Origin of the sequence: Chitinimonas sp. JJ19, assembly GCF_036961565.1 — a bacterium.
Lineage (GTDB): Bacteria > Pseudomonadota > Gammaproteobacteria > Burkholderiales > Chitinimonadaceae > Chitinimonas.
Window position 1 is genome coordinate 1 of record NZ_JBAMDD010000004.1, and the last position, 57,671, is coordinate 57,671.

Annotated in this window: 46 protein-coding genes and 3 tRNA genes (1 of these 49 running past the window's edge); 29 read left to right on the top strand and 20 right to left on the bottom strand. The window is 60.6% G+C overall.

Features of this window, described 5'->3' with window-relative positions:
* Nucleotides 1-141: 141 nt before the first annotated feature.
* Nucleotides 142-1,143, top strand: coding sequence for a hypothetical protein (locus V7714_RS06015; RefSeq protein ID WP_335708912.1), 1,002 nt, complete (start codon nt 142-144; stop codon nt 1,141-1,143).
* 12 nt (nt 1,144-1,155) lie between these two features.
* Here the strand turns inward: V7714_RS06015 and thpR are convergent, their stop codons facing one another.
* On the bottom strand, nt 1,156-1,689 hold the full coding sequence (thpR, locus tag V7714_RS06020; protein WP_335708913.1) for an RNA 2',3'-cyclic phosphodiesterase: 534 nt from the start codon (nt 1,687-1,689) through the stop codon (nt 1,156-1,158).
* Between the two features lie 310 nt (nt 1,690-1,999).
* Between thpR and rlmD the strand changes: the two genes are divergently transcribed.
* Nucleotides 2,000-3,319, top strand: coding sequence for a 23S rRNA (uracil(1939)-C(5))-methyltransferase RlmD (gene rlmD / locus V7714_RS06025; RefSeq protein WP_335708914.1), 1,320 nt, complete (start codon nt 2,000-2,002; stop codon nt 3,317-3,319).
* Nucleotides 3,320-3,382: 63 nt separating this feature from the next.
* Here the strand turns inward: rlmD and folB are convergent, their stop codons facing one another.
* Entirely contained in the window at nt 3,383-3,742 is a 360-nt protein-coding gene (gene folB / locus V7714_RS06030) for a dihydroneopterin aldolase (protein ID WP_335708915.1), read from the bottom strand.
* 97 nt (nt 3,743-3,839) lie between these two features.
* Here folB and plsY point away from each other — a divergent pair, with 97 nt between their 5' ends.
* Nucleotides 3,840-4,457 (top strand): glycerol-3-phosphate 1-O-acyltransferase PlsY, encoded by a 618-nt coding sequence (gene plsY / locus V7714_RS06035; protein ID WP_335708916.1) that lies wholly within the window; start codon nt 3,840-3,842, stop codon nt 4,455-4,457.
* 64 nt (nt 4,458-4,521) lie between these two features.
* Here plsY and V7714_RS06040 read toward each other — a convergent pair whose 3' ends face one another.
* From V7714_RS06040 to V7714_RS06075, 8 genes are all read right to left on the bottom strand, one after another.
* Nucleotides 4,522-5,271 (bottom strand): LytR/AlgR family response regulator transcription factor, encoded by a 750-nt coding sequence (locus V7714_RS06040; protein ID WP_335708917.1) that lies wholly within the window; start codon nt 5,269-5,271, stop codon nt 4,522-4,524.
* 337 nt (nt 5,272-5,608) lie between these two features.
* On the bottom strand, nt 5,609-6,913 hold the full coding sequence (locus tag V7714_RS06045; protein ID WP_335708918.1) for a sensor histidine kinase: 1,305 nt from the start codon (nt 6,911-6,913) through the stop codon (nt 5,609-5,611).
* Between the two features lie 99 nt (nt 6,914-7,012).
* On the bottom strand, nt 7,013-7,276 hold the full coding sequence (locus tag V7714_RS06050) for a (2Fe-2S) ferredoxin domain-containing protein (protein ID WP_335708919.1): 264 nt from the start codon (nt 7,274-7,276) through the stop codon (nt 7,013-7,015).
* Between the two features lie 39 nt (nt 7,277-7,315).
* On the bottom strand, nt 7,316-8,737 hold the full coding sequence (locus tag V7714_RS06055; protein WP_335708920.1) for a sensor histidine kinase: 1,422 nt from the start codon (nt 8,735-8,737) through the stop codon (nt 7,316-7,318).
* The gene (locus tag V7714_RS06060; RefSeq protein WP_335708921.1) at nt 8,734-10,164 is read right to left on the bottom strand and encodes a histidine kinase; all 1,431 of its coding nucleotides are present in this window, start codon (nt 10,162-10,164) and stop codon (nt 8,734-8,736) included. Before V7714_RS06060 ends, V7714_RS06055 begins: the two co-directional genes overlap by 4 nt.
* A 677-nt stretch (nt 10,165-10,841) precedes the next feature.
* Nucleotides 10,842-12,185, bottom strand: a complete 1,344-nt coding sequence (locus V7714_RS06065; protein ID WP_335708922.1) for a sensor histidine kinase — start codon at nt 12,183-12,185, stop codon at nt 10,842-10,844.
* Nucleotides 12,186-12,303: 118 nt separating this feature from the next.
* A complete protein-coding gene (locus V7714_RS06070; RefSeq protein WP_335708923.1) occupies nt 12,304-13,455 on the bottom strand; it encodes a YbdK family carboxylate-amine ligase in 1,152 nt (383 codons plus the stop codon).
* The gene (locus V7714_RS06075) at nt 13,442-14,680 is read right to left on the bottom strand and encodes a cation:proton antiporter (RefSeq protein ID WP_335708924.1); all 1,239 of its coding nucleotides are present in this window, start codon (nt 14,678-14,680) and stop codon (nt 13,442-13,444) included. The genes V7714_RS06070 and V7714_RS06075 overlap by 14 nt, the downstream gene beginning before the upstream one ends.
* A 415-nt stretch (nt 14,681-15,095) precedes the next feature.
* Here V7714_RS06075 and clpB point away from each other — a divergent pair, with 415 nt between their 5' ends.
* Nucleotides 15,096-17,678 (top strand): ATP-dependent chaperone ClpB, encoded by a 2,583-nt coding sequence (gene clpB, locus V7714_RS06080; RefSeq protein WP_335708925.1) that lies wholly within the window; start codon nt 15,096-15,098, stop codon nt 17,676-17,678.
* Between the two features lie 86 nt (nt 17,679-17,764).
* On the opposite strand, the gene V7714_RS06085 is transcribed toward clpB, so the two are convergent.
* Nucleotides 17,765-18,787, bottom strand: coding sequence for an AraC family transcriptional regulator ligand-binding domain-containing protein (locus V7714_RS06085; protein ID WP_335708926.1), 1,023 nt, complete (start codon nt 18,785-18,787; stop codon nt 17,765-17,767).
* A gap of 4 nt (nt 18,788-18,791) precedes the next feature.
* Entirely contained in the window at nt 18,792-19,688 is an 897-nt protein-coding gene (locus tag V7714_RS06090; RefSeq protein WP_335708927.1) for a GGDEF domain-containing protein, read from the bottom strand.
* A 315-nt stretch (nt 19,689-20,003) separates the two neighbouring features.
* Between V7714_RS06090 and V7714_RS06095 the strand changes: the two genes are divergently transcribed.
* Nucleotides 20,004-22,490, top strand: a complete 2,487-nt coding sequence (locus V7714_RS06095; RefSeq protein ID WP_335708928.1) for a TonB-dependent receptor — start codon at nt 20,004-20,006, stop codon at nt 22,488-22,490.
* Nucleotides 22,491-22,513: 23 nt separating this feature from the next.
* Nucleotides 22,514-24,328 carry a phytase gene (locus V7714_RS06100; RefSeq protein ID WP_335708929.1) on the top strand — a complete coding sequence of 605 codons (1,815 nt, stop codon included), beginning with the start codon at nt 22,514-22,516 and terminating at the stop codon, nt 24,326-24,328.
* 71 nt (nt 24,329-24,399) lie between these two features.
* Here the strand turns inward: V7714_RS06100 and V7714_RS06105 are convergent, their stop codons facing one another.
* Entirely contained in the window at nt 24,400-25,233 is an 834-nt protein-coding gene (locus V7714_RS06105; RefSeq protein ID WP_335708930.1) for a substrate-binding periplasmic protein, read from the bottom strand.
* A gap of 44 nt (nt 25,234-25,277) precedes the next feature.
* Nucleotides 25,278-25,661, bottom strand: a complete 384-nt coding sequence (locus tag V7714_RS06110; RefSeq protein WP_335708931.1) for a hypothetical protein — start codon at nt 25,659-25,661, stop codon at nt 25,278-25,280.
* Between the two features lie 277 nt (nt 25,662-25,938).
* Here V7714_RS06110 and V7714_RS06115 point away from each other — a divergent pair, with 277 nt between their 5' ends.
* The 13 genes from V7714_RS06115 to V7714_RS06175 all read left to right on the top strand — a co-directional run bounded on the left by V7714_RS06115 (nt 25,939) and on the right by V7714_RS06175 (nt 41,199).
* Complete coding sequence (locus V7714_RS06115; protein ID WP_335708932.1) at nt 25,939-27,063, top strand: methyl-accepting chemotaxis protein; 1,125 nt, start codon at nt 25,939-25,941, stop codon at nt 27,061-27,063.
* A 111-nt stretch (nt 27,064-27,174) separates the two neighbouring features.
* Complete coding sequence (locus V7714_RS06120) at nt 27,175-27,537, top strand: response regulator (RefSeq protein ID WP_335708933.1); 363 nt, start codon at nt 27,175-27,177, stop codon at nt 27,535-27,537.
* A gap of 204 nt (nt 27,538-27,741) precedes the next feature.
* Nucleotides 27,742-29,967 (top strand): chemotaxis protein CheW, encoded by a 2,226-nt coding sequence (locus tag V7714_RS06125; RefSeq protein ID WP_335708934.1) that lies wholly within the window; start codon nt 27,742-27,744, stop codon nt 29,965-29,967.
* A gap of 23 nt (nt 29,968-29,990) precedes the next feature.
* Nucleotides 29,991-30,467 carry a chemotaxis protein CheW gene (locus V7714_RS06130; protein ID WP_290331739.1) on the top strand — a complete coding sequence of 159 codons (477 nt, stop codon included), beginning with the start codon at nt 29,991-29,993 and terminating at the stop codon, nt 30,465-30,467.
* Nucleotides 30,468-30,498: 31 nt separating this feature from the next.
* Complete coding sequence (locus tag V7714_RS06135; protein ID WP_335708935.1) at nt 30,499-32,208, top strand: methyl-accepting chemotaxis protein; 1,710 nt, start codon at nt 30,499-30,501, stop codon at nt 32,206-32,208.
* Nucleotides 32,209-32,250: 42 nt separating this feature from the next.
* On the top strand, nt 32,251-33,111 hold the full coding sequence (locus V7714_RS06140; RefSeq protein ID WP_335708936.1) for a CheR family methyltransferase: 861 nt from the start codon (nt 32,251-32,253) through the stop codon (nt 33,109-33,111).
* A complete protein-coding gene (gene cheD / locus V7714_RS06145; RefSeq protein ID WP_335708937.1) occupies nt 33,108-33,746 on the top strand; it encodes a chemoreceptor glutamine deamidase CheD in 639 nt (212 codons plus the stop codon). Before V7714_RS06140 ends, cheD begins: the two co-directional genes overlap by 4 nt.
* Nucleotides 33,743-34,798 (top strand): protein-glutamate methylesterase/protein-glutamine glutaminase, encoded by a 1,056-nt coding sequence (locus V7714_RS06150; protein WP_335708938.1) that lies wholly within the window; start codon nt 33,743-33,745, stop codon nt 34,796-34,798. The genes cheD and V7714_RS06150 overlap by 4 nt, the downstream gene beginning before the upstream one ends.
* A gap of 691 nt (nt 34,799-35,489) precedes the next feature.
* Nucleotides 35,490-37,040 (top strand): hypothetical protein, encoded by a 1,551-nt coding sequence (locus V7714_RS06155; RefSeq protein WP_335708939.1) that lies wholly within the window; start codon nt 35,490-35,492, stop codon nt 37,038-37,040.
* A gap of 42 nt (nt 37,041-37,082) precedes the next feature.
* Complete coding sequence (locus V7714_RS06160) at nt 37,083-38,159, top strand: aKG-HExxH-type peptide beta-hydroxylase (protein ID WP_335708940.1); 1,077 nt, start codon at nt 37,083-37,085, stop codon at nt 38,157-38,159.
* Nucleotides 38,160-38,381: 222 nt separating this feature from the next.
* Entirely contained in the window at nt 38,382-39,581 is a 1,200-nt protein-coding gene (locus V7714_RS06165; RefSeq protein WP_335708941.1) for a SagB family peptide dehydrogenase, read from the top strand.
* 1 nt (nt 39,582) lies between these two features.
* Nucleotides 39,583-40,209, top strand: coding sequence for a JmjC domain-containing protein (locus tag V7714_RS06170; protein ID WP_335708942.1), 627 nt, complete (start codon nt 39,583-39,585; stop codon nt 40,207-40,209).
* 84 nt (nt 40,210-40,293) lie between these two features.
* Nucleotides 40,294-41,199 (top strand): trypsin-like serine peptidase, encoded by a 906-nt coding sequence (locus V7714_RS06175; RefSeq protein WP_335708943.1) that lies wholly within the window; start codon nt 40,294-40,296, stop codon nt 41,197-41,199.
* A gap of 9 nt (nt 41,200-41,208) precedes the next feature.
* On the opposite strand, the gene gspE is transcribed toward V7714_RS06175, so the two are convergent.
* From gspE to V7714_RS06190, 3 genes are read right to left on the bottom strand one after another with little or no spacing between them, the layout of a single operon-like run.
* Nucleotides 41,209-42,681 carry a type II secretion system ATPase GspE gene (gene gspE, locus V7714_RS06180; protein ID WP_335708944.1) on the bottom strand — a complete coding sequence of 491 codons (1,473 nt, stop codon included), beginning with the start codon at nt 42,679-42,681 and terminating at the stop codon, nt 41,209-41,211.
* On the bottom strand, nt 42,678-44,750 hold the full coding sequence (gspD, locus tag V7714_RS06185; protein ID WP_335708945.1) for a type II secretion system secretin GspD: 2,073 nt from the start codon (nt 44,748-44,750) through the stop codon (nt 42,678-42,680). The genes gspE and gspD overlap by 4 nt, the downstream gene beginning before the upstream one ends.
* Nucleotides 44,747-45,658 (bottom strand): type II secretion system protein N, encoded by a 912-nt coding sequence (locus V7714_RS06190; RefSeq protein ID WP_335708946.1) that lies wholly within the window; start codon nt 45,656-45,658, stop codon nt 44,747-44,749. The genes gspD and V7714_RS06190 overlap by 4 nt, the downstream gene beginning before the upstream one ends.
* 174 nt (nt 45,659-45,832) lie before the next feature.
* Between V7714_RS06190 and V7714_RS06195 the strand changes: the two genes are divergently transcribed.
* The 3 genes from V7714_RS06195 (at nt 45,833) to V7714_RS06205 (ending at nt 46,218) form a co-directional block, all read left to right on the top strand.
* Nucleotides 45,833-45,909: transfer RNA gene (locus tag V7714_RS06195), tRNA-Asp, on the top strand.
* A 123-nt stretch (nt 45,910-46,032) separates the two neighbouring features.
* Nucleotides 46,033-46,107, top strand: a tRNA-Val gene (locus tag V7714_RS06200).
* A 34-nt stretch (nt 46,108-46,141) separates the two neighbouring features.
* Nucleotides 46,142-46,218 (top strand) — tRNA-Asp (locus V7714_RS06205).
* Between the two features lie 83 nt (nt 46,219-46,301).
* On the opposite strand, the gene V7714_RS06210 is transcribed toward V7714_RS06205, so the two are convergent.
* Nucleotides 46,302-47,156, bottom strand: coding sequence for a DUF2306 domain-containing protein (locus tag V7714_RS06210; RefSeq protein ID WP_335708947.1), 855 nt, complete (start codon nt 47,154-47,156; stop codon nt 46,302-46,304).
* Nucleotides 47,157-47,420: 264 nt separating this feature from the next.
* Here V7714_RS06210 and V7714_RS06215 point away from each other — a divergent pair, with 264 nt between their 5' ends.
* The 7 genes from V7714_RS06215 to hrpA all read left to right on the top strand — a co-directional run bounded on the left by V7714_RS06215 (nt 47,421) and on the right by hrpA (nt 56,646).
* Nucleotides 47,421-48,332, top strand: a complete 912-nt coding sequence (locus V7714_RS06215) for a LysR substrate-binding domain-containing protein (protein ID WP_335708948.1) — start codon at nt 47,421-47,423, stop codon at nt 48,330-48,332.
* 75 nt (nt 48,333-48,407) lie between these two features.
* Nucleotides 48,408-48,893, top strand: coding sequence for a RidA family protein (locus tag V7714_RS06220; protein WP_335708949.1), 486 nt, complete (start codon nt 48,408-48,410; stop codon nt 48,891-48,893).
* Complete coding sequence (locus tag V7714_RS06225) at nt 48,890-49,150, top strand: hypothetical protein (RefSeq protein ID WP_335708950.1); 261 nt, start codon at nt 48,890-48,892, stop codon at nt 49,148-49,150. Before V7714_RS06220 ends, V7714_RS06225 begins: the two co-directional genes overlap by 4 nt.
* An 89-nt stretch (nt 49,151-49,239) precedes the next feature.
* The gene (locus V7714_RS06230) at nt 49,240-51,105 is read left to right on the top strand and encodes a M3 family metallopeptidase (RefSeq protein WP_335708951.1); all 1,866 of its coding nucleotides are present in this window, start codon (nt 49,240-49,242) and stop codon (nt 51,103-51,105) included.
* 96 nt (nt 51,106-51,201) lie between these two features.
* Nucleotides 51,202-51,660, top strand: coding sequence for a hypothetical protein (locus V7714_RS06235; protein ID WP_335708952.1), 459 nt, complete (start codon nt 51,202-51,204; stop codon nt 51,658-51,660).
* Between the two features lie 85 nt (nt 51,661-51,745).
* Nucleotides 51,746-52,504: an ATP-grasp domain-containing protein gene (locus tag V7714_RS06240; protein ID WP_335708953.1), complete on the top strand. Its 759-nt coding sequence runs from the start codon at nt 51,746-51,748 to the stop codon at nt 52,502-52,504.
* Between the two features lie 104 nt (nt 52,505-52,608).
* A complete protein-coding gene (gene hrpA / locus V7714_RS06245; protein WP_335708954.1) occupies nt 52,609-56,646 on the top strand; it encodes an ATP-dependent RNA helicase HrpA in 4,038 nt (1,345 codons plus the stop codon).
* Between the two features lie 26 nt (nt 56,647-56,672).
* Here hrpA and V7714_RS06250 read toward each other — a convergent pair whose 3' ends face one another.
* Both V7714_RS06250 and V7714_RS06255 read right to left on the bottom strand, forming a co-directional pair.
* Nucleotides 56,673-57,395: a substrate-binding periplasmic protein gene (locus V7714_RS06250; RefSeq protein WP_335708955.1), complete on the bottom strand. Its 723-nt coding sequence runs from the start codon at nt 57,393-57,395 to the stop codon at nt 56,673-56,675.
* Nucleotides 57,396-57,600: 205 nt separating this feature from the next.
* On the bottom strand, nt 57,601-57,671 hold the final stretch of the coding sequence (locus V7714_RS06255) for an ADP-ribosylglycohydrolase family protein (RefSeq protein WP_335708956.1). The gene runs 988 nt beyond the window's last position; only the last 71 of its 1,059 coding nucleotides appear in the window; the start codon falls outside the window, past its right edge; it ends in the stop codon at nt 57,601-57,603.

The following is a 57,671-nucleotide window of genomic DNA, read 5'->3' on the forward strand; positions in this document are numbered from 1 at the left end:
ATGAGCCTGTGCATCGCAGGCCATGCCCAGATAACAATCGTGCTATCCAACACGCCCGCTACAGTGCGTTGAAATAGTGCCGCGCCAAACCAGTGCGCTATGATCCCCCACCCCGCAGCCACCCGTTCCATAGAGCCTTGCATGACTCCCAACAGCGCCCCCAGTCCTCAGATACCTTCCACCCATCACTGGGCCATCAGCCTGGCCGGGCTTTGCCTGCTCGTGTTGGTGCTATCGGTGATACTGCCATTGGGCAAGGCCGCCAGCCTGGCCTATGCCGTGGGCTATAACCTGCCCTTGGCCTTCGTGCTGTTCACGGTTTTCTACCTGATCTTCGGCCGGCGCCACAGCAATACCAAGGCCGGCATGGCCCTGTTGGCCGTACTGGCCACCGCTGGTCTCGGCAGCCTGGCCGCCCACAGCATCGCCAGCAAGCGACAGGCCGATCGCGCAGCCTTGCAAGTTGCGGTGAGCGAGATCCGTGGCGAGATCAACAATATGAGTGCCGACCTACTGAATGGTCAGGACGGTCTACCCAAGCAGGGCGCACTTATCGATACCAAGCCCAAAGCCACCGGCTCAGCTGGCGAGATGGAGCGTTTCATCAAGACCTTCTTCCGCGATTTGACTGCCTTGCGCAACGATTATCAGCGCGAAATCAGCGATTCAGGCTGGGAGAGCCTGCTCAATGCCAGCCTATTCTCGCAAGACCCTGGCTTCCATCAACGCCGGGCCTTGGTGCACAAGGTTCGCCAGATTGCTAATACCTACCAGGCTCGCAACCATCAAGCCATAAACCACACCCTGGCCAGCATTAGCACACTGAACATGAGCGAAGCAGACAAGGCAGACCTCAAGTCTGGCTTTGAACAGGGCCTAGTCAAGGCACGCAGGAACATAGACAAGCTGTGGGGGCTGGAACACCAGGTCATAGACGAAATGGCGGCAATGGTGGATCTACTGGCCAGCAACCCCCAGGCATGGGAGGTGGAGCAAGGCAATGTGGCGTTCAACAATCAAGCCCTGCTGGATCGCTACAACGCGCATTTCATGCGTGTGCAAGCGATCGTGCAGGAGCAAGAGGCGATGCAGCGCCAAAGTCTGAGCAATGCCAATGCCCAGTTGGGTGGGCTGCAGCCGTAAGCCTGCTTGCCCCTAGGCATCCACCTGATAGCTCTCCAGCACCTGGTATTCCGGCCCCTGCTCTCCCTCTGTCGAGGATGCCACCAGCCGGAATCCCCTGATAGGCCAGACTAGCGGCGCATCATCCGGCCAAGCCGGTGGTGGATGACCATGGCGCAGCATGGTCACATGCGGCTTGAAGGCCTTGCGGTCATACTTCAGGCCCAGCCCATCCAAGGTAGTGCGCAAGTTATCCACAAGCTGCAACAGGGCAGCCGGCGGGTCCGATGGCGCCCACCAGGTGATGCCAGGACGCCAGCGGCCATAGTGATCCAGCCGTAACTCGGCAGGCACCAAGGCTACCTGGGCCAGCGCCGCCATCAGTGCAGGCAGGCGCGCTCTGGGCGTATCTCCCATGAACACCAGGGTCAGGTGCAGGGTGTCTCGCCGCATGCGGCGCCCGCCGCACAAGGCCTGCAGCCTGCCACTGGCAGCATGCAGGGCATCAGCCACAGCCTCGTCTGGCCAAAGCGCCAGGAATAAACGAACGTCGTCAGTTGCAGGCATAGCCCTGATTTTAAAGCCGTAACTGCCCTGGGCGTCGGCAGGCCGCCATACGGCAAGCCGCATGCCATTGACCGCTCATGAAACGACGGACGGCATGACAATGACTTGCAAACAGCATACCGGGGGCTATAACGGATATCAGTCGAACAGACACAATCTCCCTCGAAGGCGGCCTACGCCGCCTGACTCACAGGCCGACACCCAGATAGTGTCGGCCTCGTTTTTTCCGCCGCCCCGGCCAAAGGCAATTTCCCTAAACGACTCAAGCGCTTATAATCGCCGGCTTTTTCCGCTTCCCAGCCCTTACACCATGACCGAACCACGCCGTAATCCCGTCGCCACCATAGAATCCCTGGACTACGACGGCCATGGTGTCGCCCACGTGGATGGCAAGACCATCTTCATCGATGGCGCCCTGCCTTTCGAAGTGGTCGAGTACTCCAGCTACCGCAAAAAACCCACCTTCGAAAATGCCCAGGCCGTAGCCGTGCTGAAGGAAAGCTTTCTGCGTACCACGCCGCAGTGCCAGCACTATGGCGTATGCGGTGGCTGCTCCATGCAGCATGCCGAGGCCAGTGGCCAGGTGGCCGCCAAGCAACGCGTGCTGGAAGAAAACCTCTCGCGTATCGGCGAAGTCAAGCCAGAAACCCTGCTGACGCCTATATACGGCCCCACCTGGGGCTACCGCCACCGTGCCCGCCTGTCGGCCCGCTATGTGGCCAAAAAAGGCACCGTGCTGGTGGGATTCCACGAAAAGCGCTCCAGCTTTATTGCCGACATGAAGTCCTGTGAAATCCTCCCACAGAAGATTTCCGACATGCTGGTGCCGCTGCGCGAATTGGTCATGCAACTCAGCATCCGCGAACGCATGCCGCAGATCGAGCTGGCTGTGGGCGAACATGTAGATGTATTGGTCCTGCGCATCATGGACCCCATCAACACCGGCGACGAAGCCCTGCTACGCAGCTTTGCAGACCAATACCAGGTGCAGTTCTGGCTACAGCCCAAGGGGCCGGACACGGCTTACCCCTTCTACCCACTCGATGCCCCGCAGCTCAGCTACAGTCTGCCCGAGTTCGGTATCGTCATGCCCTACAAGCCCACCGAGTTCACCCAGGTGAACCCGCATATCAACCGTGTACTGGTCGGCCGTGCATTGCGCCTGCTGGATCCACAGCCGGGCGAGCGGATTGCCGATCTATTCTGCGGCCTGGGCAACTTCACCCTGCCTATCGCCCGCCTTGGCGCCCAGGTGCTGGGCATAGAAGGCAGCCAGCAGCTGGTTGAACGCGCCCGCGAAAACGCCATCAAGAACGGCCTGGAAAACCAGACCGAATTCCAGGTCGCCAACCTGTTCGAAATGACCGAAGAAATCATGGCTGGCCTGGGCCACTTCGACCGCATGCTGATCGACCCCCCACGTGACGGCGCCATGGAAGTGTGCAAATCCATCTCGGCCGAACATGGCCCCAAGCGCATCGTCTATGTCAGCTGCAACCCCGCCACCCTGGCGCGCGACGCCAATGTGCTAGTCAACGTCAAGGGCTACACCATGAAAACCGCCGGCGTGGTCAATATGTTTCCCCACACCGGCCACGTCGAATCCATGGCCTGGTTCGAGAAGCAATAAAGCGACACACGCAGGCCAAACAAAAAGCGACCACTCGGTCGCTTTTGTTGTTTTACCACCGCATCAACCGCCTCGGTGACCACGCTCAACCGTGACGCCGACACGGCCCACCTCGTGCAGTATACCTAGCTTGGTGACCGACACCCGCACCCAGGGTGTACCGAATTCGCCCATCACGTCCTGGGCAATGTGCTCAGCCAAGCGCTCCAGCAGCAGGAAGTGCTGCTCGGCCAATACACCCCGCAGGCGCTCCACCACCTTGGCATAGTCTATGGTATCGGCCAGTTCATCGGTCTGGCAGGCGCGGGCGCTGGGTATGCCCAGCTCCAGGTCTATCTCCACCACCTGGGGTGCTACGCGCTCCCAATCGTAGACGCCAATCAGCGTCCTGGCCTTCACACCGTGCAGGTAAATAATGTCCATATCGTGTCCCAGTGCATGCTCCAGCGCTTGCTCGCTATCGCTGAATGCCGCAACCGGCTTAGAATCCGAGGCTGCCCATTGTAGTGGAATTCTGTAGATGCCGCCCTACGCCTTGCCGCTTGCCTTTGTGATCGCCGCCTACCTGGTCGGCTCGCTGTCTTTTGCCGTCATCGTCAGCCGTGCGATGAAGATGGCAGACCCGCGCTCTTACGGCTCGGGCAACCCCGGTGCCACCAATGTGCTGCGTTCAGGCAAAAAGCTGGCCGCCGTGCTCACCTTGCTGGGCGATACGCTCAAAGCCGTGGTGGTGGTACTGGCCGCCAAGCTGGCCGACCTTCCCGACCCCTGGCTGGCTGCGGTGGCAGTGGCCGTCACCGTAGGCCATATGTGGCCGGTGTTCTTCCGCTTTCTGGGTGGCAAAGGCGTCGCCACAGCGGCCGGCGTACTGCTGACGCTGGATTGGCGCCTGGGCCTCGCCACTCTGGCTGTCTGGCTGGTCATGGCTGCAGCCACCCGTATCTCGTCACTGGCCGCCATTGTGGCCGCCGTCGCGGCGCCCATAGCCTGCCATCTGCTACTGCCTGGCCGGCCCGCATTATTCGGCGCGGTCTTGCTGATTGCCGCATTGCTGATACAGCGCCACAAGCGCAACCTGCTCAATCTCCTGGCCGGCACCGAAGGCAAGATAGGCGAGAAAGCCAAAGCAGAAGAATAATTGTCTGGCGGGTGCTAGCCACAAGGCTGGGCGGCACCCGATGCACGACTCACCTACCTGACGCTCAATCCCTAAACAGATGGGTAAAAGCGCGGCTGACCGGCAGCTTTTCGCTGCACCCCTTCACCAGCACCTGCATACGCTCGGCATCAATGCGCTCAGCGGCGGCAATCGCATTGACATTGACCATGGTGCCTCGGTGTATCTGCCAGAACTTTTCCTGGTCCAACCCCGCCAGCAAATCCTTCAGCGGGGTCCGTATCAGCGCCTCGGAGTCCGCCAGCACAACGCGGGTGTACTTGGTATCCGACTGAAAAAACAGCACGTCTTCCACATTGATCAGCTTGATCTGCTTGCCCACCGTGGCCTTGATCCACTTGAGCTTCTCAGCAGATTGCTGCGGCACCACCGATTTCAGTTTGCTCAAAATCTCGGCCAAGTCGGCCGGCTGGGCGGCCAGCTTGGTCTTGATGCGTTCAATCGCCTTGGCCAACCTATCCACTTCGACCGGTTTGAGCAGGTAATCCACTGCGCCAGCCTCAAACGCCTCCACCGCGTACTGATCGTATGCCGTCACAAACACTACATGGGCGCCACCCGCTATACGCTCGGCCACTTCCAGCCCAGATAACCCAGGCATGCGGATATCGAGGAAAACCACATCAGGCTCGTATTCCAGGTAGCCATCCCAGGCGTCATTACCATTCTCGGCTACGGCTACCAGCTCAGCCTCAGGCCAAGTCTTTTGCAACAAGCCTTCCAGGCGCTCGCGCATCAGCGGTTCGTCTTCGGCGATCAGGATACGTGTACTCATTATTCTCTCTGCTTCAAAGTGTTATTGCCTAACTGGCGAAGCCACATCGCACCAAGGTAGCCACAGCCGCAAAGGCATCAATCCAACCCGATGGGAGCGTATCAAACCCACAGCCGGCGCCGTAGCGCCAGTTGGGTTTCTTCTTCTCGGTGTTGCAGCGGCGCTAAGAGCCTGTTCAAAGTCTTTTCGCCGCGTCGTTCGCAACCTTGCCGGATGAAGGGCAAGGCGCAAGCCACGCAGCGGTACGGGTACCGTCAGCGGCTTGCAACGCCGCCATTCGCCGGCAAGGCTGCGAACCCGGAGGGCCGGCGCGCGGCGAAAAGGCTTTGAACAGGCTCTAAGGCTTGGCGCCATCAATCAGCGGCAAACGCAACTCAGCCAGCGCGCCCTCCTCCTGCGCCAGCAGGGTCAGGCCGGCACGCTCACCAAAGCCCAGTTGCAGTCGCTCTCGGATATTGGCCAACCCTACACCGCCTTCCAGTATGGGCGGCAAGCCCACACCGGTATCACGCACCTGCAGGCAAAGTTGCCCCCCCTCCACGCTGGCACTCACCGTAATGCTGCCACCCCGTAGCGCAGGCTCAATACCATGCTTGATCGCGTTTTCCACCAGAGTCAGCAGCATCATGCTGGGTATGGTCTGGCTGGCGAGATCCGGCGGCAGTTCCAATGCATAGCGCAAGCGGCTACCAAGCCTGGCCTGCATGATGCGCAGATAGGCCTCCACCAGGGTAAAGTCCTGGCCCAACGTCACCACGCCATTGCGCAGCTGCGCCAGGCTGCTGCGCAGGAACTGGATCAGGCTGGCGGTCAGGTTGGCAGCGCGCGGGGCACCATCCTCTGCCAGCTGTTGCACTGCCCCCAGGGTATTGAACAAGAAGTGAGGCTCTATCTGCGCCTGCAGCAGCCTCAGCTGCGCCTCGCTCAACTGCCTGGCCAGCCGCTCGGCATCGGCTTCGGCGGTCAGCCTACTGCGTAGCTCCTCGATCTCCTTGTTGCGCCAGTGCGAAACCACCACGGTCAGTATCGCCGCAATGCCTATACCCAACCCCATCACCAGCAAGGCCGCCAGCCCCAGCAGCAAGCCCTGCAGCATTTCTGCCAATGACTGCAAAGGCGAGGCAGGTGCACGCAATAGCACGCTAAAGACGCCCAACAGGATAATCAACAGCATGGGCAGCAGGGTACCCCAGACCGCCAGCTTGAGATAACCACGCAACCCGTTCAGATATTTCCGATAGCCGTACCAGACATCCAGTACCGCCCAGAACACCAACAGCCACGTACCGATGACCCAAGGCCAGAACGAGAATGGCAGCGGCTGTCGGATGAGCTTGGTGCTGATATGCCAGCTATCATCGGGCAGGCGTTGCAGCACCATCTGGCTGTCGAACGCACAGACAAGAAAGGCCATCACCAGGATCAAGACAGACAGCACGCCACCTATCAACCAGGCTTTAGGGGATCTGACCAGACCGTCCACTTCATCCAACTGTTGCTGACTAAGCTGGGACTGCGAACCGATCAGCCAGGCGTTGAATCGATCGCCCTGCTGAAAGGTGCGTGCCAGCCAGCCATGCGCAATAGGCAGGGTTTCAGCAGCGGCTGCCTGGGTTTCAATGATGTGGGTGTTCTCAAGCATGCCGGTTTGCCCTTGGGGAGTCATGGCAGATTAATGCGGACAGCTGCCAGCGCCCAGCGCAAGGAGACAAACGACGAGATTGGCGGCATCAACAACGAACTAGGTTTCCGGTTCGTCCAGCGCCGACTGCAAGATATCGGGCAGCATCGCCTCGCTGACATGATGGAACATCTCACCCGCCACCACCTTCATGTTCGGCCCTAACTCGCACAGCCCCAGGCAGGGAAAGCGATGCACCTTCACCGGCGCCTGCCTGTCCGCGATCAAGCGCTCCAGCGCACAAGCCAGGGCATCACTGCCCCGGCCGCCACAGGAAGGGTTGCCAGCATAGCGATGCTTGATACAGACCATAATGGTTTTCATGGGCCGATTGTAGGTCCATCCCGTGCCGTGGTGGCTATCTCAAACCCTGCCAGCGTCCAACGGCAACCGTAGACGTGCCACAAACCCCTGCGGCTCGTTTTCCTCAAGCTCCAGCCGTGCCGCGCTGCCATAACGGAGCTTTAAGCGGGTACGGATATTGTCCAACCCCACGCCGGTGCCCGGTATGTCACTGACACCTCGGCCGGTGTCGGCAACGGTCAGCAGCATGCAGCCGCCATCCACACAACCGGTTACCACCACCTCGCCACCGGGTGCGTAAGGCTCCAGGCCGTGCTTCAGCGCATTCTCGACCAGGGTCAGCAGCATCATGCTGGGCACCGCCTGATTGCCCAGCTCGGCAGGCAGCTCCACCCGATAGCGCAAACGCTCCCCCATACGGGCCTGCATGACCGCTAGGTAGGATTCGATCAGGGCAAAGTCATCCTTGAGCGTGGTGTGCTCGGCCCGCAGCGTTGCCATGCTGCCGCGCAAAAAGCGGATCAGGTCAGCAGCCAGGGCAGCCGCTTCGGGGGCCTTGCCTTCTGCCCGGTGCTGCAGCGCCCCCAGGGTATTGAAGAGAAAATGCGGCTCTATCTGCGCCTGCAGCAACTTGAGCTCGGCCTCCGCCTTCTCGGCCTGATGGCGTAGCTCATTGGTTTCGACTGCGTATTCCATGTTGCGCATCGATGAAACCAGCGCGACCACCGATACAAACAGCAAAAGCAGCAGAAAGGAAGCGCCGCCGGAGGCCATCAGCACGACGCCTAGCTGCGAAAAATCCCGTTTACCGTCAACGAGCAGCAGCATGGCCCATAGCAAGATGGTAACCAGCACCATGACCAGCAGCATGATGCCTGCGAAATACCATAGCCTGCCCGCATACTTCCGGTAGCCCACCCACAGATCCAGCACCATCCAGCCTGTCAACACGCCCATCACCAAGCCCGCCACACCTAAATAGGGAGAGGGTGAATGCCAGGTGGCGGCGACCTGGAATCGGGTCACCTCTATCCCGGACAGCAGAACAGCCACGATACTGAAACCCAGTAGCCATGCGCCGATCAGCAGGCGTCCACGGCCCGTGGTGAACAGTTTGTCCAACCTGTCGACATCACGTTGCTGGATATGCTGTTCGGATTTGTACCACCATGCGCTGTAGCGCTCACTGGCCAAGAAAAGGCGCCCAAAGCGAGTGGCAGAGCGAGGGCCTACATCGTTTCCGCCTAGCCCTTGCTGCTTGGCCCATACCGGTTTGACCAGGATGAAAAAACCTGCCAACACAGCGAACTTGATACCTAGCACCAGCAGTTCCATGACACCTTTAGGCAAACCCGCAGCGACAAAGGCCTTCTTGGCCAGTATGCCCAGTACCGCCTGCAGCACCACCATCACCACAACCAGGGCAATCATGCGTGGCCGCGTCGCCACCACATACTGTCTCAGCATCAGGAAGGGATTCATGCCCATACCCCTTCCGGCTGGTTGACCATGGGTAGCGTGATGCGCGCCACAAAGCCTTGCGGCTGGTTTTCTTCAAGCTCAAGGCAGGCGGCGCTGCCATAGCGCAATTTCAGGCGGGTGCGGATATTGTCCAGGCCCACACCCGTACCGGGGATATCGCTGACGCCAGCTCCCGTGTCCACGACACACAGGGTCAGCTTCGTGCCGTCGCTGCAGGCTTGCACCAACACCTCACCACCGTCTGGGCATGGTTCGATACCATGTTTGATCGCGTTCTCCGCCAGAGTCAGCAGCATCATGCTGGGCAAGGCTTGCCCCGCCAGGCTGAACGGCAGGTCCAGCCGGTAGCGCAAGCGCGCACCCAGCCTCGCCTGCATCACGCCCAGGTAAGCCTCCACCAGGCCAAACTCCTCCTGCAGTGTGGTTTGCTCGGCCCGTAAGGTTTGCATGCTGCCACGCAGAAAGCGCACCAGATCAGCTGCCAGTGCTGCCGCCTCTGGCGCCTTGCCTTCAGCCCGCTGCTGCAAGGCCCCCAGGGTGTTGAACAGGAAGTGCGGTTCTATCTGTGCCTGCAGCAGTTTCAGCTGCGCCTCCGCCAGCTCGCGCCCTGTACGCTCGCGCAAGGCCTCGGCCTCCCACTTGCTGATCAGCAGCTGGTCGTCACGGTTACGGAGGCGCGCCGATGCGGATATACCAATTACTCCAGCCGCCGCTAGCAAAAGCAGGAAATAGGCGGTGTGCACCTGTAGCTTGGGCTTCTCGTTGCGAACTTCCGCTTGCTTGGCGATCCCATTGATCGGGTGCTTCGCCAACACCCGCCCAGTGAAAGCACTGACAACGCCCGCACTGAACGTGGCCATGAATATCAACACCACAAACAGCACGATACTGAACAGGTGGCGCCACCCCTCGAAGCGCCGGTAGGCTAGCCAGGCACCGTATGCCACCGCCATCCATAGCGCAAGCAGAAGGATGGTAAAGAACCAGTAACCGTTTCTGTGCCGCCTGATCCAGGCATGCTCCGCCACACCCAGGTCTTCACCAGGCATGTTCATCACGACATCTGCCGCCAGCAGGAACGACGAAATCACATGCGCGCCACCCAGCAGCACACCTAGCCAACCTATCGCTTTGGCCGCGATGAACCAGCGGCGGCGCCAACGATGGTCCTGCGACAGTCCACTCCAGGCCGGGTGCAGCAGGCGGGCCCACAGCAGCCACGCCACCACCGCCATGGCCAGGCTGATGCCGAGGCTGACGCCGGAATGGGTGTCAAACCAGATCTCCCAGTGTTCCGGTAATGTGCGTATCAGCAAATCGGTCAACAGCAGGATCGCCAAGCCATACCCCAGCCACATCATGCCGGGTGCCCTCGCTGGTACGGGCTTGGCTGGACTACCTGATACTAGTGCCATGGTGCTGGGCATCTGCGCGCTCCCCTCTCGTCTTGTTGGTGGCGTAACCATATTGTTGATACCGCTGCGGCGCAGCCCATAGGCGACCAAATACGGAATCGCGCGGACCAGTGACGATAAGCATCGCCGCAGTCATCGCGCCGTAATGGGACTGCCGGACACCTCAGCCTCAGAGAGCCTGTTCACGATCTTTTCGCCTCGGCGTTCCGGGCAGTGCCGGGTAGCGGACAAGGCACAAGCCGCGCCGCGGTACGGGTTCCGGTACCGTAAGCGGCTTGTAACGCCGGTCGCTGCCGCGGCGGTCGCTACCGGCAATACCCGGAACCCGTACGGGAGCCCGTACGGGAGCCCGTAGGGCTGGACCGGAAAAGGGCCATGTACTACTTTGGACTCCTTGGTAATAACCCGTTATTGCCTGCGTCGTCCGCCTTGTCCCTGACCCTTTTCCGGTCCAGCGCCGAGGCGAAAAGATCGTGAACAGGCTCTGAGCAAGACAAGGCGCGAGTGAAAACGATGAGGCGGCATAGCAGAGTTAGGTAAGACGAATGTTTTGCGCGTAGCGCAGTACTGCGACGGCAGCCACATTGCTTGAGCATTCAACTAATGCAAAAGGCGCATTGCTCCAAGGAAGCAATGCGCCTTTGCGCAGCCACTGCAGTATAAAACCGGCTACCCGTATCAGGTAGCCCTTACGGAGTCTGAGCCAGCGGCAAGACCAAGCGTGCAACAAAACCCTGCGGCTCGTTTTCTTCCAGCAGCAACTTTGCGGTATCACCGTATCGCAACTGGAGGCGGCTACGAATATTGGCCAAGCCTACGCCACTACCCGGGATATCACTCACCCCCCGCCCGGTATCCGCCACACTGACTACCAGGTTGGCGCCTTCCCGTGCAGCGCTCAACACAATATCTCCCCCTGGTGGATAGGGCTCTATGCCGTGTTTGATCGCGTTTTCCACCAACGTCAGAAGTACCATACTGGGAAGCGGCTCGCCGTACAGTTCAGCGGGCAAATCCATGTGAAACCGCAGGCGCTCGCCCATACGGGCTTGCATAACCCCCAGATAAGCTTCAGCCAGGGCAAAGTCGTCCTTTAGCGTGGTTTGTTCGGCCCGAAGCGTATCCATGCTACCCCGCAAGAATCGTATGAGGTCCGCGGCCAAGGCCGCAGCCTCCGGAGCCTTCCCCTCTGCACGATGCTGCAATGCGCCCAGTGTATTGAACAAGAAGTGAGGTTCTATCTGTGCTTGCAACAGCTTCAGCCTAGCCTCGGCCAGTTCGCGAGCAACGCGCTCACGCTGGTTTTCCGACTCCAGCCTGGAGATTTCGAATTGCTCATCCCTATTGCTCAAACGCGCTGCTGTTGCCAAAGCGATGGCCGCAGCAACAGCAAACATCAGAAAGTACATGAACGCCCTGATCTCAGAAGAACTCGATAAGGTCGCAGGTAGCGAGTTCGTTAGTGCTTTGCTCGGCGCTTGGACATGCTCTTTGGTCTGGCGTCCACCGCTGTAGCCAGCTTTGAATCCGTCCACGAACTCAAGTACTGCGCTTGCATTCAGACCCTGCACCAGAACAAGCATGGAGATGACCATAGCCGCCACGAGCAGCCCTCGCCAACGCTCAAACCGACGAAATCCCTTCCAGAACAAGTAGCCCGCAACAGCCATTGCCAAGATCAGCGCAGTAGACTTAAGCAAATATTCAGGCATTTCACTCAGGCCACTCCGCTGCGTGCCAGACGCGATTTGATCGGAAGCCTGCCACAACACTGCCGTCAGCAAGGACAACCAGAACGCCGCGTAAAGCATGGCACCCGCTTTGGCCCAGCCCAGCAGTAGCCTGCGTAAGCGATTGTCCTGCGGCAATGCGAGGCAACGTCGCCTGCCCCATACAAGCGCAATCGCCAGCAGCAGCGCTGCCATGCCACCAACGACTGGCGACATAAGCACCATTTGCAGAAGCAACAGACCGTAGCTGACACGCACCCACCAATTTGGGCGCGTATCTGTGTGGCAGTAGGTAACAGGCATGAAGCAGCTCTCAGTGGGTTTTCTATGCACCACGTACCCTACCAGCATGGTCTCCCGCTGGCGTGCTGAAAGAGACAAAACACCTATCGAGAGCGATAAGTGACGAGATGCTGCCGTGTCATTGAAGTGATACCTCCCGTCCCGCCCAGCGTTCTACCTGCCTGAGCATCACATGGCTAAGTGAGCACTCCCGCCCTGCCACACTCCGCAACCAGGCAGCATCGTTATCCATACGCAGTACCTGCCCCAGCAATTCGCTGATGGCGGCTTCGCTGTGCAGGTCGGCCGCCACCGGCATCAGCCTGGTCAGGGTGTCGATCAGGTCTTCGTGCAGGGCACGCTGGCTACGTGTGGCCACATCGATAAACTGGGCAGAGAGCCCAAAGCGGCATGCCTGAAAGCGATTGTAGCTATAGGCCATCCCCAGGTCTGGATGTGGCGCACGGCGGGTTTCCTGCCGTAACCAGGCCACCAGCGCCTGGGCAAAGGCGGCCAGGCGGGCAGCTTGGCGGGGCGCAAGCGGTGTATCGCAGACCCTGACCTCGATGGTGCCGTAGTTGGGCTTGGGCCTGATGTCCCAGTAAAAGTCCTTCATGCTCTGCACCACGCCATACTCAACCATGCGGGTGAAGTAGTCACAGAATTCCCGCCAGCTGTAAACCGGCGGCATGGTGCCCGAGAGTGGAAAAGCATTGACCGCCGACAACCTGGCACTGTCAAAGGCGGTATCTACGCCCTGGTAGTAAGGCGAGCTGGCTGACAAGGCAATGAAGTGAGGCACATAGCGTGAGACCAGCCGGGTCATCCTGACGGCCTCATCACCATCTCGGCAGGCGATATGGATGTGCTGTCCAAACACGGTGAACTGTTTGGCCAGATAGCCATACATCTCCGATAGCGCGAGGTAGCGCTCCTTGGGATAGATGCGCTGTTCGTGCCAGCGCTGGAACGGGTGGGTACCGCCACCTGCCAGCGCCAGGTGCAGTCTATCCCCGGCCGCCACCATATGGTCGCGTAGCGTCTCCAGCTCGGCCACCAGCGAACTGTAATCATGATGCACCGAGGAATTGAGCTCTATCATGCCCTCGGTAATCTCCGGCACGACATTGCCGGGATGATCCTGCCGGGCCAGTTGGGCCAGCAGATCAGTAGCGCCCCGGGTGAGGTTGTAATCGTGCCGCGAGAGTATCTGCAGCTCCAGCTCCACCCCCATGGTCAATGCTTCACTCCCCTGGAAGCGCAGCATTTCGTCCAGTTCAGGATTTGACATGATGGCGCCCCTCCTCGGCTATCTCGCCCGCCTGCTTCAAGGCCCAACGGGTGGAAATCGGCCCCAGCAACTCCATGACCATCAAGGCCGCCACCGCAATACCGGCGGCCTGCGGGTCCAGCTCCGGCAGTGTTGTGACCGACGCATGCACCGTGAGCAGGCCCAGGCTGGACATGGGAATCAGCACAACGCCCAACCAGCCCCCCTGGGCATGCCGCAAACCACAGAACGGCGCGATCAGATACGGTATGGCCACCCTTGCCAGCGTGCGTACCAGCAGGAACAGCAAGGCCCATACCGCCACGCCTTGCCAGGCCGAAGGATTAAGGCTGGCACCCAGTTGTACGAACAACACGCAGACAAACAGGCTGCGCAGTGGGTCGAGCTGCATGCCCAGCACCGCCTCGCCCGATTCGATATGACGGCACCCGAAGCCCAGCGCCAGCACGGCCAGCAAGGGTGAAAACGCCAGCGCCTTGGCCGTCCCAAGCACCGCCACGACAGCACCGAACAGAAACAAGGTCGGTAACACATCATGCGGGCCATGCGCCCTTAGCCAGTGCAGGAAACGGCAGGTCAACCAGGCTGCCAGCAGCCCCAGAGCCAAGCCGCCCAATAGTTCACGCATAGGCCCGATCAGCGCCTGTTGCCAGCCCCCTGTCTGGGTAAGATGGGCCAGGGCAACCAGTAGTACCGCCGCCACCAGGGCCAGCATATTATTGGCGGCAGCAAATACCTGCGCCCAATCGCTGACGCGGCCTTCAGCACGTGATTCGCGTAATACCGGCAACAGTATCAAGGGAGAGGTGGTGATGGCGATGATCGCCAGCAGGCCGGCCGCCAGTGGCTGTAGTCCCATACCCCAGAGCAGCAGATAGACGGCAAAGAATACCGCCAGGCTTTCCAGCAGGATCAGCATGACCAGACGGGGCTCGCCCCTGAGCCAGCGCCAGTCCAGATGCCGCCCCAACTCGAACAGCAGGATGCCGATGGCGATATCGGAGAACAGGCTCAACTGAGCCAGGTTTTCGCCATCCAGCAGCCCAAGCACATAGGGGCCCATCAACAGGCCCGTCAACAAATAGCCGGTAATCGCCGGCAGATGCGGCAACAGGCGATGCAGCCACTCGGATAACAGAATGGCCGATACCAGGCAAAGTCCGATCACCACCAGATGGTTGTCCTGCAATAGCAGGACGGTCTGGGCAAACAGGGTGTAGTCCATGGCTATCCTCCCCGATTGGACGCTTGCCCTGCCCGTTACCAGCAAGTGTCATTCAGTGCCGCCAACCGTTCTCCGCTATGCATTGCTGGTGCGACCTGGCATGCAGGCCTGCCCAAGCGAGGTGGGTCAGTGACATCGGCTGCGACTGCCCGGCCATTGCGGACACATCGCGCATCGTGGTTCAGCTTGTTGTATCGGTGCCAGGCACCGACTTCCCTGGCAACGTACAGCCGGGCTGTGGCGCTGCTTCGCCAGCCTGCCGTGGGTACGCTAACAGGGTAGTCAGCCAGAGGGCGGCGCAAGTTCCCGGCAATTTTGACCAAGATCAAACCTATCGCCCGAATACGCAGCTTGTGCTTGAAAACGGTGCAGACTTGCCCCAACTAAGGAGTATTGAACAACGGGAGCCATCATCATGCGCTACGACAAACTGACCACCAAATTCCAGCAAGCCCTGGCCGACGCCCAGAGCCTGGCCCTGGCCAACGACAATGGCTATATCGAGCCCCAGCACACCCTGCTGGCCCTGCTTTACGACGCCGAATCAGGCGCGGGTTCCTTGCTGGCGCGCGCAGGCGTCAATATCAACCCCTTGCGCACCGGGCTGGAGGGCGCCATCAAGCGCCTGCCACAGGTCAGTGGTACGGGCGGCGAGATCACGGTTTCCAAAGAGCTGGCCAATCTGCTGAACCTGACAGACAAGGCCGCGACCAAGCGTGGCGACCAGTTCATCTCTTCCGACTTGTTCCTGCTGGCCCTGACCGAGGACAAAGGCGAAACCGGCCGCCTGCTCAAGGACAACGGCGGCAAGAAGGAGGCCATCACGGCCGCCGTGGATGCTGTGCGTGGTGGTGAGGCCGTCAACAGTGCCGATGCCGAGCAAAAACGCGAGGCCCTCAGCAAATACACCCTGGATCTGACCGAGCGAGCCCGCCAGGGCAAGCTGGACCCGGTGATAGGCCGTGATGATGAAATACGCCGGGCCATCCAGGTACTGCAACGCCGCACCAAGAACAACCCGGTGCTGATAGGCGAGCCCGGCGTGGGCAAGACCGCCATCGTCGAAGGCCTGGCCCAGCGCATCATCAATGGCGAAGTACCTGAATCGCTCAAGCACAAGAAGCTGCTGGTACTCGACTTGGCCTCCTTGCTGGCGGGCGCCAAATATCGGGGTGAATTCGAAGAGCGCCTCAAGGCCGTGCTCAATGAGTTGGCCAAGGATGAAGGCAATACCATCATCTTTATCGACGAGATCCACACCCTGGTCGGCGCTGGCAAGGCAGAAGGCGCCATGGATGCCGGCAATATGCTCAAGCCAGCCCTGGCCCGTGGTGAACTGCATTGCCTGGGTGCCACCACCCTCGACGAGTACCGCAAGTACATCGAGAAGGATGCCGCGCTGGAACGTCGCTTCCAGAAGGTGCTGGTGGACGAGCCCAGTGTGGAAGCCACCATCGCCATCCTGCGTGGCCTGCAGGAGAAATACGAGATACACCACGGCGTGGAGATTACCGACCCGGCCATCGTGGCCGCTGCCGAGTTGTCGCATCGCTATATCACCGACCGCTTCCTGCCGGACAAGGCCATAGACCTGATAGACGAAGCCGCCTCGCGCATCAAAATGGAGATCGACTCCAAGCCCGAGGTCATGGACAAGTTGGAGCGGCGCACCATACAGCTCAAGATCGAGCGCGAAGCCATCCGCCGCGAGAAGGATGAGGCCTCCATTCGCCGTATGGGCTTGATTGAAGAAGAAATCGGCCGGTTGGAGAAGGAATACTCCGACCTGGAAGAGATATGGAAAGTTGAGAAAGCTGCGGTACTGGGCTCCCAGGCCATCCGCGAGGAAATCGAACAGCTCAAGCAGCAGATGGAAGAAGCGCGGCGCCGTGGCGACTGGCAAAAGATGAGCGAGCTGCAATACGGCAAGCTGCCCGAGCTGGAGGCCAAGCTGCATGTTGCCGAGGCCGCCGAGAGCGGTCCCACCCAGAACAAGCTGCTGCGCACCCAGGTAGGTGCCGAGGAGATCGCCGAGGTAGTCAGCCGCGCCACCGGCATACCCGTCAGCAAGATGATGTCAGGCGAGCGCGACAAGCTGCTCAAGATGGAAGAAGCCCTGCACCAGCGCCTGGTAGGCCAGAACGAAGCCGTCACCCTGGTGGCGGACGCTATCCGCCGCTCCCGCTCCGGCCTGGCCGACCCCAACAAGCCCTATGGCAGCTTTTTGTTCCTGGGCCCGACCGGCGTGGGTAAGACCGAGCTGTGCAAGGCCCTGGCCAGTTTTCTGTTCGATACCGAGGAACACATCATCCGGGTGGATATGAGCGAGTTCATGGAGAAGCACTCAGTCAGCCGTTTGATTGGCGCCCCTCCCGGCTATGTAGGCTATGAAGAAGGCGGCTATCTGACTGAAGCCGTGCGGCGCAAGCCCTATAGCGTCATCCTGCTGGACGAGGTGGAGAAAGCCCACCCTGATGTGTTCAACGTGCTGCTGCAGGTGCTGGACGATGGTCGCCTGACCGATGGCCAGGGCCGCACCGTGGATTTCAAGAACACCGTGATCGTGATGACCAGCAACCTGGGCTCGCAGCATATCCAGGCCATGGCCACCGACGACTACCAATTGGTCAAGCTGGCCGTCATGGGCGAGGTCAAGGGCCATTTCCGTCCCGAGTTCCTCAACCGCATAGACGAAGTCGTGGTATTCCACGCGCTGGGCGAGGATCAGATTGCCGGTATCGCCCGCATCCAGCTGCAGCGCCTGCAGGCAAGGCTGGCAGCCATGGACATGGGCCTGACTGTCACCGACGCGGCACTACGCCACATCGCCACCGCAGGTTTCGATCCGGTCTACGGCGCGCGCCCCTTGAAGCGCGCCATCCAGAGCGAAATCGAGAACCCACTGGCCAAGGCCATACTGGGCGGCGCCTTCAGCGCCAAGCAAACGGTGGTGGTGGATTATGTGGACGGTAACTTGCGCTTCAGCCAGGCGGTCTAGGCTGCGTGTACCGGTGCCTCGCAGGCAAATCCGCTGCGAGGCGCCGGTAGGCCAACCCTTTCAGAAGTGCCAAGCCAGGCCAGCCACTAGGGCGCCTCAGCCAACGAGAAGGGCAGGCTCGCCGCCATGCCTGTCCACCGCTTGAACGAACGGCGAAAATTGCGGGCATCGTGAAAGCCAAAATACTGTGCGAGCGCCTCCTGACCATAGCCATGGTACTGCATCAGGCGCAGTGATTCATGCGTCCGCACCAGGTCCAGCAAGGCTTGGAAGTGCGTGCCATGCTTGGCCAGGTGGCGCTTGAGGGTCGCCGGGCTGGTGGCCAGCAGGGTGGCAGCCTCTTCCAGTGTCGGTGGGGTGCCTATCTTTGCGCGCAGGTGGTCGTACAGTACTTGCACCAGGCTGTACTGTGGCCTGCCCTGCTTGAGCAGTTGCTGCTTCAGCATGGCATAGGCCGCAGGATTGCTACGGGGCCAGGGCTGATGCAGCCACTGGCTATCCAGCACCATGGCATCCAGCTGGCAGCCAAACTGCAGGTGGCTACCCAGATGCACCTGATGCTGCGCCAGGTTGCGTGGTGGCGTGCGATTGAAGCAGTAGCGCCAGGGCAATGGCTTGTCGGCCAGCCAGCGGCACAGGGCACTCACGGCCGTCATGTGCAGCTCGACCAAAAACGGCATCAAGGCCCCCGCCCCCACGCTGTCGGTCCAGTACAGCAGCAGTTCCTTGCCTTCCACCTGTAACCTGGGCCCCAGTAGCGGGCATAGCTGATCCTGGTGGGTCATCAGCAAGGACAAGGCCTCAGCCAGATTCGGCGCTTGCAACAAGGCCAGGCTGATGTTGCCGTAGTGGCCAGGTAGCCATTGCTGCCCCAGTTCGAACGCCACATCGCGTTGCCCGTCCTGCTTGGCCAGATTGCCCAGCATGGTCAATAACTGCGCTGGGCTGACCGCTGCCCGCCCCTCGCTCAAGGCCAACGCCTCCAGTCCCGTACCGCGCAGCAGCATATCGCTTGCCATATCGCGCCGCGCCGCCAGCGACAACAGCAGGGCGGGCTGATGCATAGCAGGCAGCAGCGGCGTATCGCGGCTATAGCAATCGGCCAGCATGGGCTCAGGCTGCCTGCGCCTGGAGCGGCATAGCGGGTTCCAGTGCCGCATTCAGCGCGGCCAGTTGGGACGCCACATCGCCTGCCATCTCGGCACTGACCACTCTGGCGCCCAGATGTAGCCGGATGCCTTGCTGCCGGGTATGCCAGGCTAGTTGGCCCACTACATTGCGCAGGTGGCTGGCAATGCGGCCGGCGGCGGCATGATCTGTCCCTGGCAGCAGGATGGCAAAGCGGTCGCCGGCATAGCGGCACAGCAGGTCGTCGTTACCCAGGTTCAGCAACAACAAGTGGCTGATGGCCTGAAGTAGGCGATCTCCTTCACCATGCCCATAGGCCCGGTTGATCGCGTGAAACCGGTCTATATCCAGCAGTATCAAGGAGCAAGGCGCTTGTGGGCGCGCCGCCCGTTCGAGCGCCACCTGCTGCTGCAGGTACTCGGCATTGGCCAACTGGGTTATACGATCAAATGCCCGATGATCGCGAAACAGCCGCTCGCGCTTGAGTAGCTGCTCATTCAGGGAGAACTGCTCCTGGCGCCAGAAATACAACCCCGCCGTCAGCGTCAGCATGCCCAGGGGGCCAAGCGCCGATTCCAGCCAGTTGTCCCAACTCGCATCAGCTTGCAGGCGAAAGAATTCGTCCAGGCAATCTGCCGTTCCACCCAGCGCCACCCCAGCCAAACCCAAGCCCAGCAAGGCCGTTACCCTGCCCCGTGGTCTGCTGCTCAATATCTGCAGCAGCCAGATCGTGGCCATCAACGCAGTACCGCCTTCACCAACGACATCCATCCACTGCCAGTCCGCCCATGGCTTGAGTTCGCCCAGGCCTTGGTAGAGCAACAGCAGGCCCAGCAAGGCCAGCCCAAACAAAACCAGCGGAACACGATAGAGATGCAGCATGGTGGTACACCGTCGTTGCCAAGATGACCGCCAGATTACGGCTCGCGCATGTCAGCCCCATTGCAAAACCGCCTGGGGGGCAATTCAGCTCATATACCGGCACTAGTGCCACGGTTTCCGTGCAGCCCCCTTACCCACACTGGGTTTTACCTTGGGCATTCCGGCTCATCGCAACGGCCAATTACGCCATCCAAGCCCCTTCCATCGCCCCCCTGGGGACAACGTCACGAAACCGCAATCTAGCCACCCTAGCTTGCCTCCCCGAAGCGCGGCCTGCCAGCCAGGCGAGCCGCCGTCATCGCTCAGGGAGAAGCAATGAAGTCGCACCTCACACCGTGCCGTACCGTCATGGCCATCTGCATCGCAAGCCTGATGCAAGGTACGCATGCCGCCGACGAAGCGCCGGTAACAACCATTACGGTAACCGGCCAGGCCGCCCGTATCCGGAATGCACTGGACGTACAGCAAGCTGAAGACAGCATCGTCAGCGTGGTGCACGCCGATGCCATCGGTGCCCTGCCAGACACCAATGCCGCCGAAGCATTGCAGCGCGTACCCGGTGTCTCGGTAGAGCGCGACCAAGGTGAGGGCCGATATATCCGTGTTCGCGGCCTGGGGCCAGACCTCAACAGCGTCACCATCAATGGCGGGCTGATTCCCTCGCCCGAGAGTGATCGTCGTGCCGTGATGCTGGATGTCATACCCAGCGCCCTTATCCGCTCGCTGGAGGTCAAGAAAACCCTTACCCCCGATCAGGATGCCAGCTCCATCGGCGGCACGGTGGAGGTCAAGACCGTCTCGGCATTCGATTACCCAGGCCGATTCGCCTCGTTCGAGGCAGAAGCCAGCCATGACCAGCATACCGGCCAGACCAGCCCCAAGATCGCCACCACCTTTGCCGACCGTTACCTGGACGGAAAACTGGGCCTGGCTGCAGGTTTGAGCCTGGAGAAACGTAAGTTCGGCTCGGCCAATGTCGAAACCGGTGGCAACTGGGACTTTGACGACGACAAGGTGCTGCTGGAAGAGTTTGAGAACCGCAACTACCTGATCACGCGCGAGCGACTGGGAATGGCGTTCAATCTGGACTACAAGGCCGCTGCCGGTCAGCGCTACTATGCCCGTACCCTGCTGAACCGCTATAGCGACACCGAAGAGCGGCAGGCGCATGTCATCGAGTTTGATGAGGCGCAGGATGCTGGCGAGCTTGGTGAGGCCGAATCCACCCGCGAAGTGAAATCACGCAAGGAGACCCAGAAGATACTGTCGATGACACTGGGCACCGAGCAGCAGCTTGGGCTATGGCAGCTCAAGCTTGCCGGTGGGATCAGCCGTGCCAGCGAGACCACTCCCGACCACATAGCCGGTGCCGCATTCGAGGGTAGCGATAGCTTTGCCGATGTTGGCTTCCGCAATGGTGAGCAACCTACCCTGGCAGGGCCTGCCAGCCTGTACGACGCCCAGGCCTATGGCCTCAAGGAGGTTGAGCTGGCCCGTACCCAGTTCAAGGACAGGGAACGCCACCTCCGCCTTGATCTTGCACGCAACCTGCAGGTAGGCCAGGCCGATATCAGGCTCAAGTTCGGCGGCAAGGCCAGCCATCGCGAAAAAACCGGCGACGAAGACATCTGGCTTTTCGAGGACCTTGACGAGGCAGGCCTGGACGATAGCCAACTCAATCTGGCCAGCTATTACGACGGCGTAGTGGACTGGCAACTGGGCCGCTTTGGCCCACGTATTGATGCCAGCAAGATACAGAACCTACTGGGCAAGCTGGACCGCACGGCCTATGCCGATGAAGAAAGCTCCCGCGTGAATGACTTCAGCCTGATGGAAAAGATTCGCGCCGCCTATTTGCAAGCCCAGTTCGAAACCGGAGGCTGGCGCTGGCTGACGGGGGTGCGCTATGAGGGAACCCGGCTCAAGGCAGATGGCACAGGCCTGGAAGACGGTAGCTTCATACCTAGCCACACAGCCCGCAAATACCACCACTGGCTGCCTGCGCTGCACGCCCGTCTTGATCTGGATCGGCACACCAGCTTGCGGATGGCGTTGACGCATTCCGTGGTGCGCCCAACCTTTGGTCAGATGGCACCGGGTTTTGTCATCGATACCGATGAAGCCAGCTTTGGCAACCCAGACCTCAAGCCGCTGGAATCCCGCAACCTGGACCTTGGACTGGAAAAGCGCCTGGGCACAGCCGGCACCCTGTCAGCCTATGTATTTCACAAGCGCCTGGACAACTTCATCTACAGCACCGACCTAGCTGGTACCGGTCGCTGGACAGATTTTGACGAGGCCAGCAGCTATGCCAACGGCGGCAGGGCCAGCGTCCGCGGCGTGGAGCTGAATTATGTACAGTCATTCGCCAAGGGTTGGCTGCTGTCAGCCAACGCCACCTTTTCCGACTCGATCGCCAGCATCAGCCGGTACGATACCGAGCTGGGCCGGATGGTGGCGCGTGATATTCCCCTACCCAGCCAGTCAGACCGTACCGCCAACCTGACGCTGGGCTACGAGAGCGGCCCCGTCAGCCTGCGTCTGGCTGCCAATTACAAGTCGGCCTATCTGCTGGAGGTCAGCGATGTACTTGATGCCCGCCGCGATGTCTACGTGGCAGGCCAGACCCAGTACGACTTCTCGGCCAGCTACAAGCTGGGTAAGGCCATGATGCTGAGCTTCGAGGCCTTGAACCTGGGTGATGAGCCCTACTACGCCTACATGGGCCAGCGCCGCCACAATGCCCAGTTCGAAACCTATGGCCGCACTTACAAGCTGGGCCTGAAGTACACGCTCAATTGATCCGTAGACGCGAGAACAACCCAATGAAAAAAACCATCGTTACGGTGCTTTATCTGGCCAGCTTGATCGCCTCGGCCCATCCCTCCGACCTAATCGCTGCCGCACACCCCGCAGCACAACTAGCCGCACTGGATGGCGGCTACTGGCTGGCCCGTGAGCAGCACCAATTGCGGCAGCTGGACGGACAAGGCCGGGAAACTGGCCGGCTGGCCATCAAATCCACGCAACTGGATGCACGCGGCCATATCGCGGCCGTGGTCGACTATGCCAGCCAGCAAGTACAACTGCTTGATGCCAGGCCTGGGCAACTGCAAAGGCAAGCGACTTTGCCGGCTACACACTTCAGCGTGGAAGCCCTATGCCTCTATCGCGACCCGCAAGCCCTGCTGCATGCGTTCTTGATCGGCGAGGAAGGCCAGGGGGAACAATGGCTGCTATCGGCCACGCCAGCCCGCAAGGTACGCAATCTGTCACTGCCACCGGGCGTAACCCATTGTCAGGTCGATGATGCCAGCCAGCAGTTATTGTTGGTGGAAGAGGACTTTGGTGTCTGGGCCTACCCAGCCGATGCCGAGCGTCCATTCCAGCGCCAGGCAGTCTTGCTGAAACAGCCTTACGGCAAGCTCAAGGGTGGCGCTAGCCAGGTGGTAGCCCTGCCTGGCGGGGTGGCGGTGCTTGATCAGGCGGGCACAGCATTGCATCTGGTCCGTTACCTTGATCAAGCTTGGCAACACCTCCGCAGCCTACCGCAGGCGCGTGAGCGTGATGGCCTGGCCCGCCTGGCACAGAACGTCCTGCTGCGCGATGCAGAGCGTGCCAGCTGGCAGCAGGTGAGCACACGCTGGCAGCCCAGGCAGGCCAAGATACCTGCACAGTTGCCTGTCGTCCTGCCGCTGGCGCAGACAGACCCGGTCGCCAAGCTCGGTGACGCTGCCGACGATCCCGCCATCTGGATCAACCCGTCCAATCGTGCCGACAGCCGTGTGCTGGGCACCAACAAGAAGCAAGGCTTGCTGGTCTACGACCTGCAGGGTAAGGAAAAACAACTGCTGGCCGTAGGCCGCCTCAATAACGTGGACATACGCCAGCAGGTCAAGCTGGGTACGCAGACGCTGGATCTCGCGGTAGCCACCCACCGCGATGATCTGGCCCTGGTGGTGTTCAGCATCGGTAGCGATGGCGTGGTCAGCGAAATGGCGCGCATACCTACCGGACAGCGAGACATCTACGGCGTCTGCCTCTACCAGCCCAATGCTGGCGGGCTGGAAGCGTTCGTCAACGACAAGGATGGCCGCTTCCTGCACTACCGCCTGGCCATGCAGGACGGCAAGCTGCAAGGCCATCTGCTGCGTGAGTTCCGCACCGGTAGCCAGCCTGAGGGTTGTGTCGCGAATGATGCCGAGGGCGTGCTGTTCTTCGGCGAAGAGGACAAGGGTGTCTGGACTACCTCTGCGCGTGCCGACGCCCCCAGCCAGGCGCGCCTGATATTGCCGGTAGGCCAGCACCTGCAGGCCGATGTGGAGGGCATGGCCTTATACCACGGCGCTCGCAGCACCTACCTGCTGGTCTCCAGCCAGGGCAATGACAGCTATGTGGTGCTGGATGCGCAGGCGCCCTATCGCTACCGTGGTGCTTTCCGGGTCGGCATCAATCTGGAGCGTGGCATCGATGCCGCATCAGAAACCGACGGCCTGGATGTCACCTCGGCCAATCTGGGGTCGGGCTGGCAGGAGGGCATGCTGGTCGTGCAGGATGGCCACAAGCGCCTGCCTGATGGCCCGCAGAACTTCAAGTATGTACCGTGGTCTGGTATCGCCGCAGCCTTGAAGCTGGATTGAGGGTAGCTAGGAGTACAGGCTGGCCGATACTCAGGTCAGCCTGCCTGGAAAGAAGTATCCCACCCACGCCATCAGCGCAGCGTATCCAGCAGTACCGGGGTATCTGCCGACAACAACAGACTGTCCCCCACCTTCGCCCCCAGGTGGCGCGCCAGTATCCGCTGGATGGTGCCATCCTGGCGCATGGTCTTGAGGACTGCCGCCACCTGGGCGGCCTGCTCCGCATTGAAGTTCTTGCGTGACAACAGCAGGCAGACCGGATAAACCGGTTCGTCGGGTGCCCAGTCCACCACCATCACCTTGTCATCCAGATAACGCTGTCCCAGCATGGCCTGATAGGTTGGCGGTGTCGAGATGATTGCGCCAACACGACCCAGCCTGAATACCCGGTAAAGGCTGTCCAGATCGGGCTCTTCCACTACCTTGCCGCTGGCCCGGAACGGCAGCAGTAGCTTATCGTAGGCAGCACCATAGACCCCCCCGCGTACCACGCCGATGCGCAGATCCTCATCGGCCAGCGCATCCTGCACCCTAACGTGCAAAGCCTGGTCGCGCCTGAACAGAATATGGTTCTTGCCCCGCAGATAGGGCAACAGCCAGGCATAGCGCCCCCGCTCTGGGGTGCAGACCTTTTGCCCATTGATATCCACGCCCCCACTCTCTACCTGCTTCAGCACCCGGGTAAGTGGCATCTGCAACTGTATTGTGGAGCACCCCACGCGACGGGCCAGCTCATTGATCAAGTCGTAATCCACCCCCCGTACGGAACCTGGGCGTGCAGGCTGGTCTCCTTCCGCATCCAGCCAGAACAGCGTGTAGCCCAGTCGCCAGGGGCGGGCACAATCCGTCTTGCTGGCCGCCATGGCTGGCGTAGCAATCAATATCCACAAGACAAGAATATTCAATATACCGGCAGTGCAAGGCAAGCAGTAGCGCATGGCTCCCCCGGCTAGCTCACGGTGGGCTCAGATGGCCCTTCCACTTCCAGGCTCAGGCCCAATTCGGCGCAAACGGTATCAGGATCGCGCGTCGCAAATACCAGGGTCTGGCGCATATAGCCCTGCCGCAGGTTGACCCCGATGGACTTGGTGATCTTGTCAAAACGGGCGGTATAACCCTGATCCTCGGTATCGTTGTCATCCAGCAAAGTGCCTGGTTTCTGATAGATCTTGCCGAACGATACCCTGCTGCAAGCCTCCACCGTATCGGCTTTCTTCACGATGGCCGGCAAATCCAGCTCGGCTACCTGCAATGCCAGCACTGCCTGCCCATCCAGCTTGCGTCCCTTGCAAGACACCGTCAGATAGGGCTCCTTCTTTTTGAAACCAAACATGATGTCCGCCTTTTATTCGATACCGCACGATACCGCACATATAGGGTGTGCTTATATTTCTAGTGTACGCCACGCTCGCTTCTATGGCGTAGGTCATCCCCACAGCAAGATTGCAAAAAAGTTCCAAGGTCGCCTTGCAATCCTGCAGCGCGCCACGGATAAAGAACCACACGCCCGAAATATAAGGGTGTCGGCTGCCTGGTGTATGGCATTTCGCTACATCGCCTGCTCTATCCACTGGTACACAGCCAAATAATTGTTTGCGAGAGGAGCGAGCTTGTTCCGTCCTGTGGTCTTTCTGTTTGCGCTGGTATTGAGCGGCATATTGCTGGCCTTGTCTGCACCCGCATGGTTAATCCCCCTGCCCGCCCTGGCAGCACTGGCTGTCGCGCTTTGGCGGCCAACCCCGTCGGGCTATGGCACACCGGCGCTCCCGACGCATGATGTACAGCAAGCTCCCGTTGCGGATACCCGCCTGACCCAATCGCTGGATACCCTGCTGCGGCAACAAAGCCATGCTGCCAGCGACGAAGTAAGCCGGGTGCAAAGCCTGCTGAATGACGCTATCTCCAGCCTGACCCGCAGCTTTACCGTCATTGCCGTTTCGGCCCGACAGCAGCAGGATATCGCCCAGGGCAGCCTGGGTAGCGGCGCAGAGGCGCTGATCAACGAGACCGGCGATACGCTGAGTACCGTGGGTAAGGTCATGGCCGAGAACAGTGCGACCGCCGCCCATTTGACTGACGAGATGATCGCCATGAGCAGCCGGGTCAATCAGATGATCGAGCAATTGGCGGGCTTGGACGATATCGCCAAGAAGATACATTTCCTCTCGCTCAACGCCAGCATAGAGGCCGCCCGCGCAGGCGAAGCAGGTCGCGGCTTCGCCGTGGTGGCGGAGGAAGTCCACAAGCTGTCGCAACATACCCGCGATTTCAGCACCCGCATCCGCGACCATATGGGTGGTGTGCGTTCCAGCATCGTCAGCATGGAATCCGCCGCCGGTGAGCTGGCCAGCCGCCAGGGCGCAGAAACCGAACGGGTACGCCATAACGTCGATAACACCTTGGTCGACCTGAAAAAACTGCATGACAACCAGGAGCTGGCGCTCGGTTCACTGCACGATATTGCCCGCACCACCGAGGGTGGCATTGCCGATGCCACCATGGCACTGCAATTTCAGGACATGGTGAACCAGTTGTTGGGCCATGCCCGCCGACGGCTGGATGGTTTGTTGGTGGCGGCCGACGCAGCAGCAGAGTGCCGCAAGGCCTTGCAGGCGGGTGGCGGCAGCGATGCACTGGCGCGCTGCCAGGCCAAACTGGATCAAACCGTGGCCGGCCTGGCCCACAACCCGGTAGCACAAAGCAATATCAGCCAAGGCGGCGTAGACCTGTTCTGAGTATCGGGATTTGCCAGATGCTCATTGGCTGCGGAAACACATATCAACCGCGTACCACGGGTGTGCAGTTAGCGCTAAACCACCCGGTACTTGAGGAGCGAGCAGTAGATCATGAAGACCATATTGACTGTTGATGACTCCCCTTCCATCCGCCAGATGGTGAGCTTCACCCTCAAGAATGCCGGCTATGAGGTGATTGAAGCAGGCGACGGCAATGTCGGCCTCAACCAGGCCAAGTCCACCCCCTGCAATCTCATCATTACCGACCAGAACATGCCCGGCATGGATGGCCTCAGCATGATCAAGGCCCTGCGCGGCCTGCCCTCCTACAAGACCACACCCATACTGATGCTGACCACCGAATCCAGCGACGCCATGAAACAGGCCGGCCGTGCTGCGGGTGCCACCGGCTGGATAGTCAAGCCCTTCAATCCACAGACCATGGTCGATGTGGTTCGTAAATTGATTGGATAGCCGAAGTAGATCGTCGCCAGCAGGCCGCAACCCGGCCCGAAAAACCCACTGTGGGCAAAGCACCCATAGCGTCAGACCTCACGAAAACAGCCCTGTTTAGGGGCGAAGCACAGCAGGAGCTACAGGCAAACGCGATGAACGGGTTTGCAGGTAGCTCCCGGCAGATAGCCTGGCAGCCCACGCTGCCGGCCTTGGGGAGCAAGGATGGAAGTCGATCTCAGCAAGTTCTTTGGCGCCTTTTTTGAAGAAGCCGAAGAACACCTGGCCAGTTTTGAGTCGCTGCTATTGGGGCTGGACCTGAACGCACCCGATAGCGAAGACCTCAACGCCATATTCCGGGCAGCGCACTCCATCAAGGGCGGCGCGGGCACCTTTGGCTTCAATGACCTGGCTGCGCTCACACATATCCTGGAAAACCTGCTCGATAGAGTGCGCAAGGGCAGCATGGCCATCACGCCCCAGATGGTGGATATCTTTCTGCGCACCGGTGACGTACTCGCCAATATGGTGGCAGTACACCGTGATGGCGCCACGCCAGACCTGGCAGGCATCGCCACTGTGCAGCGTGCGCTGGAAGCGCTGGAGCACGCTGCCGGCGAGATTCCGCCGGACTCCCCGGAAGCGCACACCTACGCTGCAACACCCGCACTATCGCCAACAGATTGGCGTCTGAATCTGCGTTTGGATCCAAGCGCCGATACGACAGCCCTGCTCGCATCACTGGCCAATCTGGGCGCCATCACCGAACTCGCCCGCCAGCATGAGGGCGAGCTCCTGTTGCTGCAGCTGGCTATACAAAGCCTGGATTCCGGCGAAGATCTGCGCGAATCACTGGCGTTTGTCCTGCCGTCGGATCGATTTGAACTCCAGGGCCACCACCGCACGCCCTCACCGCCTGCAGCGGAACCCGCAAGCGCAGCCACCATCAGCACAGCAAACGAGGGTACGGACTTCGGTTTCTTTGACGATAGCCCCGCCCAAGCCACCGAAGCATTCGGCTTCTTCGAGCCGCTACCCGCGCAGGCAGATACCGCAGCCAGCGCGGGCGACACCGACTACGGCTTCTTTGAACCGCTGCCCAGCATCGCCCCCGATGCACCCGCTGGCCGTGAAGGGGTGGATTACGGCTATCTCGATGCGCAGGCCGTCAAGCAGGCAGAAGCCGCGCGCCAAGCCGAGCAAGCCGAAGCCCAGGCAGCTGCAGCAAAGGCTGCCGAAGCCAGCAAATTGGCAGAAGCCGCCCAGCATAACCGCCGTGCTGGCGACAAGGGCGAAGCCGCCACCATACGGGTGGACGTGACCAAAGTGGATCAGTTGCTCAATTTCGTGGGCGAACTGGTCATTACCCAATCGATGCTGGCGCAGAGTGCCTCGGGCCTGGACCCCTTGCTGCATACCCGCCTGCTGGCGGGCATAGACCAGTTGCAGCGCAATACCCGCGAGCTGCAGGAATCGGTGATGTCCATCCGCATGATACCGATGTCCACCGTGTTCAGCCGCTTTCCCCGCGTGGTGCGCGATCTGGCCGCCAAGCTGGGTAAGAAAGTAGAGCTGCGTCTGGTCGGCGAGCAGACCGAACTCGATAAAGGCTTTGTCGAGAAGCTGGTGGACCCACTCACCCATCTGGTGCGCAACAGCCTGGACCATGGCATCGAATCTACCGACACCCGCGTGGCCCGTGGCAAGCCCGAGACCGGCATGCTCACCCTGGCAGCCTTCCAGCAAGGTGGCAATGTGGTGATCGAGGTGCGTGATGACGGCGCCGGCCTGAATCGTGAGCGCATCCTGGCCAAGGCCCGCGAGAACGGCTTGCCCCTGGCCGATGGCATGAGCGATCAGGATGTCTGGATGCTGATCTTCGAGGCCGGCTTCTCTACCGCGGCCGAGGTCACCGATGTATCGGGCCGTGGTGTGGGCATGGACGTGGTACGCAAGAATATCCAGTCCATGGGTGGCAGCGTCGAGATTGAATCCATGGCCGGCTTCGGCTCCACCATGCGGATACGGTTGCCGCTGACCCTGGCCATACTCGACGGCATGCTGGTGGGTAGCGGTGGCGAAACCTACATCCTGCCGCTCAATGCCATACGCCAATCGCTGCAGCCGGTAGCCGAGCAATGCCGCACCGTCAACGGCCGTGGTCGGGTGGTACAGGTACGCAACGACTACCTGCCGCTGATTGCCCTGCATGAGGTGGTGGGCTGCCAACCCAAATCCAGCGAACCGACCGAGGGCATCGTCATGCTGATCGAATCCGGGAATCAGCAAATGGCGCTTTGGGTGGACGAACTGCTGGGGCAGCAGCAGGTGGTGGTCAAGAATCTGGAAGCCAACTACCGCAGGGTCCAGGGTATGTCGGGCGCCACCATTCTGGGGGATGGTCGGGTGGCGTTGATCGTGGACGTCAGCGCACTGGCGCGCAAGGCATAACAGCGAGGCGGGAAGGAACAGCTATGGAACACAACAGCAACAGCCGTGAGCACCTGGTTTTCACCCTGGGGGAAGAGGAATACGCCATCGACATCCTCAAGGTGCAGGAAATACGCGGCTTTGAGCCCCCCACCCGCATCGCGAACGCCCCCCCGTTCATCCTGGGCGTGATCAACCTGCGTGGTGCCATCGTGCCGATCACCGACCTGCGGGTGAAGTTCGCCATCGGCGAACCCAGCTATGGCGAGTTCACCGTGGTCATCATCCTCAACCTGGCGGGCCGGGTGGTGGGCGCCGTGGTCGATGGGGTTTCGGATGTGATTGCCCTGACCGACAACATCGTGCAGGCCACCCCGGATTTCGGTGCGGCGGTCGATACCGCCTACATCGTGGGGCTGGCCCCCATGGACGAGCACATGCTGATCCTGGTCGACATCGAAAAATTGATGACAGGGCGTGAAATGGAATTGGTAGCGGATGCAGCAGCCAGCGCGGCTTAAGCAAGAAATCGTTAGCTAAGGGAGTGGGGAAATGAAGAACTGGAAAATAGGTTTGCGGCTTGGCTTTGGCTTTGGCCTGGTACTGTTTCTACTGGTCGCCATTGTTGCCGTCAGCATCAACCGCATGGGTAATCTTGCCGCTGATCTGGACGATATGGCCAACCGCCGAGCCGTGGTGGTCAAGCTTGCCAATGATCTGATCGACTCGGTCAATACCAGCACCATCGCCATGCGAGACGTCATTCTCTATACCGATGAGGCCGGTATCACGCAAAGCCGGGCGGTGTATGCCAAATCAGTCTCCGACTTCAATGCCACCATGAAGAAGCTCGACGAACTGACCATCTCGGAGGGAGCCAAAAAACGCCTGGCCACACTTGCAGAGCTGAGCGTGCAAACCGAACCGATAGAGAAGGAGGTCCTGCGCCTGGGTGGCGAAAACAAGAATGCCGAAGCGACAGTCATGCTGCACGGGCCGCTTAAGGCGGCGCAGGACAAGCTGCAGTCCACAGTCTCCGAGTTCATCGAGTTCCAGATGGCTGCCGCAGCAGAGAAATACGATGAGGCCTACGCCAACTACCTGTTCGCCCGTAACCTGATGATAGCCGTGGCTGTCATCGCGCTGCTGATCGGCATCGTGGCGGGTTGGATGATTACCGGCTCGGTAGTGCAACCCATACGCCAGGCTGTAGCCCTGGCCGAGGGCGTCGCTGCCGGTGACCTGACCCAGAAGATAGAAACCGACCGCAACGATGAAACCGGCCAGCTGATCAAGGCCTTACGGAGCATGAACGACGGGTTGCTGCAAATCGTGGGCGATATACGCACCAGCGTCGAAACCATCAACACCGCCTCGCAGGAAATTGCCGCAGGTAATATCGATCTCTCCCAACGTACCGAGGAGCAGGCCGCCAGCCTGGAAGAAACCGCCGCCAGCATGGAGGAACTGACTTCCACCGTAAAACAGAACGCCGAGAATGCCCGTGAAGCCAACCGCTTGGCTGAAGGTGCCAGCGGCATTGCCCAGAAGGGTGGCGAGGCCGTAGGCCAGGTGGTCACCACCATGGCCGAGATCAACGAATCGTCCAAGAAGATCGTGGACATCATCGGCGTCATCGACGGCATTGCCTTCCAGACCAATATCCTGGCCCTGAATGCTGCAGTCGAGGCCGCCCGCGCAGGCGAACAAGGCCGTGGCTTTGCTGTGGTGGCAGGCGAGGTGCGTAGCCTGGCCCAGCGCTCGGCGGCGGCAGCCAAGGAGATCAAATCGCTGATCGGTGACTCAGTGGAACGCGTAACCGTGGGCACCGCCCAGGTGGATCGCGCCGGCATTACCATGGAAGAGGTCGTCGGCAGCATACGCAAGGTCACCGGCATCATGGGGGACATCTCCAATGCCTCGGCCGAACAGAGTTCCGGCATCGAGCAGGTCAACACGGCGGTGACCCAGATGGACGAAGTGACCCAGCAGAACGCCGCGCTGGTGGAGGAAGCTGCCGCTGCCGCTGGCTCGCTGCAAGACCAGGCTCGCCTGCTGATGGAGGCCGTCAACCGCTTCAAGCTGGACGATGTCCGTAGCGTACGCAGCAGCGCCCCTGCCCCACGCCATGTCGCCAGCCGCCCAGCGACCAAGGCTGTCGGCCACAAGCCAGCCGCCAAATCGGCTCACCCCGCCGTCGCCAAAGCAGCCCAACCGGTAGCAGCCGGAAAGCAGGACGACGAGGATTGGTCGGAGTTCTGATTGGCACACCAGGACAGTACGGTGCCGGGGGAAACAGCTGTGATGGGTAACAGCCACGGCTCGCCGCGTATGGTCCATGCACCCCGCGACTTTGCCTATACCGGCACCGACTTCCAGCTGGCCCGCGAAATGATACGCGAGCGCGCGGGTGTGGCACTGGCCGAGTGCAAGCAGCACATGGTCTACAACCGGCTGTCCAAGCGCGTACGTGCACTGGGCCTGCCCAGCATCACGGCCTACCTCACCCTGCTGCGCAAGAACGCCTCCCACCCCGAATGGGAAGACTTCACCAGCGCACTCACCACTCATCTGACTGCGTTCTACCGAGAACCCCATCATTTCGAGATGTTGAGTGAGCTCCTACATGGACGTGGGCGTGAACCCAGCCGTATATGGTGCGCCGCAGCCTCTACCGGTGAAGAACCCTACACCATCGCCATGACGGTAGCCGAGGTCTATGGCCGATTCGATACCCCGGTGGAAATCGTCGCCAGCGACATCGACATCCGGGCGCTGGCCCATGCCGAACAAGGCATCTATTCGCTGGAGCGGGTCACCAAGATGCCACTGGAGCGGAGACGGCAGTTTTTCCAGCGCGGCACCGGCAAACGGCACGGCTATGCCAGGGTCTGCCCGGAACTCAAGCGCATGGTCAGCTTTATGCCTTGCAACCTGCTGGACGCCCGTTGGCCTGTCGCCGGGCACTTTGATTTCATCTTCTGCCGCAATGTACTGATCTATTTCAAGCGAGAAGACCAATACACCCTGACCACCCGGCTGGTCAGCCAACTCAAGCCTCAGGGCGTGCTATTTCTGGGTCACTCGGAGAACCCACAGGGCAGCGGACTGATGCTGGAGACCGTGGGAAAAACTGCCTACCGGAGCAAAGGTTCGCGGTCATGAATGAACGCCGCCCCGAAAAACCGGCGCCCAATCGCTACTATGACAAGCACTTTGAACGCGAGGCCGCCAAGATATTGCCGGGCGAGTACTACGCCACCGGCCGGGGGACCTTGCTGGTCACGGTGCTGGGCTCCTGCATTGCCGTCTGCCTGCGTGACCGCATCAATGGCATTGCCGGTCTCAACCACTTCATGCTGCCCGACGGCCGTGGCGATACGGCCCACCCAATGATAGGCCTGCCCACCCGTTATGGTGCTTACGCTATGGAGGCCTTGTTGAATGACATGCTCAAACTCGGTGCAGAACGGCGCTATGTCGAAGCCAAGGTATTTGGTGGCGGCGATGTACTGCACGGCATGGGGGCCGTCAACATAGGCAAGCGCAATGCCGCGTTCATCCAGCACTACCTGCACGATGAAGGCATTCCCGTCGTGGCTGAAGACCTGCTGGGGCTCCATCCACGCAAAGTCTATTTCTTCAGCGATAGCGGCAAGGTTCGGGTCAAACGCATTACCGTACTGCACAACGACACCATTCTGCAGCGCGAGCTCGATTACCGCGCCCACCTGCAACGCGACAATATCGAAGGCTCGGTGGAGCTGTTTGTGCCTGATGCAGCGGAGAAGCAGCGATGAAAAAGACATTACGCGTGGTTGTAGTGGACGACTCACCGCTCATGCGCAAGCTGCTGACCAGCATCATCAATGCCGAGCCCGATATGGAGGTCGTCGGCGCGGCACCCGACCCACTGGCCGCGCGCGAGCTGATCCGCACGCTCTCACCCGATGCCATCACGCTCGATATCGAGATGCCCAGGATGAACGGGCTAGATTTCCTCGACAAACTGATGCGGCTCAAGCCCACACCGGTCATCATGATCTCCACCCTGACCGGCGCCGGCTCCGACACCGCTTTGCGTGCCATGGAACTGGGCGCGGTCGATTGCGTGGCAAAACCGCGCGATCTGCAGCGAGGCCTGCGCGAAGCTGGCGAAGAAATTATCGAGAAGCTCCGCATGGCAGCTGGCGCACGCCTGAGCTTGCGCCAGCCCAGGGCCGCAAGCCCGTCGGTGGCCAAGCCCTTGCCTGTCATCGCGGGCGTCAGCAGCAATATCATGCACACCCGGCTGATCGCCATCGGCGCCTCTACCGGCGGTACCCAAGCCTTGCAGACCGTGCTCCTGGGCTTGCCGGCCGAGATGCCACCCATCGTCGTGGTGCAGCATATGCCGCCCGCCTTTACCCAGCCATTCGCCAACCGCCTCAACGGCATCTGCGCCCTTACCATCAAGGAAGCAGAACATGGCGAGCGCCTACGCCCCGGCCACGTCTATATCGCACCCGGTGATTACCACCTTGCCCTGGAACGTGAAGCCGGCCATCTCTGCTGCAGACTGCTGGCCACCGAGCGGGTCAACCGACATAGGCCGGCGGTCGATGTGCTGTTCCATTCCATCGCCCAACTGAGCGCCAAGCGTACCGTGGGTGTCATCCTCACCGGCATGGGGGCCGACGGTGCCCAGGGCATGCTGGCCATGAAGCAGGCGGGTGCCTACAACTTGGCGCAGGATGAAGACAGTTGCGTGGTGTTTGGCATGCCCAAGGAGGCGGTACGCACAGGTGCCGTGGATGAGGTGCTGCCGCTGGACGCCATTGCGGCGGGTATCTTGCGACAACTGCGGGAGTAAATAGTACCGCCCGCTGAAATCACGATTTGCACAAAATCTGAAAATCACTTTATTTTCAATAGTATATGGATTTAATAAACTCACCCATCGGTACACACCAAGGCGAAATCAAGGCTTTATCAGCTACTTATAGGCCGGTGTATTAACCACAGATCAGAAAACAGCCACCCCTTCACCAGTTTGGATGATGCGTCGGTGATCAGAGGTTGTTAGTCTGAAGCATCCACAGCAAAGACCCGCTGGTTCGGCACTGATCAAGCATAAAGGACACGAAGCAGACCCGCGTGCTTCGCTATCCCCAGATGCGCCCAGCCGTAACCGCCCATAAGACTGTGGCACCAGGAGGATGCGCAACAAGGACGGGCACCATCACATGGGTGCTGGTCCAGGTATCGCTAAGCCGTCCATATACTGAACGTGTTTTGCATTCACCGCGCGCCCCCACCGAGTCCATCGGACTCCCTTAGTCAGAGGACAACCTATCGGTCCTCACGCAACTACCTGATGGCAAGCTGATCAGCATCGCCGAGCGCGCGTGGGCGACACCGCCGTGTCGACACCCTATCGTGATTACAAGGCGACATCAGGGGCAACTGTTTACGGGCACAACAGCAAAGCAGCATGGACCGCAATAGCACCGGCGCGGCCCAAGGGACTGCTTTTATCTCCGAACCATCCTTAGGAGGATGAAATGCAGAAATTGCTCGAAGTTCTTGAGGCATTGACCGCCTCATCTCAGCCCGGCGGCATACGTAAACTACAAGACATAGCCGCTATCCTGGATCAGCAGCAGCAACAGGGTGGCATGCGCAAACTGCAGGACCTCGCCGCCATACTCGACCAACAGCAGCAACAAGGTTCGCGCAAGCTACAGGACTTGGCTGCGATTCTCGATCAGCAACAGCAGCAAGGTGGAATGCGCAAGCTGCAGGACCTCGCCGCCATACTCGACCAACAGCAACAACAAGGTTCGCGCAAGCTACAGGACCTGGCTGCGATTCTCGATCAGCAACAGCAGCAGGGTGGCATGCGCAAGTTGCAGGATCTCGCCGCCATACTCGACCAGCAGCAGCAACAAGGTTCGCGCAAGCTACAGGATCTCGCTGCAATTCTCGATCAGCAACAACAACAAGGCAGCCTGCGCAATCTGGAAGACCTGGCAGCCGTCCTTGATCAGCAACAGCAGCAGGGGTCGCGCAAACTGCAAGACCTCGCCGCACTGCTTGATCAACAGCAGCAGCAAAAAGGCCTGGGGCGGCTAAAGGATCTCGCAGCCATACTCGATCAACAGCAACAGCAGGGCTCTCGCAAGCTGCAAGACCTGGCCGCCATCCTGGATCAGCAACAGCAGCAGGGGGGCATGCGCAAGCTGCAGGACCTCGCCGCCATACTCGACCAGCAGCAGCAACAAGGTTCACGCAAGCTACAGGATCTGGCCGCGATTCTGGATCAGCAACAGCAGCAAGGCGGCATGCGTAAGTTGCAGGATCTCGCCGCCATCTTGGATCAGCAGCAGCAACAAGGTGGCATGCGCAAGCTGCAAGACCTCGCGGCGATACTCGACCAGCAACAACAGCAGGGTGCACGGAAACTGGAGGACCTGGCCGCCATTCTCGATCAACAGCAGCAGCAAGGCTCCCGCAAGCTGCAGGATCTCGCCGCCCTGCTCGATCAACAGCAACAGCAGAAAGGCCTGGGCAAGTTGCAGGACCTAGCCGCCATCCTCGATCAACAACAGCAGCAAGGCTCCCGCAAGCTGCAGGATCTCGCTGCCCTGCTAGACCAGCAGCAACAGCAGAAAGGCCTGGGCAAGTTGCAGGACCTGGCTGCCATCCTCGATCAACAACAGCAACAAGGCTCCCGCAAGCTGCAAGACCTGGCTGCCATCCTCGATCAACAACAGCAGCAAGGCTCCCGCAAGCTGCAGGATCTCGCCGCTCTGCTCGATCAGCAGCAACAACAGAAAGGCCTGGGCAAGTTGCAAGACCTGGCCGCCATCCTCGATCAGCAACAGCAGCAAGGCTCTCGCAAGCTGCAGGATCTCGCCGCCCTGCTCGATCAGCAGCAACAGCAGAAAGGCCTGGGCAAGTTGCAGGACCTGGCCGCCATCCTCGATCAGCAACAGCAGCAAGGCGGTATGCGCAAGCTACAGGACCTTGCAGCAATACTTGACCAGCAACAACAGCAAGGCGGCATGGACAGCCTCAGAAACCTGGCGGCGATCCTGGACAAGCCGCAGTAGCAGACTTCGCCAACACCCGATTCTCATCGTGAGGGTTTCGCCATGAGCACAGAAAACATGCCGGTTTGGCAATCCACCTTTCAGCCCGATGCGAATCGGGCAGCGTTCGCCGCGATGCGGGAAGAACACTTCAAGCAGCGCATCGCCTTGAGCCTGGAAACCTTGGGCGAGTGTGAACGTATCTGCCGTTCGGCAGGGCTACCGACAGTTGATCGCGAATTGATGGAAAAACTGCAGGAGGACACCGACTTTGCTGCCAGCATCTTTGATGATCCGGTATTTGCCACCTGGCTGCGCTTCCTGCACCGGGCTGCGGCAAATGGCCGGGAACAGGAGGTACTGCAGCATTGCGAGAACCTCCCCGGCTTGCTACTGCGGGTACAGCAGCAGCTGAGCGGGCAAGGAGAGCGATATGTACGCGGCAGCAGTATCCGCGTGCAGCAATACGATATCGACCCCTACATCAAGGCAGCGACCCCGCCCACCTATGACTTCTCCCAAAACGGCCAAGACGAACTGGCTGCCGGGCACCCGCTGGGCATGCAGGCAGACTTGCTGGGCATTGCACTTGAGCAGATTGGACGTGCCTGGCCAGAACTCAAGGAGCAGGTGCTGGACCTGGTCAAGATCATCGGCTACTTCCCCGATGCATCGTTCCGCAGTTGTTCGGCTGCACGCTACTCAGGCGTGGTGTATCTCGGCAACATGGACGAGTCGGTGCTGGATATCGAAGAGTCCGTGGTGCACGAGACAGGCCATCAGGTGCTGTATCGCCTTGCCGAACTCACGCCGCTGACCAAGCCGGATACGCCGCTGGATGCCAGCTATGTTCTGCCCTGGTCAGGCTCCCAACGCGACCTGTTCGGTTTTCTGCACGCCTTCTACATCTATGCCTTGCTGGCAAAGTATTACTGGCGGCGGGGGCTGGAGGACCCTGCTAGCGCACAGGAATGCCATCAGCGTTCGATGTTGATACTGCTGGGCTGCATGCTGGCGCTGCCCATGCTGGCATCAGAAGAACAGCTGACCGAACAGGGCAAGTTGCTGGTCCAGGCGCTGGGCAACGACATGGCAGCACTACGGGAGCAGGTTTTTGGTGTCTATCGCAAGGTGCAATAAGGATAGCCTAGCCAGCTTGACCGGCTAGGTGCCTTCCATCCCGGCAGGGCTTGGGGAGCGACACTCATTCGAAATATGACCGTCGCTCCCCGCCCCCCTTTCGGTTACTGCACCGTTTTGTTGGCAGTGCGTAATCCGCTGGCATGGCCTGTATCACTTAGCCCTGCCGGCAAACACCTGCCACTCACAAGCACATGACAGGCTTATACGCTGGAGGCCCAGATGCCAGAACAAGCAGACTCACCAGAAATGCCGGCCAGCCCTGCGGTATGGCAGGCCGAGCCCACAGACTTGCGCTTCTCAGATGAATTCGCCGTCGCCATGGACGGTGACCATATCGTGGTAAGCAACGCCAGGACCGGTGCATACAGGCGCTACACCAAGCAAGCCGAGCCCGTATTGAATCAATTGATCAACTGGACCCATCTGCAGGATCTCCAGCAATTCGACTTCGGCCTGGAGGATGAGGCAGCGCGCATGTCCGCTTTGCTAGACATCATGAATGGGCTGCTGGATATCGGCGTACTGATGACACAAAGGGTGGACTGGAGCGCCGCCCGCCTGTCCGAGCCCGGCGGTGGCTGGAAAGCAGCAATGCGCTACATCAACGAAACCCGGACGCGGCGGGACACCATTTATGCGGTCCCTAGCGAGTTCTATGAGGCATTGGCACAGAAGGCCGTACTTTACCGCCAGCCATCTGCCTTTTATGAGCGGGTGGATGCTCCATTCCGGCCGCTACCCGCACCCCGCAAGGATGAGCCCGAGGGTTCGCCTTCCTTTACCAGCGTCATGCTCAAACGGCGGACGGCAAGGCGATATGCATCCGCACCCATTTCAGAAGCCGAACTGGCTACCCTGCTGTACTACAGCTGGGGCATGACTGACTTTGAACCCAACCCGCTAGGTGATGTGTTCGTCCGCAAGACTTCCCCCAGCGGAGGCTCGTTGCATCCCATCGAGGTCTACCCCATCGTTCTGAACGTGGAGGGCGTTCCGCCAGGCTGCTATCACTACTCGGTACGGCGGCACGGCCTGGAAGTACTATCGCAGGACAACCCAGCCAGCTGGATCATCAAGGCCTGCGGCGATCAGGCTTGGGTGGCGGAGGCCAGCGTGATCTTCCTTTGCACCGCCTTCCTCCCCAGGACTGCCTGGAAGTACGATTATTCCCGGGTAGCGCGCGCCGTCATGTATGAGGTGGGCTATACCGGCCAATCGGCCTTCCTGACGGCAACCTGGCTCGGCCTGGGTGCTTTCACCACGGCAGCCCTCAGGGATGAGATATTCGAGGAGATGCTGGGCCTGAACCCCGCCAAGGAGCCCGTGCTGTCGGTTACCGGTGTAGGCCAGCTGGAGCCGGATATTGCTCTGCATGCCCGGCCCAGAGTCGAAAACCCCATCGGCGTGGATGGGTCGTGACGTGGACTCCGCCGCCGATACCGAGCTGAACGCCTGTGTCTCGCTGGGCGCCCTTACCGGCACCGACCCCAAGGTACTGAGCCCGCAGGTGGACGAGGCCATGTACCAGGGCCTGAGTGCCAGCCCCTGCAAGATCCTGCTCTCATCGCAGCATGGCGAGCATCAGGAGCTCTTGCTGCCCGATGGCAACGCTGGGCTGGGGCTAACCGGCACCCGTTGCTATATGAACCTTGAATCCGTCGTCCCGGCACTGGCTAACTTGCTAAAACCAGCCGGACTGCCGGCCTTCACGGTGGATCGCGTCAACGCCTATGTCTCACAGCCCGGCACCGGGTCGCCCACCCACTTTGACACGCGTACCGTCGTTATCGTCCAGTTGGTAGGCCGCAAATTGTGGATGGTGTCCAAATCACCCGCCATCTCAAACCCACACCGCAACTGCGTCGCCGACCCGGCCCGTAACTGGGTGGACTATGACGGCACTAGGCTCACCGTGCCGGACGACTTTATCTTCGTGCTGCTCAAACCAGGCGATTGGCTGCTGATCCGAAAAGCCGCCTGGCATGCCACCTACTCGAGCGCGGGTTCCATCTCCGCCACACTGGCCGCGCCGGCCGAGGTGGATTGATGCCCACCCCTTGCCACCCGGCAGTCACCCTACCGTCAGTTGCCCATCCACCGCCAGCGCACAGAGCGAACGAGGTATCAGATCATGGACTACGAAACCGCAGCATTGGGTGCCACGATGCGCTGCATGGCCAGAAAACAGGTGCGCCAGAGCCGCCTATGGGGCCTGAGCGAATTGCTGGCAGGGGGGGAACCTGACCCTCGGCTCATCGAATCCATTCCACGCCAACTGGAGCGTGCCCGCCTGCTGGAGCGCTACGATCTGGCACCCGCTCTGGGTGTAGATAACAATGCCAGCAGAAAGCTGTTCGAAGCCATCATAGGCGCAGACGATATGCTGCCTCGCCGATTTCTTGCGCAAGGCGAAGCCGCCGCCCGTGCCGTTGGCCGCATCGTGGCCAGCATACCCGGCAGCGGCGACCGATATGGAACCGGTGCCCTGGTAGGCAGCCATCTGGTGATGACCAACAACCATGTACTGGATTCCAGTGCCGTCGCCAGCAATGCCGCGCTAGAACTGGGATTCTTTGAGGGCACACCGCAAGCCGCCAGCACCGCATGGCAGTCCTTCAGGCTACGGCCTGACTTTTTCTTCTATACCAGCGAGGCCCTGGATTTCACCCTGGTAGGTGTTGAGGGCGAAAGTGGTACCCGCACCACGGCCGACTATGGCTACCTGCCCCTGCTTGCCACCAGTGGCAAGGCACTGGTCGGCGAACACGTCAATATCGTGCAGCACGCCGGCGGCCGGCCGCAGACCATCAGTATTCGGGAAAACGCGGTGGTCGATGTGTTCGACCAATGGTTGCACTACACCACCGATACCGCACCAGGCTCATCAGGCGCGCCGGTTTTCAATGACGAGTGGCAACTGGTTGCCCTGCACCATGCCGCAGTGCCGGTGGATACGGCAGGCGCTGGGCAGGTGGTGATCAACGAAGGCATACGGATCAGTGCCATCTGGCAGGATCTACAGGCGGCGTTTGCTTGAGGTTGAGGCTTAGCCCTCGCGCGTCACCCGCAGCACTTCCTCCAGCGTGGTCTTGCCAGCCAGCACATGGGTAATCCCGTCCAGCCGCAGGCTGCTCATACCCAGGGTGCTGGCGTGCTCACGTATGCGGGCTTCGCTGGCGCCATCATGTATCAGGTGGCGTATCTCGTCGTCCACCGTCAACAGCTCGTACACCCCTGCCCGGCCTTTGTAGCCCAGGTAGTTGCAATGCTCGCAACCCACAGCGTGGTATAGCGCTTGCGGTGTGGTGATACCCAGCACAGCCATCTCGGCGTCATCAGGCGTGTAGGGCTGTTTACAAGATGGGCACAGTTGTCGGTACAAACGCTGTGCCAGTACACCGATCAACGACGAAGCCAGCAGGAAGGGTTCGATACCCATATCCACCATACGGGTCACTGCACCGGGTGCGTCGTTGGTGTGGATAGTGGCCAGCACCAGGTGGCCGGTCAGCGAGGCCTGTACAGCGATCTGCGCGGTTTCCAGGTCGCGGATTTCGCCTATCATGATCACGTCCGGGTCCTGCCGCAGAATGGCACGCAGGGCGCGGGAGAAACTCATCTCGATACGAGCATTCACCTGGGTCTGGCCTACACCGTCCAGGTCATACTCGATCGGGTCTTCCACCGTCATGATATTGGTGGACGACGCATCCATCGCCGCCAGGGCGGCATACAACGTGGTGGTCTTGCCCGAACCGGTAGGGCCAGTCACCAGCACGATGCCGTGTGGTTCGGCAATCAGCTTGTGCATGATATCCAGCGTACGCCCGGCCATGCCCAGCTTTTCCAGGTCCAGCCGGCCAGCCGATTTATCCAGCAAACGCAGCACCGCCCGCTCGCCGTGGCCGGTCGGCAGGGTCGATACCCGCACATCTACCGGCCGACCTGCAATCCTTAGGGTAATGCGGCCATCCTGGGGCAGGCGTTTCTCGGATATATCGAGATTGGCCATCACCTTGATGCGCGAGACGATGGCGGCATGCAGCTGGCGCTTGGGTTCGATCACATCCTTGAGCTTGCCATCGATACGGAAGCGCACCACCGAACGGGTCTCGAACGGCTCGATATGGATATCGGACGCCCCTTCGCGCAGGGCCTCGGTCAGCAAGGCATTGATCAGACGAATGATAGGGGCGTCGTCTTCGGTTTCCAGCAGGTCTTCGATAGCCGGGAGATCCTGCGCCAGGCGGCTCAGGTCCAGATCGGCAGCGACATCCTCGGCCACATCCGCAGAGTGGCTGTCCTGGCGCGAAAACAACTGGGCCAGCTTGGCATCGAATGCGCTGCTGTCCAGCATGTCCACTTTCACGGCGCGGCCCAGCAGGCGTCGCAATTCCATCAAGCCGCTGGTATCTGCGCCTTCGCGCATCAATACCTCGACCGTGCCTTCATGCTCGGCAATGTCTACCACACCACGGTTACGGGCAAAGCCATAGTTGGCCAGGCGGCGGTAGTTCATGGCTGGGCAGGCTCAGCGGCGGTTGGCTTGGGCTGCCGTACATCCAGCACCGGCAGGGATACCGTAGGCAGGTCGGGCAGCATCAGGCGGCTATCCTGCTGGTAGGCACCCTGCGCCTCTTGCAGCATCTGGTAGCGGTCATTGCTGAGCGCAGCAGCACTCTTGCCGTCGCGCAAAATGACGGGGCGCAGGAACACCATCAGATTGGTCCGCTTGCTTTCACGTCCCTCATAGCGGAACAAACTGCCCAGCAGCGGGATATCTCCCAGCAGCGGCACCTTGTTGTTCTTCTGCTTCAGGTTGTTCTCGATCAGCCCACCCAGCACGATCACCTGGCCGTCATCCACCAGCACCTTGGAGTCTATGGTGCGCTTCTTGGTGACAAAACCGGTGCCGGAAGTCGAAATGCCATCGTCGATGCTGGAGACCTCCTGCGAGACTTCCAGGGTGATGGCCCCGCCCTCGGAAACCTGCGGCCGTATCTTCAGCTGTATACCCACATCCTTGCGCTCCACCGTGGTGAAGGGGTTTTGGTTGGCGCCGGTGGAGGACTGGGTACCGGTAATGATGGGGATGTTCTGACCCACCAGTATCTTGGCTTCTTCGTTATCCAGCGTCAGCAGATTAGGCATGGACAGCACATTACCGTCGCCATTGGCCTCGATCGCCGTGGCGATCATGCCCAGGGTCGGCGTCTTGCCGCTGCCATCCAGGCTGCCATTGACCAGGCCCAGCGACAATCCCAGCGGCAGATTGGCGTAGCTCTTGCTGCCAACGGCGGTAGCGATGGCACCCAAGGTGTTCGACGCCTTGTCAGTACCCAGATTGCCCAGGCCTATGGCATTGACCTTGCTGCCGCCGCCACCGACCAGCCATTGCACACCGAATTCGCCCGCCTTGGTCACCGAGACTTCGGCAATCATGGCCTCGACATAGACCTGCGCACGGCGCGCATCGAGCTTGTCGATCACCGCACGGATGTTATTGAAGACATTGTCAGGCGCCGTCACGATCAGCGCATTGGTGGTGGGGTCAGCCTGGATGGCCACGCCCGGCGAAACCTGCCCACCGCCACTGGCCGCCCCGCCGCCCACGCTGGCCTGAGGCGCCGCACTGGGCACACCGGTGGCCGAACCGCCACTGGCAACACTGGTAAAACCGCTGGGTGCTTGCTGCGGCACATCGCCACCAGTCATGATGGCCTTGAGCGTCGCTGCCAGCTTGGTGGCATTGGCGTTCTTCAGGTACACCACATGGATATTGCCGCCAGCGGCGCTCTGCACATCCAGGCCATCGACGATGCGCTTGATCTGCGCCAGGTGCGCCGGATTATCGCCACGCACGATCAGGGCATTGGCGCGGGTGTCCGCCACCACCGTGGTTTTCTTCACGCCTTCGAGCTGCGCACCGGGTATCGCCACCGCAGCCACACCCGCCACGCTGGTCTCCGGCATCAGGCGGCCTATCATCTGCGCCACATCCAGCGCCGAAGCGTACTTGAGCTGCAGCGTGATCAGGTCGTTACCGGCAGGCTGGTCGATATTGGCGATAATCTGGTTCAGGCGCTTGATGTTATCGGCGTAGTCGGTAATCACCAGCACATTGGACGCGGTATAGGCGGCAATCGAATTATTAGGCGTCACCAAGGGCCGCAGTATGGGCACCAACTGGGCAGCCGATTCATGCTTGAGCGGGTAGATCTGGGTGATGATGCGGTCACCGCTCACATTCATCTTCTGGTTGATGGTGATGCCATAGTTCTGCTTGGCATCGGCCTCTGGCACGATACGCACCGCACCAGGGGTCTCAACCACGGCAAAGCCTTGCAAGCGCAGGGCCGAGAGCAGGATCTCGTAGACTTCCTTCTGCCGCACCGGGCTGGAGGAAACGATATTCACGGTGCCCTTCACCCGTGGGTCCAGCACGAAGTTCTTGCCCGTGATCAGGCCAACAGCCTTCACGGTCGATTCGATATCCGAATTCACGAAATTGAGCATCACCCTGTCATCGGCCGCCATGACTTGCGTAGCCAGCATTAGGGCGAGGGCAACTGTCTTGATTTTCTTCATGAGGAGGGGAGGCTCTCGATACGGAAGCGCAGGCTCATATGGGTGCCATTGCGCAGGATGTCGACGGTGATATTGGGAGCGCGACTGAAAGCGCCATAAAGCGCCGAGATGTCGCCAGTACGATTGAGCGGTGCGCCATTCACCGCCTGTATTACATCGCCGCTCTGCAGGCCCAACGGGCCGGCCAGGGGCTGTGCTGCAGCATCTTCCACAGCAATACCATTGCCATTAGGGGCGTCGCCCAGGCCACGGGCCCAGTCGGCTACATTCAGGCTCTGCATGCCAGACATCAATGCCTGACGGCTCAGGATGCGCTCATCGCCACCACGGATTTCACCATTGGGCGGCAGCGCACGCATGGGCGGCGCTTCGGTAATCAGGTTGCCATCCATCTGTGGCGGGGGTGCATCGGCAGGCAACACCCCACTGGCAGCCGGTTTGGCGTCCAGATCCATGCGCTCCAGCCGGCCACGGTTGTCCAGCACCACATGGTCAGAGAACACTTCCTTCAAGCGTATGCCGCCTTCCAGCTCATCACCCAGCCGTACCGCCAGCGCCGGCATGCCAGGGCGCTCAAACACGGCAGCCGCCGGATCGGCATTCGCAATCACACCGCGCAACTTCATATTGAGGGTGGAAGGCTGAATATCGCCCATATTGTTGCTGGGGCCGGCAAACAGGCCATTCAAGGCCGATGTATCAAGCGTGGGCGCCTGCGCAACAACTGTGGCAGGCGCTGCCACTGGCGGCAAAGGGCGGGGCGAAAGCACCAGCCAGATCAGGCCAGCCAATAGCCAGGCCACGACCAGCAGCAGGGCCGCATTGATACAGCGGTAGAACCAAGGCGTAGCGGGTAGAGAGACAATCATCCGGGCAGGCTGGAAACGGTTCTGAAACAGGTTGCGCACTATATACAGCGTGCGGGAGCCGGCATTTATATCAGCAAGCCCGGCCAGCCGCCATCGCAGCATCATCTTGTTGCAGGAGTGTTGACACATCCCGAATCGCCATGCTTTAATCCGCCCCCTCGCTGCACGGCACAGCCCGCAACGAGACAGCAGCAGAACAGCTGTAGCAGTTTAGGAGTGGTAGTTCAGTTGGTTAGAATACCGGCCTGTCACGCCGGGGGTCGCGGGTTCGAGTCCCGTCCACTCCGCCAACGTATTCAAGGGTTATTGCCAGGCAGTTTCGCAGTAACCCGGTCAAACAGCGAAAGACTTGACGCGGTTTGATCAGGCGTGATTCAATGCGCGCCTTTCCGAAATCGGAAACAGCAGATTTCGGGCGGTTAGCTCAGGGGTAGAGCACTGCCTTCACACGGCAGGGGTCACTGGTTCGATCCCAGTATCGCCCACCAAGTCAGTGTTGATAGCCGCAAGGCTTGAGACATAGGAGTGGTAGTTCAGTTGGTTAGAATACCGGCCTGTCACGCCGGGGGTCGCGGGTTCGAGTCCCGTCCACTCCGCCAACAATGCAAAAGCCCAGTCGCAAGACTGGGCTTTTTGCTTTTCCACACCTGCACAAGCGCCAGGCCAGCCTCTGCTGACCTATTCAGCGCATCCAGGGTAGCCACATGGCCATGGCTGCGACGGCAATACCCACCAGCATGGCCAAACTCATCACCACCAACAGCCCGGCCACCACCCAGCGCCCCCCGGACCCGGCGCGCGACTGCGCGAAGAAAACCGCCTCCAGCACCGCCAAGGGCAGCAGATAGTTGGCAAAAGCCAGTACATCGAGTGTCGGCCCGGTGCCCGTATCCGGGTCGAAACCGACCGGACCACCACTGGCCATCACCCAGAACATCAGCGCCACCCTGAAGAACCATACCCCGCTCACGACGACAAACAAGCGCAAGGCCCAGCGCCGATGCGCCTCGATATTGCGCCGCCACCCCTCGCGCCAGGCCTGGGCAGCAAAAAACAGGATCAGGCAGGCATTGAGCGTCATCCCCAGATGCAAGGCGAGTTCACCCGCCCTGCCCTGCACCCAGATCAGATAGAGCCCGGCCCCCGCAACCGCCAGCGCCGCCACCACATAGACACGGCCGTTCCAACGGTGCAAGGCAGGCAAACGGCGACGCAGCCAGGGCAGCAGCTGCAGCAATCCACCGGCAATCACCACGGCCGCCAGCATCACATGCATACCCATCATGACATTCGCCAGCGTATCGCCAGGCACATAGCCCCGGGGCACCACCTTGTTCCAGACTTCGAACTGTCCCCGCAGGGCATGCCCCACATAGAACAGCAGCAGATAGGCCACAAACAGCAACTGCCCCAGTAGCACGGTGCCATAACAGGCACGTACAGACCAATCCAGGACGCGCCGCGACAGCGTGTCCGCCCGCCGCCCCATGGCAAGGTGTTGCTCGACAGGTACCGTGACGGATGCTTCCAAGGTCATGATGCACTCCCGCAGGGGTCAAGATAGCCAGCACTATCCGACCCTGACTGCGTGAAATACAGATGCTTAGGACAGAGCGCAGAAAGCGTGAACTGAAATGTCGCAAGCGCCGATACACCGCAGCCTGCCTGCTTATGGGCGCTCCCCCTTGCAGCCCATGATCCACCAAGGCCGCCTCGCACCAGAGCCCACCGGCATCTGCGCACCCCAGGCCTGCCTGCACCAGGCTTTGCCCACGCAGGCCTCTCCCGCCACAATGGCGGCATGCCCAAGCGCCACCTTCCCTCTTTGCATGGCCTACGGGCCTTCGAGTCCGCCGGCCGCCACCTCAGCTTCAGCCGGGCTGCCCTTGAATTGTCGGTCAGCCAGAGTGCCATCAGCCACCATATCCGGCAGCTTGAGGACGAGCTGGGTACACCATTGTTCATACGCCGCACCCGCGCCATCGCCCTGACACCGGCAGGTACAGTGCTGCTGGCCCATGCCAGCCAGGCCCTGGACCTGCTGGCCACCGGAACCCGGGCAGCGCGGGAAACCCAGCGATGCCAGCTGCGCGTCAGCCTGCTGCCCTCCTTCGCCGCCCACTGGCTGATACCGCGCCTGCCGCGATTTCAAGCAGCCCATCCCGATATAGAAATTGTGCTCGACCCCGCCCTGGTCAAAGCCGATATAGGCCCAGGCGGCGTAGACCTGGCCATACGTTATGGCCAAGGAGACTGGCCCGGCAGCGAAGCGCAATTGCTGCTGTGGGAGCAACTGACGCCTGTCTGCAGCCCTGCCTACCGCACCACACTGCCCACCGTACTCCGTCCGGCAGACCTCGCGTCCTGCCCCAGGCTGACCTCTCGCACCCGTCCACCGTCAGATTGGGACAGTTGGGCCGGCATGGCCGGCACCGAGCTACACGGCCCGCTGCACATGCTGACCGACTACAACATCGTGGTGCAGGCAGCGCTCAACAGCCAGGGCATCGCCATGGGCCGCCTTGCCATGCTGGCCGATATCCTGGCCCGCGGCCAGTTGGTGACCTTGATGCCCGATATCGCGGCACGCGGCGAGATTGCCTACTGGCTGCTCACCCACGGCAAGCGATCACCCGCGCTAACGGTGTTCTGCGACTGGCTGCTGGCAGAGGCACAGCAGACCACGCAACGCATGAGCCAGATAGATACATAAGCCGAAAACTACGCGTTTGTCTGCCTATCACGCCACACCTAGCATGGCGCCTGTCATCCATACAGGAGCGCCACCATGCCCAATCTTGCACAACGCCTCGCCGCGCTGGGCCTGACTCCCCCACCGCCCACCCAGCCCTCATCTGAGCACTATGTATCCGCCGTACAGAGCGGCAACCTGCTCTTTGTCTCCGGCCAACTGCCTAAATGGGGCGATGCCCGCTTTCTGGGCCGCCTGGGCGAACAGTTCAACCTGGCCGAGGGCCAGCAGGCTGCGGAACTGAGCGCACTCAATGTGCTGCAACAGCTGGATCAGGCTTTGCAGGGCCAGCTGGACAGGGTCAGCCGCATCGTCAAACTCACGATCTTCGTCGCTGCCACGGCCGATTTCACGCAGCACAGCCAGGTCGGCAACAGCGCCTCGGCCCTGATGATCGCCCTGTTCGGCGAGGCCGGCCGCCACGCCCGGACCACCGTCGGCGTCGCCAGCCTGCCGCGCGGCGCAGCAGTAGAGATTGAAGCCATCGTCGAACTGCAACCTGCTACCGAACAAACCTCATGACCTTCATCCATCTCAAGGTACGTGCTGCCATGCTGGTACATGGCTACGATAGCCAGCAGCAAGAAATCGTCGAGCATGCCGCAGCCACCGAGTTTGCCGACAAACTCATACGCATCGAGCGCATCCAGTCGATTACCGAGCGCTATCTGCTGCTTACCGGCGCCTTTGGACGGATGATGTACTTGGAATACGCGGAAGATTTTGCAACAGTCAAACAGCGGCTGGGTGCGGCCGGGTTGCTGATAGACGCCGATTGAGTTCGCGCTGCGTGTCTACGCGGTGGAATGGGGCTATCCTTGTCTACCCACAAGGTAGCCCCCTTCTACACCAGACCGAGACCCCAGCAGTGGAAAACGCCCGCCTATTCTTCGAGCAGTTGAACCGCGACTACCTGAACGTCCACAAGACCAAGGAAGACCTGTTCTGGACGACCTATATGGCCACCAGCGATGATCACGCCGGTTTCGCCCAGGCTGAAATGGCCTACAAGTCGTTTATCTCCGACCCTGCCAGGCTGCTCGCCACCCGCCAGCACCTTGCCGCCGTCGAGCAGGCACCGGCAAGCGCAGCGCGCGACGCCCTGCTGCATGGACTCCGAGGCTGGGTTGCCCTGTTCGAGAGCAATATCGTCGACAACGACCAGGCACGAGAACTGATGCAGCAATTGGTCGAAGCCGAATCCACCCTATTCAGCCGGCGCAAGGCGTTGGTGCTCAAGCACATCAATGAACAGGGCATAGAAGAAGAAGCCACCCTGTCCTCGCTGGCGACCAATATGTCGCTCAACCCGGTCGAAGCTCGCCGCCAGTCCTCATTCGCCGCTTTCCGTGGCCTGGAAGAATGGGTATTGGCCAATGGCTTTCTCGACATCGTCAAGCTGCGCAATCGCTTTGCCCAGGCACTGGGCCACCGCAACTACTTCGACTACAAGGTCCGCAAGAACGAACAGATGTCCAGCGAGACCCTGTTCAACATACTGGACGACTTTGTAGCCCGCACCGATACCGCCAACCAGCGTGCGCTGCTTGAGCTCAAGGCGGCCAAGGGTGAAACCGCACTCGCCCCGTGGAACCTGCGCTTTCACATGAGTGGCGATGTCGTCAGGCAGATGGACCCCTACCTGCCTTTCGGCCGTGGCCTGCTGCGCTGGGTAGAGAGCTTCCGCCGGCTCGGCATACGTTACCGTGGCGCCACCCTGCAGCTGGATCTGCTGGATCGCAAGGGCAAGTACCAGAATGGCTTTTGCCATGGTCCCATCCCCACCTACTACAACGAGCAGGGGCAGTGGGTAGCCGGTCAGATCAACTTTACCGCCGAGGCCAAGCCCGACCAGGTCGGCAGCGGCTGGCGCGCACTCAACACCCTGTTCCATGAAGGCGGTCACGCGGCGCACTTTGCCAATGTGGCACAGAACTCCCCCTGCTTCTCGCAGGAGTTCGCCCCCACCTCCATGGCCTATGCCGAAACCCAGTCCATGTTCTGCGACAGCCTGCTGGATGACGCAGACTGGCTCAAACGCTATGCCCGCAATGCAGCAGGCGAAGCCATGCCGGATGCCTTGATCCATGCCCGCATCGAATGCAATCAACCCTTCCGCGCCTTTGCCGAGCGCGGTATCGCGGTGGTTTCGTACTTCGAATCGGCGCTATACCAACTAGACGACGCCAGCCTGACCCCAGAGACCGTGCTGGCACTGGCCCGCAGCACAGAGCTGCGCATCCTGGGCGTGGAAGGCCCTCGCCCGCTGCTGGCCATCCCCCATCTGCTCAACCAGGAGTCTGCCGCGGCCTATCACGGCTACCTGCTGGCCAATATGGCGGTCTACCAGACACGCGCCTATTTCCTGAACCGCTACGGCTACCTGACCGACAACCCCGCCATCGGCCCCCTGCTCACCCAGCACTACTGGGTGCCGGGCAACAGCATCAACCACAACGCCACCCTGCTCAGCCTCACCGGCGAGGGCTTCTCGGCACGCTACCTGGCGGATGACTGCAATATGACGGTAGCGGAAGCCTGGACCCAGGCCCAGGCCAGCATGGCCGCCGCCGCAGAACGTCAGTACCCACAGGATTACCCGGACAATCTCGATGCCCACATCCGCATCGTGCATGGCGCCGAGATACTGGCCGACAGCAGCGTGTCCGAAGCGGCCATGTGCCAGCAGTTCGAGCGTTGGGTAGGTGAGCATTACGCCACACCGGTGCATTAACGGTAACGCAAGCAGTGCTAAATACGCAGCAACCCTGAAGGGCGAATCGCCAATTCGCCCTTCCGCAATGAATCATAATTTTTCAAAGTCTTACCCATGATCGACCCCTATTCCGTCAGCCATCACGCGGCGCAACCCTCCCCATCCAGCCGTTTCGATCTTCCAATACTCGCCACGTTCTGTATCACTATCTCTGCATTATTTGCAGTAGTGATGCTGCTGGTCATAGCTAAGACCTCGCTGACGCTCCTGCAGATGGGACTATCCTTTTCCGTGCCAGTCATTGCTCAGCACATCCAGTACGGTGCTATCTTCTATGCGTTCTGGTGTGCCATGAAAAAACAGCACAGCCCGGCAAAGCCCTTGATACTGGCGGTACTGATGACCGTTCCAGCAGCCATGCTTCAGCGCTATGACTTGATCAATAACGGAGGTCTGCCACCGATCCTGGTTGCTGCACCTATAATCTTGGGCCTGATAACCCTCCCCGCGCTTGCCTCTTGTGCTAGGCAGGCCAAAAGACCGCACGCACGCCAAGATCAACCCAAGGCATGACCTGCCTCGTTTCAGCCTCGCACGGTTTGCCGTTCGCACCACCGGTGCGCAAGGCACGCCCGCCAATTAGCAACACCGCCAACGCATGAACCAGCCCACATTGATACTCACCCCTCGCTACACCGAAGACGCGCAAGCGCTGTGGCGAGCGGCCAACCAACTGGGCTGGCATGTTGAGCGCCTGAGCAGTTGGCGTATCCCCGAGACCTACCTGTCCCTATCCGAGCCCGTGCTTTATCTGGAAGCCTTGTTTGGCCCGACACTAGCCGAGCAAATGGGCGTGACGCTGTTGAATCCGCCTGAGGACTGGCTAGTTACGCTGCCAGACCGCTATCGAAAACGCCAGATAAGCATAACGTCCCTAGGTGTCGCCAGAGATCGAACCGAGCCTGCGTTCATCAAGCCCCCGAACGACAAAAGTTTTGTTGCCAAGGTCTATACCGGCGCTGACTTGCCCAGCGATCTACCAGAGGAAATGTCAGTACTGGTCTCCGAAGTCGTCACTTGGGAGAGCGAGTTCCGGTGTTTTGTCCTGAACAGACAACTCCACACTTACTCCATTTACGCCCGCCTAGGCGAGCTACAGGATGAGTTGGGCTACCAAACCACGGCCGAGGAGCAACTAGCCCTGGAGCACTTCATGGCGGAGTTGCTGCTAGACATGTCCGTCCCTTTACCCGAGGCTATCGTCGTCGATGTGGGTTACATCCAAGGGCGTGGGTGGGCATGCATAGAGCTCAATGCCGCATGGGGCGCCGGCATCTATGGTTGCGATCCAGTCAAAGCACTTGCAGTAATCCGATGCGCCTCCCAGTCCCAGCAAAGGTGTAAAGCCGCGGAATAGTCCAACAGGAAGCAGCGGCCGACATCCGACCTTTTGCTTTCAGCAAGGCAGCAAGCAGCGAACCCCGCTAAAATCGCGACTTGCTTGAATAACCTTGTGTATCCATGTTTCCTGCCCAGCTCGACCTCGCCTTACAAACCTGCCTGCTCCGCGATCACCATGGCTTGCGCCAGAAGGCGCGCAACCTGCGTGAGCGCAGCAAGCAAAAGCAGCCTGTCGACAAGCAGGAAACCGAGCTGAACCAGGCCATCGCGCTATCACAGGCCAAGTATGCCGCCCGCCTGGCGCGGCTGCCCAAGCCCGAGTTTGACGATTTCCTGCCGGTCAACCAGCGGCGGGACGAGCTGCGTGCGGCCATCTCGGCCCACCAGGTGGTCATCGTCTGTGGCGAAACCGGCTCCGGCAAGACCACCCAGCTACCCAAGATTTGCCTGGAGCTGGGACGGGGCCTGGCAGGCCTGATCGGCCATACCCAGCCACGCCGCCTGGCCGCGCGTACCGTGGCCACCCGTATCGCACAGGAGCTCAAGACCGAGATTGGCGACACCGTAGGCTACAAGGTGCGCTTTACCGACAAGTCCTCCGAGCTTAGCCTGGTCAAGCTGATGACGGACGGTATCCTGCTGGCCGAAACCCAGACCGACCGTTATCTCAGCCAGTACGACACCATCATCGTCGACGAGGCGCATGAGCGTTCGCTCAATATTGATTTCCTGCTGGGCTTCCTCAAGCAATTGCTGCCCCGGCGGCCTGATCTCAAGGTCATCGTCACCTCCGCCACCATCGATGCCGACCGTTTCAGCCAGCACTTTGACGGCGCACCGGTAATCGAGGTATCCGGCCGCACCTACCCGGTGGAAGTCCGTTACAAGGAGCTGCGCAGCAAGGACGAAGATGACGCCGACCTGGAGATGGAAGAAGCCGTGGTCGATGCCGTGCAGGAGTTGTGGCGTCATGATGGCGCGGGCGATGTGCTGGTGTTTCTGCCTGGCGAGCGCGAGATACGGGAAACAGCCGAAGAACTCCGCCGTGCCAAGATCATGGGCGCCGAAATCGTCCCGCTGTTTGCCCGCCTGTCGGTCGAGGATCAGCAAAAGGTCTTCAGGCCCAGCAACGGCCGGCGCGTGGTGCTGTCCACCAATGTGGCGGAAACCTCGCTGACGGTGCCCGGCATCAAATATGTGATCGACTCCGGCCTTGCCAGGATGAACCGCTACTCGCCACGCGCCAAGGTTGAGCAGCTGCAGATAGAGAAAATCTCCCAGGCCAGCGCCCGCCAGCGCGCCGGTCGTTGCGGCCGGGTGGCCGCCGGCGTCTGTGTACGCCTTTACGCCGAGAAGGATTTCAACGCTCGGCCCGCCTTTACCGACCCGGAGATCCTGCGCTCGTCCCTGGCCGCCGTCATCCTGCGCATGCAGGCCCTGCGCCTGGGTAAGGTAGAGGATTTCCCGTTTCTGGAAGCGCCATCCGGCCGCCTGATCGCCGATGGCTACGCCCTGCTGCACGAGCTGGGCGCGGTGGACGAGCAAGGGGTACTGACCCGCCTGGGCCACGAACTGGCCCGCCTGCCCATCGATCCCAAGATAGGCCGCATGTTGCTGGCAGGCCGTGATGAAGCCTGCCTGCCGGAACTGTTGATCATCGCCTCGGCACTGAGCATACAGGATCCGCGTGATCGCCCCTTCGAGGCGCGCGACGCCGCCGACCGGGCCCATGCCAAGTTTGCCGACGACAAGTCCGACTTTGTCAGCCTGCTCAACCTCTGGCATTTCTTTGAGCAGGCACTCAAGCAGAAACAGTCCAATCGACTGCTGGTGCAGGAGTGCCATAGCAACTTCCTCAGCTATCTGCGCATGCGCGAGTGGCGCGAGCTACACAAACAGTTGGCCGATATCGTCGAAGACATGGGCTGGAAGGCCAGTACCACACCGGCCCCAGCACCTGCAGCGGCCAAGCCTGGCGTGCCCGAACTGCCCAAGAAGGCGGAAAAGGAGCGTGCACAGGCCGCGCAGCAGCAATACGATGCACTGCACCGCGCCTTATGCACCGGCTTGCTGGGCCAGATCGGCATGAAACAGCCGGACGAGGACGAATACCTGGGCGCCCGTGGCATCAAGTTCGCCGTCTTTCCAGGCAGCGCGCTCAAGAAGGCGCGGCCCAAATGGGTGGTCAGTGCCGAGCTGGTTGAAACCACCAAACTCTATGCCCGCTGCGTGGCGGCCATCCAGCCGGAATGGCTGGAAAAACTGGCCAACCACCTGGTCAACCGCGATTACTTCGAACCGCATTGGGAAGAAGGCATGGCCCAAGTGGTAGCCAGCGAACGGGTCACCCTCTATGGCCTCCCGGTGGTGGCCAGGCGCAAGGTGCACTACGGCAGCGTCAACCCGGTCGAAGCACGCGAAATCATGATCAAGGAGGGCCTGGCCGGGCGTCGCTTCAACACCCGCGCAGCCTTCTGGCAGCACAACGAAAAGCTGATCAGCGAGATCGAGGAACTGGAGCACAAAGCCCGCCGCCAGGACGTGCTGGTTGACGAGCAGGTGCTGTTCGACTTCTACGACCAGCGTATTCCAGCAGACATCGTCAATGGCCAGGGCTTCGATGCCTGGCGCAAACAGGCCGAGAAGGAGCAGCCGCAACTGCTGTTCCTCAGCCGCGACGACCTGATGCGCCATGCTGGCGAGAGCATAACCGAGCAACAGTTCCCGCCCACCCTGGTGCTGGATGGCGTGGTGCTGCCCCTGGCTTACCGCTTCGAGCCCGGCCACCCGCTGGACGGCGTGACCGTGCAACTGCCCCTGCACCTGCTGAACAAGGTTAATGGCGCTGCGTTCGACTGGCTGGTGCCAGGCCTGATACGCGAAAAGATCACCCATCTGGTGAAATCGTTACCCAAGAGCATACGGCGCCTGTGCGTACCGGTGCCCGAATTCGTGACCCGCGCCATGGTCACGCTGGACAAGGCCGACCATCGCGCCCCCCTGTTGCCGCAGTTGGCACATGCAGTAGGCCGGGGCATAGGCCAGCCGGTCAGCCTCGATGAATTTGATCTGGATGACCTGCCAGGGCATCTGCGCATGAACATCCGGGTGGTCGATGACGCCGGCCAGGAACTGGCCAGCGGGCGTGATCTGGTGGCATTGCGCACCCAGTTGGGCGAAGCGGCGCAGATGACCTTCCGCGAGGTGGCAGCCACACCGGCGGCACCTGCCGCCAAGCCTGGCAAGGGCAAGGCTGCCGCCCAGGCCGAGCCTGCCAAGCCGTCAGCCCATGGCCCGGCAGTGGAAAAAGACAATATCAGCAGTTGGGACTTTGGCGACCTGCCCGGCAAACTGACCTTTGAGCGCCATGGCGCCAAGCTCACGGGCTACCCCGCCCTGGTGCCCCACGAGTCCGCCTGTGCCATAAGGCTGTACGATACCGAAGCCGCCGCCGAGCAAGCCCATCGTGCCGGTGTGGTGAGGCTGATGCAGCTGGAGCTGAAGGAGCAGGTCAAGCAACTGCCCAAGTGTTTTACCAACTTTACCCAGACTGCCCTGCTGCTACGCAGCATGGCGGATTCTGACAGCCTGATGGACGACCTGGTGGCCTGTGTCTGCGATCGCGCCTTTATCGGCGACGATGCGCTGCCACGCAGCAAGAAAGAGTTCGACAACCAGAAGCAACGTGCCAAGACGCGCCTGCCCGCCGTGCGCGATGCTGCCTATCGGGTACTGCAGGAGGTCGCCACCGATCAGCAGCAATTGCAGGCCCTGCTGAGCAAGCCGGTGCGTCTGCAAAGCGAGCTGAAGCAGCAGCTATCCCGCCTCGTCTACAAGGGCTTTCTGGCCGCTACGCCGTGGGAGCAATTGCCCCATCTGCCCCGTTATCTCAAAGCCATCAAGCTGCGGCTGGAAAAATACAACGCCAATCAGGCGCGCGACGCCCAGCGTGGCGAAGAGCTTGCCGTGCTGTGGGCGCGCTGGGAGAGTGAGCAGGACAAATGGCGCAAGCTGGGCCGTGATCCGGCCCCGCTGGCGCCATTCCGCTGGATGCTGGAGGAACTACGGGTAGGCCTGTTCGCCCAGGAGCTGCGTACCCCCTACCCGGTATCGGTGAAACGGCTCAACAAGATCTGGGAAGACCTGATCAAGCAATAGTGCGCGACGCCAGTCCAGCAACCGTATTACTGGTACTTCTTCATGATGGCCTCGTAGCTGCCATCCGCCCGCATCTTCTTCAAGGCGGCATTGAAGCTGTCGCGTAGTGCCGCATCCCGGAAAGCAACCTTGTAGGGGGTAGGTGGAAACAGCTCGTGGTAGGTCACCGGCTGGCTAGTATCCACCCCCTCTTTCTTGGCGGCGGCATTGAAATACTTGAAGATGTTCCTGTCGCCCACCACCACATCCGCCCGGCCGGTAAACAGCAGCATATTCTGCTTCACCTGCTGCGCATGCTCGCCATAGCGCTTGTTGGCGGCCGCCATGGCCTTGAACTTGTCGCCCAGGTACACCGTCGCGTTCTGGAAGGCGGCAACCGAGTACTTACCCAGTTCATCCACGCTGCCTATCTTGTAGCCATTCTTGCTCAGGCTCACGGCAAAGTTCTGATACACGATGTGCGAGTCAGAAAAAGCCGCCTTGATGCCCGATGACTCATTCACCGTGATGGCCGCATCCACCGAACCATCCTGCATGGCTACCGGTACACGGGCAAAAGGCAGGTAGACAGGCTTGATGGTATGCCCGGCTGCGGCCAAGGCCTGCGCCACCACATCCAGCTCCATGCCCTTGTTCTGCTCCTGTATCACATACGGCGGCAACGACAGGCCCACCGCCACTTTGACTTCTGCAGCCCAGGCCTGGCCACCCAGGGCCAGTCCCAAGACCATTGCGATGCGCATTTTCATTGACGCTCTCCGTGTGACAGATGATCAAGATCCCTTCGAATATATAGTCGGCTTCAGCCTGCAGCGGCAAGGTCACGCGCCCAGCAGGCCGAGACCAGACAAGGGCGGGATAGGGCATCGGTCCGGTGAGTGCCTGCTGCTTCAGGCTGTATTGGCGCCTGCCCCATCCGTCATCCATCAACAATGGGGGCTCATAGACAGGCGCTCAGTAGGGCGGCAAGAGGCGGCGCAAGCCGTGGCCCAATACCAGCAGCAGAAACAGCAGATTCCGTAGCA

Excerpts from the sequence above, each read along its gene's own strand:
- V7714_RS06015 (WP_335708912.1), top strand. The coding sequence starts at position 142 with ATGACTCCCAACAGCGCCCCCAGTCCTCAGATACCTTCCACCCATCAC.
- thpR (WP_335708913.1), bottom strand. The coding sequence starts at position 1,689 with ATGCCTGCAACTGACGACGTTCGTTTATTCCTGGCGCTTTGGCCAGAC.
- rlmD (WP_335708914.1), top strand. The coding sequence starts at position 2,000 with ATGACCGAACCACGCCGTAATCCCGTCGCCACCATAGAATCCCTGGAC.
- folB (WP_335708915.1), bottom strand. The coding sequence starts at position 3,742 with ATGGACATTATTTACCTGCACGGTGTGAAGGCCAGGACGCTGATTGGC.
- plsY (WP_335708916.1), top strand. The coding sequence starts at position 3,840 with ATGCCGCCCTACGCCTTGCCGCTTGCCTTTGTGATCGCCGCCTACCTG.
- V7714_RS06040 (WP_335708917.1), bottom strand. The coding sequence starts at position 5,271 with ATGAGTACACGTATCCTGATCGCCGAAGACGAACCGCTGATGCGCGAG.
- V7714_RS06045 (WP_335708918.1), bottom strand. The coding sequence starts at position 6,913 with ATGCTTGAGAACACCCACATCATTGAAACCCAGGCAGCCGCTGCTGAA.
- V7714_RS06050 (WP_335708919.1), bottom strand. The coding sequence starts at position 7,276 with ATGAAAACCATTATGGTCTGTATCAAGCATCGCTATGCTGGCAACCCT.
- V7714_RS06055 (WP_335708920.1), bottom strand. The coding sequence starts at position 8,737 with ATGAATCCCTTCCTGATGCTGAGACAGTATGTGGTGGCGACGCGGCCA.
- V7714_RS06060 (WP_335708921.1), bottom strand. The coding sequence starts at position 10,164 with ATGCCCAGCACCATGGCACTAGTATCAGGTAGTCCAGCCAAGCCCGTA.
- V7714_RS06065 (WP_335708922.1), bottom strand. The coding sequence starts at position 12,185 with ATGCCTGTTACCTACTGCCACACAGATACGCGCCCAAATTGGTGGGTG.
- V7714_RS06070 (WP_335708923.1), bottom strand. The coding sequence starts at position 13,455 with ATGTCAAATCCTGAACTGGACGAAATGCTGCGCTTCCAGGGGAGTGAA.
- V7714_RS06075 (WP_335708924.1), bottom strand. The coding sequence starts at position 14,680 with ATGGACTACACCCTGTTTGCCCAGACCGTCCTGCTATTGCAGGACAAC.
- clpB (WP_335708925.1), top strand. The coding sequence starts at position 15,096 with ATGCGCTACGACAAACTGACCACCAAATTCCAGCAAGCCCTGGCCGAC.
- V7714_RS06085 (WP_335708926.1), bottom strand. The coding sequence starts at position 18,787 with ATGCTGGCCGATTGCTATAGCCGCGATACGCCGCTGCTGCCTGCTATG.
- V7714_RS06090 (WP_335708927.1), bottom strand. The coding sequence starts at position 19,688 with ATGCTGCATCTCTATCGTGTTCCGCTGGTTTTGTTTGGGCTGGCCTTG.
- V7714_RS06095 (WP_335708928.1), top strand. The coding sequence starts at position 20,004 with ATGAAGTCGCACCTCACACCGTGCCGTACCGTCATGGCCATCTGCATC.
- V7714_RS06100 (WP_335708929.1), top strand. The coding sequence starts at position 22,514 with ATGAAAAAAACCATCGTTACGGTGCTTTATCTGGCCAGCTTGATCGCC.
- V7714_RS06110 (WP_335708931.1), bottom strand. The coding sequence starts at position 25,661 with ATGTTTGGTTTCAAAAAGAAGGAGCCCTATCTGACGGTGTCTTGCAAG.
- V7714_RS06120 (WP_335708933.1), top strand. The coding sequence starts at position 27,175 with ATGAAGACCATATTGACTGTTGATGACTCCCCTTCCATCCGCCAGATG.
- V7714_RS06125 (WP_335708934.1), top strand. The coding sequence starts at position 27,742 with ATGGAAGTCGATCTCAGCAAGTTCTTTGGCGCCTTTTTTGAAGAAGCC.
- V7714_RS06130 (WP_290331739.1), top strand. The coding sequence starts at position 29,991 with ATGGAACACAACAGCAACAGCCGTGAGCACCTGGTTTTCACCCTGGGG.
- V7714_RS06135 (WP_335708935.1), top strand. The coding sequence starts at position 30,499 with ATGAAGAACTGGAAAATAGGTTTGCGGCTTGGCTTTGGCTTTGGCCTG.
- V7714_RS06140 (WP_335708936.1), top strand. The coding sequence starts at position 32,251 with ATGGGTAACAGCCACGGCTCGCCGCGTATGGTCCATGCACCCCGCGAC.
- cheD (WP_335708937.1), top strand. The coding sequence starts at position 33,108 with ATGAATGAACGCCGCCCCGAAAAACCGGCGCCCAATCGCTACTATGAC.
- V7714_RS06150 (WP_335708938.1), top strand. The coding sequence starts at position 33,743 with ATGAAAAAGACATTACGCGTGGTTGTAGTGGACGACTCACCGCTCATG.
- V7714_RS06155 (WP_335708939.1), top strand. The coding sequence starts at position 35,490 with ATGCAGAAATTGCTCGAAGTTCTTGAGGCATTGACCGCCTCATCTCAG.
- V7714_RS06160 (WP_335708940.1), top strand. The coding sequence starts at position 37,083 with ATGAGCACAGAAAACATGCCGGTTTGGCAATCCACCTTTCAGCCCGAT.
- V7714_RS06165 (WP_335708941.1), top strand. The coding sequence starts at position 38,382 with ATGCCAGAACAAGCAGACTCACCAGAAATGCCGGCCAGCCCTGCGGTA.
- V7714_RS06175 (WP_335708943.1), top strand. The coding sequence starts at position 40,294 with ATGGACTACGAAACCGCAGCATTGGGTGCCACGATGCGCTGCATGGCC.
- gspE (WP_335708944.1), bottom strand. The coding sequence starts at position 42,681 with ATGAACTACCGCCGCCTGGCCAACTATGGCTTTGCCCGTAACCGTGGT.
- gspD (WP_335708945.1), bottom strand. The coding sequence starts at position 44,750 with ATGAAGAAAATCAAGACAGTTGCCCTCGCCCTAATGCTGGCTACGCAA.
- V7714_RS06210 (WP_335708947.1), bottom strand. The coding sequence starts at position 47,156 with ATGACCTTGGAAGCATCCGTCACGGTACCTGTCGAGCAACACCTTGCC.
- V7714_RS06215 (WP_335708948.1), top strand. The coding sequence starts at position 47,421 with ATGCCCAAGCGCCACCTTCCCTCTTTGCATGGCCTACGGGCCTTCGAG.
- V7714_RS06220 (WP_335708949.1), top strand. The coding sequence starts at position 48,408 with ATGCCCAATCTTGCACAACGCCTCGCCGCGCTGGGCCTGACTCCCCCA.
- V7714_RS06225 (WP_335708950.1), top strand. The coding sequence starts at position 48,890 with ATGACCTTCATCCATCTCAAGGTACGTGCTGCCATGCTGGTACATGGC.
- V7714_RS06235 (WP_335708952.1), top strand. The coding sequence starts at position 51,202 with ATGATCGACCCCTATTCCGTCAGCCATCACGCGGCGCAACCCTCCCCA.
- V7714_RS06240 (WP_335708953.1), top strand. The coding sequence starts at position 51,746 with ATGAACCAGCCCACATTGATACTCACCCCTCGCTACACCGAAGACGCG.
- hrpA (WP_335708954.1), top strand. The coding sequence starts at position 52,609 with ATGTTTCCTGCCCAGCTCGACCTCGCCTTACAAACCTGCCTGCTCCGC.
- V7714_RS06250 (WP_335708955.1), bottom strand. The coding sequence starts at position 57,395 with ATGAAAATGCGCATCGCAATGGTCTTGGGACTGGCCCTGGGTGGCCAG.